This is a genomic window from Jeotgalibacillus malaysiensis (assembly GCF_044789845.1).
In the GTDB taxonomy this organism is placed as follows: Bacteria; Bacillota; Bacilli; order Bacillales; family Jeotgalibacillaceae; genus Jeotgalibacillus; species Jeotgalibacillus malaysiensis_A.
The window spans coordinates 646,198-702,108 of sequence record NZ_CP085252.1; the positions used below are offsets into that span (position 1 = coordinate 646,198).

Annotated in this window: 62 protein-coding genes and 1 pseudogene (2 of these 63 cut by a window edge); 42 read left to right on the top strand and 21 right to left on the bottom strand. The window is 44.4% G+C overall.

What is annotated here, in order from left to right:
* A protein-coding gene (locus tag LG330_RS03680; protein ID WP_404407497.1) for a class I SAM-dependent methyltransferase crosses the window boundary here: on the top strand, positions 1–410 show its 3' portion. Its footprint begins 199 nt before the window's first position; the window shows 410 of its 609 coding nt (coding positions 200–609); its start codon lies beyond the left edge, outside the window; the stop codon is at positions 408–410.
* On the opposite strand, the pseudogene LG330_RS03685 reads toward LG330_RS03680, so the two are convergent.
* A pseudogene (locus LG330_RS03685) lies at positions 388–922 on the bottom strand (DNA topology modulation protein). The gene LG330_RS03680 and the pseudogene LG330_RS03685 overlap by 23 nt on opposite strands.
* Before the next feature lie 526 nt (positions 923–1,448).
* On the opposite strand from LG330_RS03685, the gene rsgA reads away from it, so the two are divergent.
* Both rsgA and LG330_RS03695 read left to right on the top strand, forming a co-directional pair.
* Positions 1,449–2,501 (top strand): ribosome small subunit-dependent GTPase A, encoded by a 1,053-nt coding sequence (gene rsgA, locus LG330_RS03690; RefSeq protein ID WP_404407499.1) that lies wholly within the window; start codon positions 1,449–1,451, stop codon positions 2,499–2,501.
* Positions 2,502–2,623: 122 nt separating this feature from the next.
* Positions 2,624–3,262 (top strand): DUF4166 domain-containing protein, encoded by a 639-nt coding sequence (locus LG330_RS03695; RefSeq protein ID WP_404407501.1) that lies wholly within the window; start codon positions 2,624–2,626, stop codon positions 3,260–3,262.
* 194 nt (positions 3,263–3,456) lie between these two features.
* On the opposite strand, the gene LG330_RS03700 is transcribed toward LG330_RS03695, so the two are convergent.
* Genes LG330_RS03700 through LG330_RS03710 form a run of 3 tightly spaced genes read right to left on the bottom strand, consistent with a single transcriptional unit; the run spans position 3,457 to position 5,835 of the window.
* Entirely contained in the window at positions 3,457–4,038 is a 582-nt protein-coding gene (locus LG330_RS03700; RefSeq protein ID WP_404407503.1) for a sulfurtransferase TusA family protein, read from the bottom strand.
* Between the two features lie 20 nt (positions 4,039–4,058).
* On the bottom strand, positions 4,059–4,406 hold the full coding sequence (locus tag LG330_RS03705) for a rhodanese-like domain-containing protein (protein ID WP_404407504.1): 348 nt from the start codon (positions 4,404–4,406) through the stop codon (positions 4,059–4,061).
* A 16-nt stretch (positions 4,407–4,422) separates the two neighbouring features.
* The gene (locus LG330_RS03710) at positions 4,423–5,835 is read right to left on the bottom strand and encodes a rhodanese-like domain-containing protein (RefSeq protein ID WP_404407505.1); all 1,413 of its coding nucleotides are present in this window, start codon (positions 5,833–5,835) and stop codon (positions 4,423–4,425) included.
* A gap of 185 nt (positions 5,836–6,020) precedes the next feature.
* Here LG330_RS03710 and LG330_RS03715 point away from each other — a divergent pair, with 185 nt between their 5' ends.
* The 5 genes from LG330_RS03715 to LG330_RS03735 all read left to right on the top strand — a co-directional run bounded on the left by LG330_RS03715 (position 6,021) and on the right by LG330_RS03735 (position 9,904).
* Positions 6,021–6,821 (top strand): amino acid ABC transporter substrate-binding protein, encoded by an 801-nt coding sequence (locus LG330_RS03715; protein ID WP_404407507.1) that lies wholly within the window; start codon positions 6,021–6,023, stop codon positions 6,819–6,821.
* Positions 6,808–7,509 carry an amino acid ABC transporter permease gene (locus tag LG330_RS03720; protein ID WP_404409490.1) on the top strand — a complete coding sequence of 234 codons (702 nt, stop codon included), beginning with the start codon at positions 6,808–6,810 and terminating at the stop codon, positions 7,507–7,509. The genes LG330_RS03715 and LG330_RS03720 overlap by 14 nt, the downstream gene beginning before the upstream one ends.
* A 12-nt stretch (positions 7,510–7,521) precedes the next feature.
* Entirely contained in the window at positions 7,522–8,271 is a 750-nt protein-coding gene (locus tag LG330_RS03725; protein WP_404407509.1) for an amino acid ABC transporter ATP-binding protein, read from the top strand.
* A gap of 309 nt (positions 8,272–8,580) precedes the next feature.
* Complete coding sequence (locus LG330_RS03730; protein ID WP_404407511.1) at positions 8,581–9,360, top strand: HAD family hydrolase; 780 nt, start codon at positions 8,581–8,583, stop codon at positions 9,358–9,360.
* An 82-nt stretch (positions 9,361–9,442) separates the two neighbouring features.
* Positions 9,443–9,904: a DUF4064 domain-containing protein gene (locus LG330_RS03735; RefSeq protein WP_404407513.1), complete on the top strand. Its 462-nt coding sequence runs from the start codon at positions 9,443–9,445 to the stop codon at positions 9,902–9,904.
* Between the two features lie 42 nt (positions 9,905–9,946).
* On the opposite strand, the gene LG330_RS03740 is transcribed toward LG330_RS03735, so the two are convergent.
* On the bottom strand, positions 9,947–10,660 hold the full coding sequence (locus LG330_RS03740; protein WP_404407515.1) for a hypothetical protein: 714 nt from the start codon (positions 10,658–10,660) through the stop codon (positions 9,947–9,949).
* Between the two features lie 250 nt (positions 10,661–10,910).
* Here LG330_RS03740 and LG330_RS03745 point away from each other — a divergent pair, with 250 nt between their 5' ends.
* Positions 10,911–11,336 carry a pyridoxamine 5'-phosphate oxidase family protein gene (locus LG330_RS03745; RefSeq protein WP_404407516.1) on the top strand — a complete coding sequence of 142 codons (426 nt, stop codon included), beginning with the start codon at positions 10,911–10,913 and terminating at the stop codon, positions 11,334–11,336.
* Positions 11,337–11,345: 9 nt separating this feature from the next.
* On the opposite strand, the gene LG330_RS03750 is transcribed toward LG330_RS03745, so the two are convergent.
* Positions 11,346–11,474 carry a hypothetical protein gene (locus LG330_RS03750; protein WP_404407518.1) on the bottom strand — a complete coding sequence of 43 codons (129 nt, stop codon included), beginning with the start codon at positions 11,472–11,474 and terminating at the stop codon, positions 11,346–11,348.
* An 84-nt stretch (positions 11,475–11,558) separates the two neighbouring features.
* Between LG330_RS03750 and LG330_RS03755 the strand changes: the two genes are divergently transcribed.
* Entirely contained in the window at positions 11,559–12,017 is a 459-nt protein-coding gene (locus LG330_RS03755; RefSeq protein ID WP_404407519.1) for a GNAT family N-acetyltransferase, read from the top strand.
* A gap of 5 nt (positions 12,018–12,022) precedes the next feature.
* Positions 12,023–12,184 carry a hypothetical protein gene (locus LG330_RS03760; RefSeq protein ID WP_404407521.1) on the top strand — a complete coding sequence of 54 codons (162 nt, stop codon included), beginning with the start codon at positions 12,023–12,025 and terminating at the stop codon, positions 12,182–12,184.
* Between the two features lie 40 nt (positions 12,185–12,224).
* On the opposite strand, the gene LG330_RS03765 is transcribed toward LG330_RS03760, so the two are convergent.
* Entirely contained in the window at positions 12,225–12,416 is a 192-nt protein-coding gene (locus LG330_RS03765; protein WP_404407522.1) for a DUF2187 family protein, read from the bottom strand.
* Positions 12,417–12,667: 251 nt separating this feature from the next.
* On the opposite strand from LG330_RS03765, the gene LG330_RS03770 reads away from it, so the two are divergent.
* Together LG330_RS03770 and LG330_RS03775 are read left to right on the top strand one after the other, a co-directional pair.
* The gene (locus LG330_RS03770) at positions 12,668–13,129 is read left to right on the top strand and encodes a hypothetical protein (RefSeq protein ID WP_404407524.1); all 462 of its coding nucleotides are present in this window, start codon (positions 12,668–12,670) and stop codon (positions 13,127–13,129) included.
* A 277-nt stretch (positions 13,130–13,406) separates the two neighbouring features.
* The gene (locus tag LG330_RS03775; protein WP_404407526.1) at positions 13,407–13,676 is read left to right on the top strand and encodes a hypothetical protein; all 270 of its coding nucleotides are present in this window, start codon (positions 13,407–13,409) and stop codon (positions 13,674–13,676) included.
* Positions 13,677–13,783: 107 nt separating this feature from the next.
* On the opposite strand, the gene LG330_RS03780 is transcribed toward LG330_RS03775, so the two are convergent.
* The 3 genes from LG330_RS03780 to pulA form a co-directional block, all read right to left on the bottom strand.
* Positions 13,784–14,041: a metal-sensitive transcriptional regulator gene (locus tag LG330_RS03780; protein ID WP_322422167.1), complete on the bottom strand. Its 258-nt coding sequence runs from the start codon at positions 14,039–14,041 to the stop codon at positions 13,784–13,786.
* A gap of 130 nt (positions 14,042–14,171) precedes the next feature.
* Positions 14,172–14,357: a YqaE/Pmp3 family membrane protein gene (locus tag LG330_RS03785; RefSeq protein WP_404407528.1), complete on the bottom strand. Its 186-nt coding sequence runs from the start codon at positions 14,355–14,357 to the stop codon at positions 14,172–14,174.
* 33 nt (positions 14,358–14,390) lie between these two features.
* The gene (gene pulA, locus LG330_RS03790; RefSeq protein ID WP_404407530.1) at positions 14,391–16,925 is read right to left on the bottom strand and encodes a type I pullulanase; all 2,535 of its coding nucleotides are present in this window, start codon (positions 16,923–16,925) and stop codon (positions 14,391–14,393) included.
* Between the two features lie 275 nt (positions 16,926–17,200).
* Between pulA and LG330_RS03795 the strand changes: the two genes are divergently transcribed.
* Positions 17,201–17,824, top strand: coding sequence for an FMN-dependent NADH-azoreductase (locus tag LG330_RS03795; protein ID WP_404407531.1), 624 nt, complete (start codon positions 17,201–17,203; stop codon positions 17,822–17,824).
* 4 nt (positions 17,825–17,828) lie between these two features.
* Here the strand turns inward: LG330_RS03795 and LG330_RS03800 are convergent, their stop codons facing one another.
* Both LG330_RS03800 and LG330_RS03805 read right to left on the bottom strand, forming a co-directional pair.
* Positions 17,829–18,152, bottom strand: a complete 324-nt coding sequence (locus tag LG330_RS03800) for a DUF4870 domain-containing protein (RefSeq protein WP_404407533.1) — start codon at positions 18,150–18,152, stop codon at positions 17,829–17,831.
* A 104-nt stretch (positions 18,153–18,256) separates the two neighbouring features.
* The gene (locus tag LG330_RS03805; RefSeq protein ID WP_404407535.1) at positions 18,257–19,069 is read right to left on the bottom strand and encodes a DUF368 domain-containing protein; all 813 of its coding nucleotides are present in this window, start codon (positions 19,067–19,069) and stop codon (positions 18,257–18,259) included.
* Between the two features lie 126 nt (positions 19,070–19,195).
* Here LG330_RS03805 and LG330_RS03810 point away from each other — a divergent pair, with 126 nt between their 5' ends.
* The 4 genes from LG330_RS03810 to LG330_RS03825 all read left to right on the top strand — a co-directional run bounded on the left by LG330_RS03810 (position 19,196) and on the right by LG330_RS03825 (position 21,940).
* Complete coding sequence (locus LG330_RS03810; protein WP_404407537.1) at positions 19,196–20,095, top strand: diacylglycerol/lipid kinase family protein; 900 nt, start codon at positions 19,196–19,198, stop codon at positions 20,093–20,095.
* Positions 20,096–20,108: 13 nt separating this feature from the next.
* The gene (locus LG330_RS03815; RefSeq protein ID WP_404407539.1) at positions 20,109–20,849 is read left to right on the top strand and encodes an SDR family NAD(P)-dependent oxidoreductase; all 741 of its coding nucleotides are present in this window, start codon (positions 20,109–20,111) and stop codon (positions 20,847–20,849) included.
* Positions 20,850–20,966: 117 nt separating this feature from the next.
* Positions 20,967–21,230 carry a DNA primase gene (locus LG330_RS03820; protein WP_404407541.1) on the top strand — a complete coding sequence of 88 codons (264 nt, stop codon included), beginning with the start codon at positions 20,967–20,969 and terminating at the stop codon, positions 21,228–21,230.
* A gap of 110 nt (positions 21,231–21,340) precedes the next feature.
* Positions 21,341–21,940 carry a pyroglutamyl-peptidase I gene (locus LG330_RS03825; protein WP_404407543.1) on the top strand — a complete coding sequence of 200 codons (600 nt, stop codon included), beginning with the start codon at positions 21,341–21,343 and terminating at the stop codon, positions 21,938–21,940.
* Between the two features lie 269 nt (positions 21,941–22,209).
* Here LG330_RS03825 and LG330_RS03830 read toward each other — a convergent pair whose 3' ends face one another.
* The 3 genes from LG330_RS03830 to LG330_RS03840 form a co-directional block, all read right to left on the bottom strand.
* Positions 22,210–22,383, bottom strand: coding sequence for a hypothetical protein (locus LG330_RS03830; protein WP_404407545.1), 174 nt, complete (start codon positions 22,381–22,383; stop codon positions 22,210–22,212).
* Between the two features lie 244 nt (positions 22,384–22,627).
* Complete coding sequence (locus LG330_RS03835) at positions 22,628–23,767, bottom strand: MFS transporter (protein WP_404407547.1); 1,140 nt, start codon at positions 23,765–23,767, stop codon at positions 22,628–22,630.
* 122 nt (positions 23,768–23,889) lie between these two features.
* A complete protein-coding gene (locus tag LG330_RS03840) occupies positions 23,890–24,306 on the bottom strand; it encodes an organic hydroperoxide resistance protein (RefSeq protein ID WP_322422154.1) in 417 nt (138 codons plus the stop codon).
* Positions 24,307–24,634: 328 nt separating this feature from the next.
* Between LG330_RS03840 and LG330_RS03845 the strand changes: the two genes are divergently transcribed.
* From LG330_RS03845 to LG330_RS03860, 4 genes are all read left to right on the top strand, one after another.
* The gene (locus LG330_RS03845; protein WP_404407549.1) at positions 24,635–25,486 is read left to right on the top strand and encodes a D-alanyl-D-alanine carboxypeptidase family protein; all 852 of its coding nucleotides are present in this window, start codon (positions 24,635–24,637) and stop codon (positions 25,484–25,486) included.
* A gap of 149 nt (positions 25,487–25,635) precedes the next feature.
* Positions 25,636–26,580 carry an ABC transporter permease subunit gene (locus LG330_RS03850; protein WP_404407551.1) on the top strand — a complete coding sequence of 315 codons (945 nt, stop codon included), beginning with the start codon at positions 25,636–25,638 and terminating at the stop codon, positions 26,578–26,580.
* Entirely contained in the window at positions 26,577–27,467 is an 891-nt protein-coding gene (locus tag LG330_RS03855; protein ID WP_404407553.1) for an ABC transporter permease subunit, read from the top strand. The genes LG330_RS03850 and LG330_RS03855 overlap by 4 nt, the downstream gene beginning before the upstream one ends.
* Before the next feature lie 17 nt (positions 27,468–27,484).
* Positions 27,485–28,468, top strand: coding sequence for an NAD-dependent epimerase/dehydratase family protein (locus tag LG330_RS03860; protein ID WP_404407555.1), 984 nt, complete (start codon positions 27,485–27,487; stop codon positions 28,466–28,468).
* Positions 28,469–28,846: 378 nt separating this feature from the next.
* Here LG330_RS03860 and cls read toward each other — a convergent pair whose 3' ends face one another.
* Positions 28,847–30,310, bottom strand: a complete 1,464-nt coding sequence (cls, locus tag LG330_RS03865) for a cardiolipin synthase (protein ID WP_404407557.1) — start codon at positions 30,308–30,310, stop codon at positions 28,847–28,849.
* A gap of 290 nt (positions 30,311–30,600) precedes the next feature.
* On the opposite strand from cls, the gene LG330_RS03870 reads away from it, so the two are divergent.
* The 3 genes from LG330_RS03870 to LG330_RS03880 all read left to right on the top strand — a co-directional run bounded on the left by LG330_RS03870 (position 30,601) and on the right by LG330_RS03880 (position 33,635).
* The gene (locus tag LG330_RS03870; protein WP_374097970.1) at positions 30,601–30,924 is read left to right on the top strand and encodes a metal-sensitive transcriptional regulator; all 324 of its coding nucleotides are present in this window, start codon (positions 30,601–30,603) and stop codon (positions 30,922–30,924) included.
* Between the two features lie 23 nt (positions 30,925–30,947).
* Positions 30,948–31,154 carry a copper chaperone CopZ gene (gene copZ, locus LG330_RS03875; protein WP_374097971.1) on the top strand — a complete coding sequence of 69 codons (207 nt, stop codon included), beginning with the start codon at positions 30,948–30,950 and terminating at the stop codon, positions 31,152–31,154.
* 78 nt (positions 31,155–31,232) lie between these two features.
* On the top strand, positions 31,233–33,635 hold the full coding sequence (locus LG330_RS03880; RefSeq protein ID WP_404407559.1) for a heavy metal translocating P-type ATPase: 2,403 nt from the start codon (positions 31,233–31,235) through the stop codon (positions 33,633–33,635).
* A 239-nt stretch (positions 33,636–33,874) separates the two neighbouring features.
* On the opposite strand, the gene LG330_RS03885 is transcribed toward LG330_RS03880, so the two are convergent.
* Entirely contained in the window at positions 33,875–34,282 is a 408-nt protein-coding gene (locus tag LG330_RS03885) for a CBS domain-containing protein (RefSeq protein ID WP_404407561.1), read from the bottom strand.
* A gap of 262 nt (positions 34,283–34,544) precedes the next feature.
* Between LG330_RS03885 and LG330_RS03890 the strand changes: the two genes are divergently transcribed.
* A complete protein-coding gene (locus tag LG330_RS03890; protein ID WP_248782141.1) occupies positions 34,545–34,679 on the top strand; it encodes an Lmo0850 family protein in 135 nt (44 codons plus the stop codon).
* A gap of 114 nt (positions 34,680–34,793) precedes the next feature.
* Positions 34,794–35,696 carry a diacylglycerol/lipid kinase family protein gene (locus LG330_RS03895; RefSeq protein ID WP_404407564.1) on the top strand — a complete coding sequence of 301 codons (903 nt, stop codon included), beginning with the start codon at positions 34,794–34,796 and terminating at the stop codon, positions 35,694–35,696.
* 51 nt (positions 35,697–35,747) lie between these two features.
* On the opposite strand, the gene LG330_RS03900 is transcribed toward LG330_RS03895, so the two are convergent.
* Positions 35,748–36,929, bottom strand: coding sequence for an FtsW/RodA/SpoVE family cell cycle protein (locus tag LG330_RS03900; RefSeq protein WP_404407566.1), 1,182 nt, complete (start codon positions 36,927–36,929; stop codon positions 35,748–35,750).
* Between the two features lie 232 nt (positions 36,930–37,161).
* Between LG330_RS03900 and LG330_RS03905 the strand changes: the two genes are divergently transcribed.
* The 7 genes from LG330_RS03905 (at position 37,162) to LG330_RS03935 (ending at position 43,191) form a co-directional block, all read left to right on the top strand.
* Positions 37,162–37,917 carry a hypothetical protein gene (locus LG330_RS03905; RefSeq protein ID WP_404407568.1) on the top strand — a complete coding sequence of 252 codons (756 nt, stop codon included), beginning with the start codon at positions 37,162–37,164 and terminating at the stop codon, positions 37,915–37,917.
* A gap of 165 nt (positions 37,918–38,082) precedes the next feature.
* Positions 38,083–39,306, top strand: a complete 1,224-nt coding sequence (locus LG330_RS03910) for an ABC transporter substrate-binding protein (protein ID WP_404407570.1) — start codon at positions 38,083–38,085, stop codon at positions 39,304–39,306.
* Positions 39,287–40,150, top strand: coding sequence for an ABC transporter permease (locus LG330_RS03915; RefSeq protein ID WP_404407572.1), 864 nt, complete (start codon positions 39,287–39,289; stop codon positions 40,148–40,150). Before LG330_RS03910 ends, LG330_RS03915 begins: the two co-directional genes overlap by 20 nt.
* Before the next feature lie 9 nt (positions 40,151–40,159).
* A complete protein-coding gene (locus LG330_RS03920) occupies positions 40,160–40,951 on the top strand; it encodes an ABC transporter permease (protein WP_404407574.1) in 792 nt (263 codons plus the stop codon).
* A complete protein-coding gene (locus LG330_RS03925; RefSeq protein WP_404407576.1) occupies positions 40,948–41,907 on the top strand; it encodes an ABC transporter ATP-binding protein in 960 nt (319 codons plus the stop codon). Before LG330_RS03920 ends, LG330_RS03925 begins: the two co-directional genes overlap by 4 nt.
* A 24-nt stretch (positions 41,908–41,931) precedes the next feature.
* Entirely contained in the window at positions 41,932–42,597 is a 666-nt protein-coding gene (locus LG330_RS03930) for a TVP38/TMEM64 family protein (protein ID WP_404407578.1), read from the top strand.
* A 12-nt stretch (positions 42,598–42,609) separates the two neighbouring features.
* Positions 42,610–43,191 (top strand): CDP-alcohol phosphatidyltransferase family protein, encoded by a 582-nt coding sequence (locus tag LG330_RS03935; RefSeq protein ID WP_404409491.1) that lies wholly within the window; start codon positions 42,610–42,612, stop codon positions 43,189–43,191.
* Between the two features lie 70 nt (positions 43,192–43,261).
* On the opposite strand, the gene LG330_RS03940 is transcribed toward LG330_RS03935, so the two are convergent.
* Positions 43,262–44,992, bottom strand: a complete 1,731-nt coding sequence (locus tag LG330_RS03940) for an ABC transporter ATP-binding protein (RefSeq protein ID WP_404407580.1) — start codon at positions 44,990–44,992, stop codon at positions 43,262–43,264.
* Positions 44,993–45,127: 135 nt separating this feature from the next.
* On the opposite strand from LG330_RS03940, the gene LG330_RS03945 reads away from it, so the two are divergent.
* On the top strand, positions 45,128–46,207 hold the full coding sequence (locus LG330_RS03945) for an NAD(P)/FAD-dependent oxidoreductase (RefSeq protein WP_404407582.1): 1,080 nt from the start codon (positions 45,128–45,130) through the stop codon (positions 46,205–46,207).
* A gap of 212 nt (positions 46,208–46,419) precedes the next feature.
* Here LG330_RS03945 and LG330_RS03950 read toward each other — a convergent pair whose 3' ends face one another.
* Entirely contained in the window at positions 46,420–47,610 is a 1,191-nt protein-coding gene (locus LG330_RS03950) for a dicarboxylate/amino acid:cation symporter (RefSeq protein ID WP_404407584.1), read from the bottom strand.
* 490 nt (positions 47,611–48,100) lie between these two features.
* Here LG330_RS03950 and LG330_RS03955 point away from each other — a divergent pair, with 490 nt between their 5' ends.
* From LG330_RS03955 to LG330_RS03975, 5 genes are all read left to right on the top strand, one after another.
* Positions 48,101–49,171: a D-alanine--D-alanine ligase gene (locus tag LG330_RS03955; RefSeq protein ID WP_404407586.1), complete on the top strand. Its 1,071-nt coding sequence runs from the start codon at positions 48,101–48,103 to the stop codon at positions 49,169–49,171.
* 13 nt (positions 49,172–49,184) lie between these two features.
* Complete coding sequence (gene murF, locus LG330_RS03960; RefSeq protein WP_404407588.1) at positions 49,185–50,546, top strand: UDP-N-acetylmuramoyl-tripeptide--D-alanyl-D-alanine ligase; 1,362 nt, start codon at positions 49,185–49,187, stop codon at positions 50,544–50,546.
* A 36-nt stretch (positions 50,547–50,582) separates the two neighbouring features.
* Positions 50,583–50,762 carry a hypothetical protein gene (locus LG330_RS03965; protein WP_404407590.1) on the top strand — a complete coding sequence of 60 codons (180 nt, stop codon included), beginning with the start codon at positions 50,583–50,585 and terminating at the stop codon, positions 50,760–50,762.
* A 42-nt stretch (positions 50,763–50,804) separates the two neighbouring features.
* The gene (locus LG330_RS03970; RefSeq protein ID WP_404407592.1) at positions 50,805–51,518 is read left to right on the top strand and encodes an alpha/beta hydrolase; all 714 of its coding nucleotides are present in this window, start codon (positions 50,805–50,807) and stop codon (positions 51,516–51,518) included.
* 359 nt (positions 51,519–51,877) lie between these two features.
* Positions 51,878–53,341, top strand: a complete 1,464-nt coding sequence (locus tag LG330_RS03975) for a DEAD/DEAH box helicase (protein ID WP_404407594.1) — start codon at positions 51,878–51,880, stop codon at positions 53,339–53,341.
* Between the two features lie 633 nt (positions 53,342–53,974).
* Here the strand turns inward: LG330_RS03975 and LG330_RS03980 are convergent.
* Entirely contained in the window at positions 53,975–54,532 is a 558-nt protein-coding gene (locus tag LG330_RS03980) for a hypothetical protein (protein WP_404407596.1), read from the bottom strand.
* 161 nt (positions 54,533–54,693) lie between these two features.
* Here LG330_RS03980 and LG330_RS03985 point away from each other — a divergent pair, with 161 nt between their 5' ends.
* On the top strand, positions 54,694–55,176 hold the full coding sequence (locus LG330_RS03985) for a PH domain-containing protein (RefSeq protein WP_404407598.1): 483 nt from the start codon (positions 54,694–54,696) through the stop codon (positions 55,174–55,176).
* A protein-coding gene (locus LG330_RS03990; protein WP_404407600.1) for a PH domain-containing protein crosses the window boundary here: on the top strand, positions 55,169–55,911 show its start. It continues 772 nt past the right edge of the window; 743 of the gene's 1,515 nt are visible here — the first part of the coding sequence; its start codon is at positions 55,169–55,171; the stop codon falls past the right edge of the window. The genes LG330_RS03985 and LG330_RS03990 overlap by 8 nt, the downstream gene beginning before the upstream one ends.

The following is a 55,911-nucleotide window of genomic DNA, read 5'->3' on the forward strand; positions in this document are numbered from 1 at the left end:
CAGTAGACGGGCTCGATGCTTCAGCAGCAATGGCTCAGCTTGCTGAAAAAAGACTCAGAAAACAGCTTGAAAATGGGAAAGTAAGAATCATGCAGGGGATGGCAGAGCATATCAATCTTCCTGAAAAATATTATGATAAAATTCTTTCAGTTAATAACTTTACGATATGGGAAGACCCGGACCGGGCACTTGAAAAGTTATACTCATCTTTAAAAGAAGATGGCCGGATTGTGATTACGATGCAGCCAAGAGAAGAAACCGCAAGTCCGAATCTGACCAGAATGATGGGAAATGATATGTATCACCGTCTGGAGAGAGCAGGGTTTGAACACGTAACACTTACTTACCGGAACTTCTGGCCGGAGATGGCAGTAACTGCTGTCGGCTTTAAGAAGAAGAGAGAGAGTTAAGCCACTTCTCTGTTTTGGAAGGGGATTTTAATATAATGATGTTCTCTAAGTCCGATTGGCGCAGCTTTTCGAGCACTTTAGGTGCCTGCCGGTCGTTATAAAAATAGATCCATTTCAAAAAATCCAGATCGATCTTTTCTTCACAGCCCTCCGTCATATCCGGACGGCTTTTTCCATGGTACATCAGCCTTCGCTTAACCACGCGTCGCAGACAGATCCATCTCGGATAGTGAAGAAAAATGACCGTATCACATCGTTTCAGCCTCGTATCTAGCGTACTCCTGAAATTACCGTCCATAATCCATTCATCACCCGACATCAGCTCTTCAACTATCACCCGACATCAGCTCTTCAACTTCTGCCCTGAATGACTCCCGTTCTGAAGGCGTCCAGCCAGGTTTCCAGAAGATTGTATCAAGATGATGCACTGGCATCGAAAGCTTTTGTCCCAACTGCTTCGCAAGCGTAGACTTACCCGCTCCACCCGAACCGATAATCAAAATTTTTTTCATGAAAGGTGACCTCCATATCAAAATGATGGTTTTATTATAATCCATTATTATTGTTGCACAGCTGGTGGTTGGAGTGTAAGGCGGTGACTCCTGCGGCAGGAAGGGACGCGTGAGAACAGGCATGGCGAAGCCTGCGGGCTCACCGCCCGGCCGCGGAAAGCATCCGCCTGAAACGGAAACCACCAGCCAACTTTCAAAAAAACTTTCAAAAAACCGCTAGTCAATCATAGCGCTTTCAATTATAATGAACAAGAAGTATTTGGAAAGGGCGTGATGTATGATGAGAAACCTTAAAGAGATCATTGTTTCAATTGTACACAACCCGTTTGCCCATTTAGAGGCTTCCAATTAAGGAATAGGATCTTTCTGTTTAACATCAGAAGTCCGCGGGTTTGTGTACACACACAAATCAGCGGACTTTTTTATTTAGTTTTGGAAAGAAGAATAGTTGATTATGCAAAGCTGAAGCGGAAATCATCAGCCAACTTTCACAAAGCTATCTATTTAAAAACAGGAGGAACGAACATTGAATACATTAACGAAATTAGGATGGAACGAAAAATGGCAGGAAAAAGCTGGTCAATCAGACCTCACACCTGCGAGAATCATTACTGAATATAAAAATCTGTACAAAATACAAACAGACACATCAATCCATTTAGCAGAAGTTACAGGAAAATACCGGCACCAGGCGTCAGTGAGAGAAGATTATCCGGCTGTCGGCGACTGGGTCATGGTCTCACTGCCTTCAGGTGAAGGACATGCGATGATTCATCAAGTGCTTGAAAGAACATCGAAATTCTCACGAAAAGCAGCTGGTGATCTGACAAACGAACAAATCGTCGCAGCCAATATAGATATTACGTTTCTTGTGATGTCACTCAACCATGATTTTAACCTGAGAAGACTTGAAAGATATCTGATTACCGCCTGGGAAAGCGGTGCGAATCCGATTGTAGTTTTATCAAAAGCAGACCTCTGTGAAGATAGCGAAGAAAAAGCAATAGAAGCAGAGGCCGCTGCAATGGGCGTGCCAGTTCTTGTCACAAGTGCATACACCGGAACAGGACTCGATGAATTAAAAAGCCATATTGACGATGGGGTAACAGTTGCTATCATGGGTTCGTCAGGTGTAGGAAAGTCTTCCATCATGAACGCACTGATTGGTGAACAAAAAATGATGGTTAATGACATCCGTGAAGATGACAGTAAAGGAAAGCACACGACGACACACAGAGAGCTGATCATGCTCCCTGATAAAGGTGTGATCATTGACACGCCCGGGATGAGAGAGCTGCAGCTTTGGGAGTCAGACAGTGGTCTTTCGCAGGGCTTTCAGGATATTGAATCGCTTGCAGAAGCATGTCAGTTCAGAGACTGCAGTCATGAAACAGAGCCGGGCTGTGCAATCCGTGAGGCAATCGAAGAAGGAGGGCTTGAACAGGATCGTTATAACAGTTATGCGAAGCTGCAAAAAGAACTCGCTTACCTTGATAGAAAATCAAACAGACGTGAACAAATTTTAGAAAAGAAGAAGTGGAAAAAGGTCTCTCAGTATCAAAAACAGATTTACAAATAACCTCAACATTCAGCGCCACTCATCAGATTGATGGGTGGCGCTTTTGCCGACGGGATCAGGGGATGAATCGCGTTCCGTGATATAATGAACGTAAATAATAAGCCTTAAGGAGGCGTTTCCGGATGAAATCGATGTTTCAAAAAGCAATGGGTGAAAACTTTGAAAAGCTGCATCCATCCCTGCGGAAAAAGTATGCGTTGAACAGTTCATCTGACTATAAAGTTATTACCAAAGGAACCATGCATGAAATTAAGGGCGGGTCCAGGCTGGTACGAAAAGTATCTCATTTAGGTGTGAAAATGAATTTCGCTTTTCCTGAAAGGGGAGAAGAGATTCCTTTTTATATGGAGAACGCTGCATACCGTGACAGGCATGGCCGTGAAACGATGTCATGGAGACGCAGTTTTACATTCCCGGAAACAGTCCGCTGCTTTTATGACAAAATGAAAGAAGGGGATGAGCCGAACACGGTTGATAACTTCACTGACCAGTGGGGCGTTGCACGGCTGCCGCTTAATCTGAAGGCAACTAAAACTGGTGGAATGCTGTTAACTTCGCGTGACATGACCCTTCATATCGGAAAAAAATATATGAGGATCCCCAGACTGCTTGGTGTAAGAGCAACGGTTCTTGAGGAATACAATAAGCAGACAGAGCTTTTTGAGGTTCATATTCATATTTACCAGCCTTTATTCGGGACAATTTTGTCGTATAAAGGATCTGTGGAGATGTTATTTCCTACGATTGATGCCGGAGAGTAGAGGATGCTCTCCGGTTTTTTAATGGAAATGGCGTAGGTCTAATTACACGATTCCACGAACTATGGCAATTATTCTTTGAACCACCTTAGTTATTCTCCGAACATCAGCAAAAATTCCTCGAACCACCATCATCACAAGGTCGCATCTCGCAAAAAACCCGAAAAGCCTCGGCTTTTCGGGTTCCGTTCAAAAATTTATCTTACACCTGCAGTCGCTGCAAACGAAGTTGCGATCGGTCCATTCCATTCACTCATACCTGGTGTTACACGGATCAGGTTCTCGCGGCCATTTGATCTGATGTTGTCACATGCAGCCTGACTGCGTTTTCCTGACTTACAAAGCACATATACTGTTTCTTCCTCAGGAAGTGCTGCAATATAGTTCTCAACCTGTGCAAGCGGTACAGAGTGAGCGCCTGGGATGTGTCCGCCAGCGTACTCTTCAGGCTCACGTACATCAAGGATGACTGCAGGCTTTTCAGCGATAATCGCTTCAAGCTCTTCGTTTGTTATAGACTTCAGTTCTGTTTTTGGCACATACTGCTTCTTTTCAACGCGCTTAATATAATGCACCTGTACGTTTCCTTCTTCAGTACCTGACAGGTATTCGTTACCTGTTGATCTGCACCATGCCTTCATATCTGCAAGGGAACCCTGATCAGTCGTAGTGATTTCGAGCACTTCACCTTCCTGAAGGTTCGCCATTGATTTCTTTGTACGTACGATTGGCATTGGGCAAGCTAAGCCCTTTGCGTCTAACTTGTGATCTGCATGCATAAAATATATACACTCCTCGGTTAAAGTTGATTCATTCCGCCGCGAACATTTGCAACGTTTTTGAATCCTTTTTTCTTTAATATTTTCGCAGCCTGTGCACTGCGCATTCCGCTTTGACACAGGACAATCGTTTCTTTTTCAGGATCAAGCTTTGACGTCTGATTTGGCAGACTGCCTAGCGGGATATTGTCAAACCCTCTCATATTGCGTGCTTTGAATTCTCCAGGTGTTCTCACATCGATCCACTGGGAATCCTTTGTTTTTTTCATTGCTTTCAATTCATCCGGAGAAATGGTGCGTACACCCTTCGCCGGCATCATGCGCCAGACGAAGAAAAGCACGACAGCACCAATTAAAATCCATTCCATTAAGCTTACCCCTTTCTTAGTTCGTTACAACTTCTTTAGGGCGGTTATTAGACCATGCATTGAATCCGCCGTTTAAGTGTGTCACATCGTCAAATCCAAGTGACAGCATCACACTTGCAGCGATTGCTGAGCGTGCACCTGACTGACAGTGGATCAATACAGGCTTGTTTTTATCAAGCTCTTTACCTGCGTCGCGAAGGTGTCCAAGCATTTTGTGCTCTGTTCCTTCAATGCGTCCGCTGTTCCATTCAGAATCGTTACGGACGTCAATTACCTGATAATCAGTCTGATCCTTCTGCTTTGCAAACTCTTCAGTATCAACAGACTGATACGTTTCAGTTGCAACAGATTCAATCAGTGAAGGATCAGCCAGCTTTACTACATGATCTAAATGGATAGAACGCAGAATTTTCATTGCTTCTTCAGCCTGATCTTTTTCAACGACTAGTGCAATCTTTTCATCATAATTCACTAACCAGCCAGCCCAGTTTGGCAGCATTTTGCCAAATGGAATGTTAATTGAACCTGGAACAAGTCCTTTTTCAGCTTCTTTAGACTGGCGCGTATCAATCAGAATGTTGCCATCATGCTTGCTGAATTCTACAACTTCTTCAGCATTTTCAAACCATTCAACTGATGTTTCTTCTACAATTGCAGGTCCAAGCTTATTCACTTTCTTCATTTGAGCAAAATATTTAGGTGCTTCCGGCTGATCCTTCAGCAGTTCTTCAATAAATTTCTGCTCGTCATTTTCATTCAGTGCCCAGTTGAACTGTTTTTCATATCCGACAGTTGACTGTGGGACAGCCCCAAGTGATTTACCACAGGCACTTCCTGCACCGTGACCTGGCCATACCATCATGTGATCAGGCAGTTCTTTGAAACGCTGAAGTGATTTGAACATTGATTTTGCACCTGTTTCAGCAGTACCTGCAGCACCGGCAGCTTTTTCAAGTAAGTCAGGACGGCCGATATCCCCAACGAAAACAAAGTCTCCTGTGAAGATACCCATTGGCTTGTCAGCACCGCCGCCAAGGTCAGTTAGAACTAAGGAGATACTCTCTGGGGTATGACCTGGTGTATGCATCACTTCAAATTTGATATTTCCAATCTTGAATTCATCACCATCTGTCAGCGGCTGAACATCCAGATTGTCTGTATATTGATATTTCCAGTCATTGTCGCCTTCATCAGAAAGATAAAGTTTTACACCATGCTTTTCAGCAAGCTGACGTGCACCGGAAACAAAGTCTGCGTGAATATGCGTTTCAGTCGCAGCTGAAACATTTAGTCCTTCTTTTTTAGCATCTGCAAGAATTGGCTCTACGTCACGCGGCGGATCAATCAGAATCGCCTCACCTGTACGCTGGCATCCTACAAGATATGAATATTGTGCAAGTTTGTCATCAAAATAAGAACGGAATAACATATATAACTCCTCCTTGATCGTTTCACAGAGATTTTGTAATACCCTGTGGGGTATATTAGTATTAAATCATCTCCTGAATGTAAATGCAACCCCCGTGCTCAAAAAATTTGGTATTTACAATTTCCCCGAATCAACGTAAAATCATCCTTATGACATAATTCCGATAAGAATAGGTGGTTTTTAATATGAAAAAAACATTAGCAGTATCATTACTATTAACAGGTGTTCTTGCAGGTTGCGGATCTTCTGAAGAGGAAGGCAGCAATAGCTCGGCTGGCGATCAGAATCTCCTTGAATCAATTCAGGAAGAGGGCGTCATTACAGTAGGAACTGAAGGCACATATGCACCGTTCACTTTTCATGACGAGTCAGATACCCTCACAGGTTATGATGTTGAAGTAATGAATGAAGTAGCAGAGCGCATGGGTGTTGAAGTTGAATATAACGAAACACAGTGGGACTCAATGTTTGAAGGGCTGAACTCAGAGCGCTTTGACGTGATCGCCAACCAGGTTGGTGTAAATGATGAGCGTCTTGAAACATATGATTTCTCAGATCCTTATACACTTTCATCAGCAGTTGTTGTCGTTCCAGAAGATAACAATGATGTGTCTTCATTTGAAGACATCGAAGGAAAGCAGTCAGCACAGTCACTGACAAGTAACTACGCGGATATCGCAACGGAGTACGGCGCAGAGCTTGTACAGGTTGAAGGACTTGCACAGGCAATCGAACTGATCAAAACAGGCCGCGCCGAAGTAACAGTTAATGATAAGCTTGCGATCCTGGATTTTGAACAGCAGCAGCCGAATGCAGGTATTAAAATCGCTGCAGAAGAAAGTGACGTATCAGAAAGTGCATTCATGTTCCGTCAGGGTCACGAGGAGCTTGTAGAAGAATTCAATAAACACCTTGCAGATATGAAGGAAGACGGTACACTAACAGAAATCTCAGAGAAATGGTTTGGCGAAGATGTTTCTCAGTAATTTTATATTAGGAGCAGCTGACCCGCTAATTGACTGGGAGCTGTTTTGGTCTTCAATTGGACCAATGGTGGAGGGCGGAATCAAAAATACGATTCCGCTTACTCTTTTATCTTTTACTTTTGGTCTGATTCTCGCACTGCTCACAGCGTTAGCCCGGCTGTCAGGCAATAAAATTTTGTCAGGCATTGCCCGGGTCTATGTCTCAGCAATCCGCGGTACGCCGCTGCTCGTTCAGTTGTTTATCGTATTCTTTGGTTTACCGGACCTTGGTATCACACTCGATCCATTCCCAAGTGCGGTCATTGCCTTCTCTCTAAATGTGGGGGCATACGCATCCGAAATCGTCCGCGCATCAATCCTCTCAGTGCCAAAAGGTCAATGGGAGGCAGGGTATACAATCGGAATGACATACCCGCAGACACTGCGCAGAATCATCTTACCGCAGGCAACGCGTGTATCAATTCCACCACTGTCAAATTCATTTATCAGCCTGGTAAAAGATACATCGCTTGCTTCACAGATTCTGGTGGTAGAGCTCTTTCGAAAATCACAGGAAATCGCAGCCAGGACCTATGATTTTCTTCAGTTATACATTACAGCAGCCATCCTCTACTGGATCGTCTGCTTCGTCCTGTCACTCGTTCAGGACCGAATCGAGAAAAAACTGGATCGCTACGTCGCGAAATAAGGAGTGGAACAGATGCAGATTCAGGTACAAGATCTTCATAAATCGTTTGGGAAGCTCGAGGTACTCCGCGGGATTGACCTCGAAGTGCCTAAAGGAAACGTTGTCGCGATTATCGGTCCATCCGGCTCCGGTAAAACAACTTTTTTACGCTGTCTGAACGCCCTTGAAATGCCCAATCAAGGACTATTCGAGTTCTCTGATGGTTTCAAGCTCGATTTCTCAAAGCAGCCGAAGAAAAACGAAATCCTGAAGCTTCGCCGAAAATCAGGTATGGTGTTTCAATCCTATAATCTTTTCCCTCACAAAACAGCGCTTGAAAATGTAATGGAAGGGCCTGTCATTGTGCAGGGGCTTAATAAAGAAGAGGTTCACCGAAAAGCAGTCGCTTTACTTGAAAAGGTAGGACTCGGGGAGAAAATGGAACTGTACCCGCACCAGCTCTCAGGCGGACAGCAGCAGCGCGTCGGTATTGCACGTGCGCTTGCTATTCAGCCAGAACTGATGCTGTTTGATGAACCAACCTCAGCACTGGACCCTGAGCTCGTAGGCGAAGTGCTGAGCGTTATGAAGGAACTTGCAAGAGAGGGTCAGACAATGGTGGTCGTTACCCACGAACTGAAATTCGCAGAAGAAGTCGCCGATCACGTCATGTTCATTGACGGCGGTGTCGTTGTTGAACAGGGCCCGCCAAAAGAGATTTTGAAGGCACCGAAAGAAGCGAGAACAAAGCAGTTTTTGGACCGGGTGCTCAATCCGTCATAATATTAGAGAGAATCCCCGCGGCTGGTAATGGCTGCGGGGTTTTTTTGTATTTGTGAAAAGGGTGATGTGCCAGAGCAGCGGCTTTGGGTGCAGGTCAAATGACACTTTCTCCTGAACGTGGCTTGTAATCTTATAAACCACCGCTATAATGTCATGTACCCCAGTATTAATTTCCTGAACTCCACATGTAATTTCCTGAACCACCCATGAAATCTCCTGAACAACACCACCCCAATTCCCAAAATTCAATTGCTTTATCCACCGAATTTTGTGACAATATTACAATCTAACAGAACAGGAGCTGAGACGATGCCATCTGCAATCTTTTTCGATCTTGATGACACGCTTTTATGGGATAAAAAAAGTATAGAAACCGCACTTAAGAAAACAGTAATTGACGCGGAGGACCTGTACGGAACAGATCCTGATAAGCTGCTTGCCGCTGTAAAGGAAGCCGCCCCGCGCTTCTATCAGGAATATGCCTTTTACGATTTCACAAAAATGATCGGAATCAATCCTTTTGAGGGACTTTGGGGACAGTTTGGCGATCCGGTCCACCATACATTCAGAAAGATGGGGGCTGAGATAGCGGACTACCAGCAGCGCGTCTGGCAGGAAGCGCTCAAATCACAGGGCGTTACACAATCAGGTGACACACTGAGAGAGAAATTTATTACCCATAGAAAAAACTCACCATTTTTATATGAAGAAACGCTCGACGTACTGGATATACTAAAAGAGAACGTTCAGCTTGTCGTAGTCACAAACGGTGCCCCGTCACTGCAGCTTGAAAAACTGCGGATTACGCCTGAGCTTGTCCCGTATTTTGACCATATTGTGATCTCGGGAAATATCGGTGAAGGGAAGCCGGGTCAGGCTATTTTCGAGCATGCATTAAGGGTTTCAGAACAATCTGCTGAGGACGTCTGGATGGTTGGAGATAATCTGAAAACGGATATTCTCGGAGCAAACGGTGCAGGGATTCACAGCGTCTGGATTCAGCATGACCCATCAAAATCGCCAGGTGAAGGAGATGGCACACCTGACCAGACGATCAGCCGTCTGAAAGAAATATTAAATCTGCTGTGAAATTTTGAAACCTTTATGTGTAAGTTTCCGTAAAGTAGGGGATAGGGAAATCATACATATTACATTACTGGGAGGTAATCAGATGAAAAGAACAGCAGAAGGCGTATTGACGATTATAGGAATTGTTGTCAATTTACTGATGATCGTAGGTGTATTTTTAATTACTGCACTATTTGACGATCCTGCAATGCAGGCGGAGTTTGAAAGAGAAATGCAAAATGATCCTGCACTTGCAGATTCGGGGATTGACCCGGCAATGTTTACAGATTGGTTTGCAAACCTTGGAGTATTTTTTAATGTTGTAGTTATTATCAGTACAATTTTAAGTTTAATCGCAGTATTTGCAATGAAGCGTAATAAGAAGCCAAAGCTTGCAGGCGGATTACTGATTGCAAGTGCACTTGTTGTTGGACTTGGAACAGTATTTATCGGCTGGCTGCCGGCACTGCTATTCCTGATCGCAGGTATCATGTGCTTTGCACGTAAACCAAAAGTGGTGGAAGATCCTTATCAGCATCCAGATGATGATATGAGACCGCTATAATAAAAACGCGCTGTTCCCATAAAAGGGGCAGCGCGTTTTTCGTTACTCTTTTATCAGACAGCAGGTACGGCAGTTCTTTTTACCGGGCAGCATATATTTGTAGCAGCATGTACTTCTGACACGAGCATCCTCAAGCTGACGCTTCGCTTTAAAATGCTCAAGATGAGTAAATGGATTCGGCTCATCGCCGCCGAAGAAATCTTCTGAGACGATCTGTTCCCAGTGAGCGTCCCAGTCATGTTGTTCAAGACCTTTTAAGTCCGGGGCCAGACTCTTATAAAACCCTCTGAGGTAAATGAAAAAGTTTTCCCAAAGTACAATTTGTTTAATCTTACCGGCTTTTTCAACTGATTCAATGAGCGGCTTGGCCCAGTCAAAAAAGAGATTGCGCAGGAGTTCATCCCATTCTGTCTGTCCCTCGTAGCTATGAATATCACTTAAGTGTACACCGATTTGAAGGGGCGCATCCGGATCATGAACAAGCCTGACATTAGAAGCAGCCAGGTTCCATGCTGCACCGCTTTTATAATGGGCTAGTAATACACTGACGACAGTAAATGCAGTGCGCTTCATTGAAAGTGAGGAAGCAACCATCAAACGAGGAGCCTCCTGCAGTCTTTGAATATGTGCAAGATCTTCAGCGGCTGTCGTGGGATCAAACCACTCTGAAAGTTTCCATTCAGTTCTGAGTTCAGTGTCGGTAAATCTAACCGGATAAGCGTCCTCTATGTATAAAAACAGACTTTGCTGACTCATTGGTTCTGCCTCCAATCATGAATATACGGTAGGTGCTGATATATAAAGTGTAAATCAGTTTTAATGGGTATGTAAAGCAGTCGGCACACTGGGGACGGAGTTCAGTGAGTCGAAATTGGAATGATTACAAAAATGAATCACTCAACTCCGTCCCCGCTGCGCCGCCCAAAATAAAACACCCCCAAATGTTTTCTATTCCCCATTTCGTGGAAATACTAATACCATGACCAAAAAAAGGAGTGGAGCATTCATGAATCAGAAAGAGCTGAAGGACCATATTTTAAATGTACTTGAAAATAATAAAACAGGGACGCTTGCGACGGTAAAGAATAATCGTCCGCATTCGCGTTATATGACTTTTTATAATGAGGGGTATGTGCTGCATACGCCAATGAGTATTGATACACATAAAGCAGAGGAAGTGGATGAGAATCCGTTTGTACACGTGCTGCTTGGCTACGAGGGAGACGGCTATGCTGATTCTTATATAGAGGTGGAAGGAACAGCTGTGATCCGTGATTCTAAGGAGATTAAGGAAAAGCTTTGGAATGATCGCTTCAAGAACTGGTTTGAAGGGGCGGATGATCCAAAGTATGTGGTGCTTGAAATTGAGCCGACGTCGATCCGCCTGATGAATTCAGGGGAAGAGCCGCAGTCGCTTGATCTGGATAAATAAAAGGCTGCTCTAATCGTCTTTGTGGCGGTTAGAGTTCTTTTTTTGTAAAAGCATCATAATCACGATGCCCAAGCTGATGATAAATAGAATACCAATGCCAAACAGCACCTGAAATACCCAATCGAGTGCACTTTCCATCTTTAACCCTCCTATGGTGTGAAATTTACTTCTCATTCTAATATAATGAGAAGAGATGATAAAGCAGAACGGGGGACATACATAATGGAATGGAAAGTGAATCGTTTTGATGAACTGACGGCAAGAGAGCTGCATGATATTTTAAAAGCACGCGTCGATATTTTTGTGGTTGAGCAGAATTGTGCTTATCACGAGGTGGATGGATACGACCCTGAATCCTGGCACCTGCAGCTGAAGATTGATGGCAAGCTTGCTGCTTATGCAAGGCTGATGAAGGCAGGGACTAAATACAATAAAGCGTCGATTGGAAGAATTATTGTACTGGAGGAATTCAGAAGCCGAAACCTTGGCCGTCAGCTTGTGCAAAAGTCGATTAATGTGATGAAAGAGTGGGGCACTAAAGAGATTATGCTTCAGGGTCAGACTTATTTAAGAAACTTCTACAGCTCGTTCGGCTTTGAGGAAGTGTCTTCAGAATACCTTGATGACGGCATTCCGCACGTGGACATGCTGCTCACGATAGAATCTACAGAAAAGAGTTGAGATGAATGAGTGGTAAAAAAAGCGTAATTGCAATTGTTGCACTGGTCATTGTGATGATTATCCTGATTTTTATTCTGATTCTTAATTTTGATCCGGAACAATACGCATCAATAGCTCAGGCGCTTGGTACGGTACCGGAAAGTAAAAATCTCCTGTCAGCATCCTGACAGGAGATTTTTCAATATAGCCGCGGCAGCTATTTCATCATTAAGCGTTTTCTACGACTTTATAATTTTCATGCGAAACAACCGTGAAGTTTGTACCGTAATCTAAAAGTAAAGCGTCCTCTTCTGATATACTTACAATCACAGATCGTTCGAGAATTTTTGTTACTTCGCCGGTAATATCAAAACCGTGGCGTGTAAATTTAACTTTCTGTCCTACATTAGCCTGTGTCATATCAGCACCCCATATTCTTATAAAATAATTTGTAACGGACTGCATCCTATTATACATCAGCTGAGCCGTTTCTTTAAATCCTACGTCCATTTATTAGCTATATACCCCATTAGTACTTATGTATTCTACTATAAATAGTCCGAAATAGGGTGAAATTTCTGTAATTTTGCAAAAAAATCGCTATGACTTACGATAGAGCGATCAGTCTGATAGAATAAACGATAGCTGATTTAAAGCGGAGGCCTGTTTGTATGAAAAGTAAACGATCATTTTGGTTCACAGCCGGCGGATACAGCATTATTATTCTGCTGATGACACTAGCAGTCACGCTGAATATCTATCCGGGCGGCTATGGCTATATTTATGATGAAACAACACAGCAATTAACGCTTGAACGCGGAACGTTTGTAAAAGAAGACGTGACCGTTGAATTGAACGATGATAACACGCTCAGATATCTGCTCTACCAGGATGAAGTCAATCGTGCCATCCAGTCATGGGTACTGTCACTGACACTCGGTATCTTTGCTGTATACCTTCTGCAACGCGTGATCCCAACCTTTCAAAAGAGGAAAGAAGAGGGGTACAGGGTGAAGGATATTCTATACGCAGTGCTGCTGCTTATTTCGCTCGTGATGATGGTGTTACTGCTGACATCATTAAGTGGAAGTATTCAATATCTGGAGCAGGTGTTTAATACCGCAGCTTCTTAACGTCCCGCCTTGAGCGGGATTTTTCTTTTGGAGGAGGATGTTGGCTCAGAATTGTATGAGGGACAGGATGATATGGATCAGCACTGGCGTTAATTATTACATCACTCAGATTAATTGATTCATCTCCAGGTATAATTGAACGCGCCGCCGCACGCTGCTGTACGCTGCGCCGGACAGATTCCCCGGTATCCTGACTGAAAAACACGATGAAAGAAATGAATTTTCTGACAAGTTGTGATAGCATTAGACTATCTTGTATAGCAAAGCAGGTGAATAAATGCGTAAAAAAAGAAGCAGATCTTCAGGAGAAGGGCTCATAAATCTTACTTTCACGATCATTTACCTCACATACTGGTGGTTTATCCTGCAGGAGATTTTCGAGGGAGCGTCTCATTTTATTTACATAAGCATTGTTCCATTTATCGGGCTGATGTTTCTGCACTCTCTTGCCACGAAATGGCACGAGCGCCGCAAGGAAAAACAGCTTGTCCTAAGTGTCGAAAAAAGCATTGCGAGATACAAGGACCGGATCAGACCCGGTGCATAAAGCTGCCGACATGAGCCCGGCGCTTTTTTATATTCACTTGAATCGGGAGCTTACAATCAGAAAAGCGGCGCTGCATGCTCACAGCGCCGCTTTGTGTTACTGATCTATTATCTAGACTTCACCAGAAGCTGTACAGCTTCATTAATATAATCCGCTGAGTCTTCACCTTTTTCAGCGTTACGCAGACACTCTTCAAGGTTTCGTGCCACGATCAGACCAATTGTGCGGTCAAGTGCAGTGCGTGTAGCAGAAAGCTGCGTCACGACGTCTCTGCAGTCTTTGCCTTCTTCCATCATACGTAAAATACCCTTTATCTGCCCTTCAGCACGTTTCAGACGGTTAATTTGCTGCTTATCATATTCCATAATAGGATAAACTCCTTTAATTAAAATATATAACTAATTATATCGTATAAGGCTACTCGGGATTTGTAAAGAAGGATGCGTTTTACGATTGAATTGAAAAAGATGCCGGGTCAGCCCGGCATCACTTTCCTTATGATTTATTCATATACTGCTGCATATCTTTTTTGTGCTTTTCATCACGTACTACAATGATTGCATGAATCAGACCCGGAATGTAGCCGAGGATCGTCAGCAGAATGTTCAGCAGGAATGAGCCGAATCTGCCTGTGAATAATACCGCGAGTGGCGGCAGGAATATTGCGAGAATATAAAGCATATCATCATCAACCCTTCTCGTTTGTATACAGGATTATTCCCGTATAGCCGTTGTGTTAAACGGAAGTGCAAGGACGTAGGTGCTGTGACGGCTCACTTCAACCATATCTGATCTCAGGACCCCAAGCGGCTTGCTGTCTGCATGAATGCCATCAGCAAGGATATGCCACGGTCCTCCGGAATCAAGATGGTACTTCACAGGTCCGCCGTGTGCATTATGAATGACCGTAAAGCGCTCATACGGTCCTTCTTTTGTAGTGAGGTCATACGCAATTAATCTCTCATCAGTCGGATGGAAGTGCATATGTTCAATGATCTCTTCTTTTGTTCTCATTCTGAATGAGGGATGCGCTTTTCTGAGTTTAATTAAACCCTTAATAAACTCAACTGTCTGATGGAATTCTTCCCTTCTGTGCCAGTCGAGCTTATTAATCTCATCAGGCGAGCGGTAGCTGTTCTCAACGCCATACTTTGTTCTCATAAATTCCTGGCCTGCATGCAGGAAGGGAACGCCCTGAGATAACAGAATAATGGATGTCGCCAGGCGGTGCATCCGTTTATGGTCACTCATTGTGGCATTTGGCGTTGTGAAGCATAGCTTATCCCAAAGTGTATGGTTATCATGTGCCTCAGCGTAATTGACGACCTGCTCAGGCGAAAGGAACGTTTTTCTGTCATAAGGTACTTTCATACCTGCAGATACACCCTGCAGCAGGTGATACCTCATGCCGATTCTGCCGTTGATAAATCCGCTATCCTGCTTTGAAAAAGTATTCCCTTTTAAATGATCGCGCAGTGCATCGTTAAAATGTGCAACACCTTTCATCTGATCTGCCTGGTACTGATTCGCTTTTAAATGGTCAGGCAGTGCAGTTTGCAGATCCCAGCCTTCACCGAGCATGATAATGGCAGGGTCAATTTCATTGAGTGCTTCTCTCGCAGCCCTCATTGTCTCAACGTCATGAATACCCATCAGGTCAAAGCGGAAGCCGTCGATCTGGTACTCCGTTGCCCAGTATACGAGTGAATCAACGATAAAGCGTCTCATCATCGCACGCTCAGAAGCAGTATCATTTCCTACCCCGGTCCCGTTTGACAGTTTCCCATTACGGGCGTAACGGAAGTAATAACCCGGCACGAGCTGGTGGAAAGGGGATCTGGTTACATCATAGACATGGTTATAGACGACATCCATAATGACACTCATTCCGCGGTCATGGATGGCCTGAATAAGTGTTTTGAGCTCTTTAATCCGCAGGGAATGATGAGTCGGGTCTGTTGAGTAAGAGCCCTCAGGTGCATTGAAATGCTTTGGATCATAGCCCCAGTTATATTGAGGCTGATCAAGCTTCGTTTCATCTACCGTCCAGTAATCATAGAAAGGAAGAAGCTGAATATGTGTCACGCCAAGCTCTGCAAGATAATCGAGGCCGGTTGAGAAGCCGTATTCTGTCACGGTTCCCTGTTCAGCAAGGCCAAGGTATTTTCCTTTATTGAAAACGCCACTGTCATCGTGAATGGTTGCATCCCGGATATGCAGCTCGTATATGACGGCATCGACAGGAGACTCCAGTGTCCTTGTGACAGGTTTCCAGGAAGCTGGATTTGTTTTTGTAAGGTCAACGACTGCACTGCGCAGGCCATTCACGCTGACAGCTTTACCATAAGGGTCCTGGGTTTCACGCCACTCCTTGCCGACCCGGACGCGGTAAAGGTAGTGTGCACCCTCCCAGTCGCCGTTCAGCTCGATATGCCACGTGCCGCGCTCGCCCTCATGCATTTTATATAAAAAAACTTCATCATTTTTAAATAATTTAATTTCAGCCTGCCGGGCAGAAGGGGCCCAGAAGCAGAAGGTCGTTTGTTCCGGGGTATACTGTGAACCTAAAAAGCCATCATATTTAAACGTCTGGTCAAACTTTTTCGTCCGCATAATATCACCAAACGTCACTTCGCAATAACCGAAATGTGACAAATTCACCTTATATTGCTTCGTAAGGGACAGTCTGTTTTTCGTTTTGATGACAAGGCGGTTTGCAAGGTCTGAGCCTGCGTTATCCTTTTCAACCCGGACTTTTTTAATTTCTCCGCCGGTCAGTGAGACGTGAAGATTATCATGCTCCCAGTCAAAGGACAGGTTAGTCAGAACAGAAATCTCATCCCACTTATCAATTTTTGCGCTGATAATGCCAGGAAATACAGTCACGTCGTTCAGGTTTTCATAGATTCGTTCCATTCCCTGCATCAACCAGACTTCTGCATGACCGGAGGAATCAAAGGAGGTAATAAACCGATCATCAAAGCGTTTGCCTGCCCAGTCATTTTCCTCCGTACTTTTCCTTATAATAAAGCCGACACGCTTAATTTCTTCGGTACTCTGCAGTGCGAATTCAGCCGTTTTGCCATAGCTGTCCTCACCCGAGAATTCAACCATTTTACCGGTTTCACCTTCAAGCCAAACCCACAGATTCCATCCGTCATAATCCTGGTCATAGCGATGGTAATGAAGTGTAACGGTCACTTCTTTTAAAATTGGCGGCTGTTTTTCATAAGATTCTATTCTCACCATGGATATCAGACCTTTCTCTGGGGAGTACTGTTAAGAGTTTTGATTATTCAATCTCTTTTTATTCATTATACGGTACATTTGTGAAAAGAGGCACTTTAAGTTGTGAGAAGTGTGTAAAGTCCGGTGTAGGAGCGCTTGAACAGAGTACTGACTGACCGTATATCTTCTCCGCTAAAGGTCTGAATTTTGAAAAGATTGAGTACTGATACGTGGCAACCTGAAGAATATCGCTTAAAATAGGAGTAGCAGGATATTAAGGTTAGGGAGGAATTGTGATGAAAGTATTATATATTAATGCGAATCCGCGTACGAAAAAGTCAGTTAGTGAAGAGATCGCGGATACGTTTATAGAAGAACTGAAAAAAGCTGAACAGGGTGTGGAGGTTGATTATGCACACCTTTATGAAATGGATCTGCAGGAAATTGATGAGGATGTATTAGGCTCGTGGGGCAAGCATCGTACAGGAGAAGAATTTACAGAAACAGAGAAAGAAAAAGTGAAAAGAATGGACGATGTGCTGGATCAGTTTTTAGCGGCTGATTTATATGTCTTTGTCACACCATTCTGGAATTTACTATTCCCGCCAAGAGTGAAAACTTACATTGATTCACTTTGTATTCCAGGCAAGACATTTCGTTATACAGCAAGCGGTCAGGAAGGGCTGATCGAGGGTAAGCGTGCCGTCCACATTGAATCAGTCGGCGGTGTCTATAAGGGAACAGGGCTGAATTTCTCTGAGGACTACCTGCGTGAAGTGATGCGCTTTTTAGGCATTAAAGAATATGATTCAGTCGTTTGTGAAGGAATGAGCCAGTACCCTGATATGGCTGATAAGATCCTTGACGAATCTAAAGCAGAAGCAAGGGAACTGGCTCAAAAGCTTGCACGGCTTGAGTAGTCTGTTAATCCGGCGTGAAGAAGCGGATGACAAGCGGAATTTTAAAGACTTCCCCTTTTAACGCGTATAATCCGGCAATGATTGCAAATACGATCCACAATACAGTCAGCACGGTATTGATCACGAAGCCGATGCCTATGAAGAATAGAAATCCTGCAGCTGCCTGATACAAGAAGTAGCTGACAGCAAAATTTAAATAAACATAGCCATGCTCCCTGACAAAGGGGGCATCTCTTTTGATAAACCAGAGAATCAGCGGTCCGAAAATAAACGTAACGGTACTGGTGAAATAGATCATTGCTGCGACGAGCCGGTCTTCTGAATGCATGATCATACTCCTTTCAAGAACAGTCTGTGTAGCTAAGTATACGTTTTAGCAGCTAAATAAGTTTCAAAAAGGACCTTCTCCATCACAGGAAAAGGTCCTTTTCATTAACTGCTTCTGCCAAGCATTACTGCTGCGAAAAAGCCTGCAGCTAGTGTGATCATACAAATGATGATGTTACCGGCAGTCAGTGCAAGCCCCGGGTACACAACAAATAGTGAGCCGAATACGAGCCCGATAATAAATGCATACATCATGACCGGGTAACGGTTCAGCATGTAGCGGATCAGCTTACTCGTGAAGATAAAGCCGATTGCTACCCCCGCACCGATCAATGCAATGACAGGAATATTAAAATTACTCACAGCAGCAATCGCTGTGTTATATACGCCAATGACAAGCAGCAGGAATGAACCGCTGATGCCAGGCAGCATCATTGCAGAACTTGCCAGAATGCCTGCTCCAAATAGCAGTACCATATTAGGAACAGTTAAATTTGTAATAATCGCTCCGTCTTCAGAAGGGTTTGAAAAACCGATAATCAGTACAATCACTGCACCGGCAACCAGCATCGCAATATGCTTTCCTTTAAAGTTTTCTTTTGCATTGGATTCCTTCAGCAGGTAAGGCAGGATTCCGCCAATTAATCCGATAAAAAAGAAATAAGTAGGCTGTGGGTGTACTTCAAGCAGCCATTCAATCAGGTTGCTGAGTGCAATAATGGCAATACCCATACCAGCGCCAAGTGTAATTAAAAAAGGAAGGTGTTTTTTCCATTCTCGCGTTGTAATGCCGCTCAAAGCATTGATAAATTGATCGTAAATGCCAAGCAGAACGGCAATCGTACCACCGCTGACGCCCGGTACAACATCACTTGCACCCATCGCCATCCCGCGGAATATATTTCTCCAGTCAAACATACATACATGCTCCTTTTAGGTTGGTAAAATCAACAATATTCATTATACGGCAACAAACCGGTTTCGTCATGGCTGAAAAAAGGAAAGATATAGAGAAAACGTTCACAATTTTAGGAGGTCTGGAGAATGCAGAAAGCAATGCTGATTTTAAACCCTTCTTCTGGTAAAGAAGAAGCGCTTGATCATAAGGAATCCGTACTTGAAGTACTGAAAGAAATGAACTATGACATTACACTGAAAGAAACAGAGAAAGAAAATGACGCCACGCAATTTGCTGAAGAGGCATGTCATGAGCGCTACGATCTTGTGGTTTCAATGGGTGGGGATGGTACATTGAATGAAACCATTACAGGCCTTGCAAAGCAGGAATACCAGCCGGCGCTTGGTATTGTTCCATTTGGAACGGTTAACGACTTTGCGCGTGCGCTGAATATTTCAATGGATCCGGAAGAAGCCATCCGGCAATTGAAGACGGCTGAAACGAAGCGTGTGGATATCGGGCGGATCAATGACCGCTACTTTATGAATATTATTGCACTCGGCGGGATCGCAGAAGCGACTTTTGGTGTATCAGTAGAACAAAAAACAAAGCTTGGTCCGCTTGCCTATATGATCGAAGGGTTTAAAACGATCCGTGAGAAAGAACCCTTTGAAGCAGACATTACACATGACGGACAGAAATGGGAGGGTAATGCGCTATTATTTTTAATGGCACTGACAAACTCTGTCGGCGGGTTTGAAAAACTGGCACCGGATGCTGAAGTCAATGATGGCCATCTGCACTGCTTTGTGATTAAAGATGTCCCACTCTATAAGCTGGTCAGTATCATGACTGCGCTACTTAAAGGTGAGCTTGAAGAAGATGAGAATGTAGCGTATTTTAAAGCAAAAGAAGTACATGTGAATTCGGATAAGGATTTGATTTCAAATGTTGACGGGGATGAAGGAGCACACGTTCCTTTAACAGTAGAAGTGTTAAGCAGACATATTCCGATTCTGTGCCCGTCAGACGATCAGAAAGAATAACAGGAGGCTAACAATGATTAAAGCAATGGTAACCGGTGGATCAAAAGGACTCGGAGCGGCAATCGTCAACCATTTAATTGACCGTGACATTGAGGTGACTGATGTATCAAGATCAGGTAACAGCAGTCTGAAAGGTAACGACCTATACAACCATCAGCAGGTGGATATGACATCACTTTCTGAATCAATGAATTTCCTGAGATCCTGGACAGAAGAGCAGAGTGATCTGACAAAACTTTATCTCATTCAAAATGCAGGCACCGTTCAGCCGATGGAAACAGTCGGAAACATGGATCCTTCCGCAATCGAAACAGCAATTGCGCTTAATTATACAGCACCGGCAGCATGGGCAAACCTCGCTTTTAAATTGGCGGAGGAAAGAGGGTTTGAACTGGTCGTTGTCAACATTACATCAGGCGCAGCGGATAAACCGAATCACGGATGGAGTGTATACGGCAGTACAAAGGCGGCGCTTAATCTTTTCACTGAAACCGCAGCGCTCGAGCAGGGTGAACAGGGCCATACAATTATTTCCTACAGCCCGAGCATTATGGATACAGGTATGCAGGAGGAAATCAGGTCAACGGATACGTCATCCTTTGCAGCAGTTCAAACCTTCCAGCAGTATAAAGAGCAGGGGAAACTGCGCAAGCCTGAAGAAGTAGGCGGCGTCCTTGTTAACATTTTACTCGATGAAAAGCTTGTGAACGGTAAGCTTTATCATGTAAATGATTACCTTCCGCCAACGAAGTGAACGATTCCTGAAATGTTTTTTAATGGGAATGTAATGTGCTTTTTACGTTTTTAAATCCACCTTTTGGGTAAAGATAGATATGAACAAAATCGAATGACCTAAAAGGAGAGGACTATAATGAATTTTAAAAAATTTATGCAGGTTGGCGCAGCAGGCGTATTAAGTTTAGGTGTATTAGCAGCATGCGGTGATGACGGAGAAGAGATGGATCCAGCAGAACCAGGCATGGAGGAAGAAGAAGCACCGATGGATGAAAACACGGATGATAACATGGAAGAGGATATGGAGGATACTGGCGATGATGCTGAAGAAGACATGGATGACGCCGGTGACGAAATGGACGAAGAAACAGATGACATGGAAGAAGAAGACACTGAATAATACGATTAACCAGCTGCATCTGTCCGCTGAGACAGGTGCAGTTTTTTAGTTTCTCTTTCGTCTTTCGAAATAAAATGATAAGCTATAAGAAAAAGAAGGGAATACATATCATGAAAACACTTTTACTAACGGGTTTTGAACCTTTTCTCCATTTTAAGAAGAATCCGACAATGGAGATCATTAAAGAATTGGATGGTCAGGTAATTGGAGAATGGAAGATAGCAGGACGCATCATGGAAGTGGATTTTAATAAATCAGGCGATCAAGTGATTGATTATTATGAAGAAGTAAATCCGGACGCAGTGATCTCACTCGGACTTGCAGGCGGACGCACTCACATTACACCTGAGAGAATTGCGATCAATTGTAATGACGGTGAGAAAGATAACAGCGGGTATGTGCCGGCTGGCGAAAAAATTGCTGCGGATGGACAGGATGGTATTTTCTCCACACTGCCGGTCAGCGATATGGTGCAGCGTCTTCATGAGAATGGATATCCAGCGAGTATTTCCAATTCTGCAGGGACCTATCTGTGCAATCATGTGATGTACAGAATGCTCTATCACCTTCAGAAAGAAGGCAGAGATATCCCGGCAGGCTTTATTCACATTCCGGCATCACATGATATGGCAGTTGAATCAAGAAGACTTCCAAGCTGGTCACAGAGTGATTTGAACGCTGCGATCAGGCTGTGTATTGAAACAATTTAGTTATATTTGATCAAATAAGGCGCTGTAACTCCAAAGCTTAGAAGTAAAAGAGAGCAGCCTGTTTAGCTCAGACTAAAAAGAATAACAATTAGTCTTAAGAAATAAAAAGTGCCGGATCATTCCGAAGACTCCTGCGGAAAAACGATCGAGAGTGCCAGTGCACTTCTGGCCCGGAAGACAGTGGTTTTCTGCCTGAGGAGGCTCGAACGTTCGTCCGCGGAAAGCGAAGGAATGATTCGGCACGGTTTATGAAATTCATCAACCTTTTTCTATGCATTCTTAATCTTATTAATCCTTTGATCGCATTTATCCAGTGTTTCCTGGATTTCATCAAGAGATGCCACAAGTGCTTCGCGGTCTCTTTGTCTCGCAGCGACCATTCTGTCAATAGAATCTATCAGTGAAAGTACATGTTCTTTATTAAAAGAAGAATCTTTTTTCATAAAAAAGCCTCCATATGTTTGTTTATTTGGCTTTGTTAAATTTGGCTGTTGATTTCCGTTTCAGGGGGACGCTTTCCGCGGCCGGGCGGTGAGCCCGCAGGCTTCGCCATAAGCCTCACACGTCCCTTCCTGCCGCAGGAGTCGCCCCCTTACGCTGCAATCACCAGCTGTGCAGAAATAACGATGACCTTTAACTAAGCTATTATTAAATAGATACGGAGGCTTCTCTATTTAAAAGGGGGTATCAGGCAATTCTTTTTTGATGCATCACAATAGACAGTATAATTGCAGGTGCGACTGCGATACTCATACCGGTAAATGCGAGACCGGATTCAATGTCGTAGAGAACTCCGCCAACCTGTGTGAGCACGGCTGCACTGAGTCCCATGCCGAGTGAAGCATAGACACCCTGTGCAGTCGGGATCAGCTGTTTATCAACTGATCTGTAAAGGTAGCGTATAAATGCGTAATGCGCCAGACCGAACGTCAGTGAATGGAACAGCTGTGTGATCAGGAAAATCCAGAGTGACGGGAATAGACCGATCAGTGCCCATCTGACTACAGCTGCAATGGATGCGATGAAAAACATAAATGCTGCAGGTCTGTTTTTGAAAAACTTATCTGCGATTGCAAAGAACACAATCTCAGATAAAACAGCAATATTTAAAATAAACCCTATGTAGGCCGTTGATACGTTCAATTCCTGAAGGTAAATAAAGCCGTAATTATAGTAAGAAGCATGAGCACCCTGAATGAGGACACAAATCGTGATAACGAGCAAGAAACCCGGTGTTTTGAATACAGCTGCATAACTGCCGCGCTTAGGGCTGACTTTTTCCTGAAGTGCATCAGGCGCATATTGAAAAGCCCCGGCGATCATCATGACTGAACCGACAACCATAACAGCAAAGATAGAAGATTCCGTCCAGATTGCTGCCACAAGACCAACCACGATTAAACCGACTGTATAGCCGATTGAACCCCATGACCTGCTTCTGCCATAGTGAATATTGTCTGTACGCATCAACAATGAAGCGTTGCTCTCCATCATTGGTAATATATTTGGATAGAATAAACTGAATAAAATCATCACGAGCATCAGTCCGGCAAAAGAATCAACAGGTATAAAAAGCATGAGAATAATTGTTGAAATCACCGGCAGCGCCTTCATTAAAAAGGCGAGTGAGAATCGCTTGCTGAGCTCCGGGAATAGAAATAATGTTGAGAATGACCGTGCAAATAATCCGGCTGCAATAATCGAGCTTGCTGCTGCAACCGTCAGATCCTTCTCAAAAACGAGCCACCCTGTCCAATATGGAAGGAAAATACCCCAGGTGAAAAAGAAAGTAAAGAAATTAATAGAAAGCCAGGATTGTGCTTTCATCTGATCACGCTCCATTCGACAAATGAAAGTTTGCCATGAGCTAGTATAGCACAATTTAATAAAATATTAAGCCAAATAAAAACTGCCGGGAGCAAATATCCACTCCCGGCAGCTGATCAGTATTATACGGCTTTAATCTCTAAATCAACATCAATATTTCCGCGTGTTGCCTTTGAATAAGGGCAGAAATCATGTGCTTTTTTCAACAGTTCTTCAGCCTCATCCTGTGAGACGCCGCTCACTTCTACTTCAAGCTTCACGGAAATTTTCACACCGTCATCTTTTTCATCCTTGTTCAGACTCACATGCGCAGTCGTAGTGGAATCCACTTTTTTACCCGCATTTTTCGCCATGAGATTAAATGCACCATCGAAGCATGCTGAATAGCCGGCTGCAAATAATTGCTCGGGATTCGATTTACCTTCCGGATCCTGACCGTCACCTGGCATTGCCAGATCTAGCTGGATTAAATCATCTGAAGATTTCACATGTCCATTTCTACCATTCTTAGCAGTTGCAGTACTCGTCAAAATTGCCATCAATCTCATCTCCATTTCAAGTATTAATTAATTTTAACTACTCTTTTATGATTCACTATTAAGTGTGTAATTAAACATTCTTCTAAAGTTGCAAGTTAAATATAGTGTCTTCCAAGCGATAGAAATACCTCGTATGATTGAGCTAACATAGGTGAACGGAGCGTAGGGCAACAACCGTCCGGAAAGCGTCCGCCCGAAGCACAGTGAATCGGTTCAAAAGTAAATTCCAAATATTTAAAGACATTTCCCGAATTACTACATAGATCACTACTTTTTTGATAAACTGAAAGAATGTATAGAAACGCATGTAGAAAGGGACCTGAACAGCATGAGACTGGAAAATAACCAAAAAAAGAGAAGAACTAAATGGTGGGTCGCACTCGGCGCAACAGTCACAATTTTAGCCGGTGCTTCATTAGGCGCCTTGAGCGCATATAACTGGTCTCCTGAAGAAACAATCGAAGGCCTGTTTGGCACATCAATTCAACAATCATTTACACAAAAAAATCATGAAGAACGCAATATAGATGAAGACGTGAAAGAGATTACCAGAACAGAGAGTAATGAAGAAACGGAGGAACCATCAGCGCCGGAAGATGGCGCTGATGACAGTCAAACTGCATATCCTGATGAACCGGAAAGGACGCCTGAGACGATGGAAGAGCCTATTTATATAAAAGGAGTACTGATCGCAAATAAACAATACCCTCTCCCGACAGATTATGCGCCGGGAGAAGACCCGGAAGCACGTGCAGCATATGACGAGATGCAGGCGGCTGCCGCAGAAGCTGGTCAAAGCCTTGTCGCATTCAGTACATTCAGATCATATGAGTATCAAACTGAACTCTACAACAGATATGTGGAGCAGCACGGTCAAGAGGAAGCAGACCGCTTCAGTGCAAGACCTGGTTATTCAGAACATCAGACCGGACTCGGCTTTGATATCGGGGCTGAGGATCAGGAAGAACATTGGGCAAGCGATAGCTTTAAGGATACAAAGGAAGCAAAATGGCTCGCTGAAAACGCTCATCAATTCGGATTTATTCTTCGCTATCCGGCAGGGAAAGAGCACATTACAGGCTATCAGTATGAATCATGGCACTTCCGCTATCTTGGAGAAGAACTTGCTACAGAGATATATAACAGCGGGTTAACATTGGAAGAATATCTGGGTATTTAAATTAAATATTTCCTGGGAAATGTGAAAAAAGACTGAAGGGCATAGGCTGCCATTCAGTCTTTTTAACTGCCCGTTAATTCTCTTAGTTTCCCTAAACAAATTTTTCCGTTATACTACTATTCAGAAGAGTCAAATAATGGAGGATCTAAATGGGGAACAGGGTTTTGAAATTACTTATACAATGGGTGGCAGCGTTCGTTGTATTAATGCTTTTATTATTGTTGCCGAGAGACATGGAAATAGAGTCCGGACCATCAGGGGAATTTGTGGCTGCACATTATCAATACTCTGTCAGTGCACACGTTGAGAGTGTGAAAGAATTTCTCGCGCCAATATTGAATGGAGAAGGACTTGGTAGTGACCGGTATAACAGATCATTTTTCGGTCACGCGTGGGAAATGATGCAGCGCAGTCTGTGGCTTATTATTCCTGCATTTTTTATTAGTATTTTAGCAGGTGTCGCAAAAGGGGTATTTGATTTCAGGACGCGTCATGGAAAGAGAAAAGTTGTTGGGCTTCAAACCACATGGCTTGGACTATCTGTACCTGATCTTGTATTTATCGTATTTATTCAGATGACACTGATGTATTTGAATGTAAACGGCATTATCACAGGATTGAGTCTATACAGCGCAGGGAATCCGGAAGCTGTTGTGATGAACGTGATTTACTTATCCGTTTTTCCGATGTTTTATCTGGCAAATGTTACTTTCCAGGCACTAAGTGACGAGAATGGAGCAGAGTATATCAGGACGGCCAGGGCAAAAGGTGTTTCTTCTTATAAGTTGCTATACATACATATGCTCAGAAACGGACTGGCGAAAATTTTCGTTCACACAAATACGATTGTACTCTACTTATTATCAAATCTTTTTGTCATCGAGTATCTCACGCAATATAAAGGAGCTGCTTATTACTTTAAGGAATATGTCACCGTATCAACGAGAATTGTAGATGGGCAGTCACTCGGGCTGAACGAAGGGGCAATTGCCGCATTTACTTTCTTTTTCACGGTACTCATTCTGCTTGCCGGGCTGATCAGTCAGGTCGCAAGGGCATTTCTGCTCCCTCACGAAAGAGGTGGTGAGGGATGAATAAGCATCTGACAATTGGGAGCGTTATGCTTTTATTATTGCTCATTCTTACATTTATAGGACCGCTTTTACCTGCGGTGGATAGCGGTATTTCACAGGAAGGCGCACGTTTTACAGATGCGGGTATCGAGGTGCCACCTTTCCCGCCTTCAGCTGAGGATCCGCTCGGAAGCGACAGAGAGGGCAGGGATGTATTAAGTCTGATCGTTGCCGGGGCCAAGGAAACGTTTATGGTTATTTTGACAATTGTCATCATCCGCTTCCTCGTATCTGCAGTGCTTGGGATTGGAAGCTTTTATTCTCAGACAATCAGAGGGTTTCTCTCGATCTGGAGCCAGCTGTTTTCCTTTATGCCGCCAATCTTTTTTGTTGTATTCTTTTCAGGATTGCCTTTCGTGATCTTTTCAGAGCATCGTCAGATCTGGCTGATTGTTATCATTGCGGCTGTTGAGGTAGGCAGAACAGGTGATATGATCAAAACATCCATGGATTACAGTGCGAAAAAGCCTTTCTTTGAGGCAGGCATTGTAGCGGGCTGTTCACAGTGGACATTATTTAAAAGCTACTTCTGGCCGCAGCTGCGTCTGACCATTGTGACCAATTTTATCAGTGACCTGGGAAGAACGCTTTTCCTGCTCGCTCAGTTTGCGGTGATTGGTATATACCTTCAGAACGCATTCTGGTCGATTCGGGGCGGTGGAGTGGAGACAGTAAACAATTCATTTATTTGGCCGTCACTTTTTATCAATATACACCATGATGTATTCTCAGCTGAGTGGGTCGTTCTTTCAACTGTCACTGTGATTACTTTTACAATGATTACCTTCTATTTATTAAGCAGTGGAATCAGACATTATTATCAGAAAAAATACCATCAATCCGGATAAAAGGAGTGTCAATCCAAATGAAACTGTTAATTTTAGGCGGAACAAAATTTCTTGGCAGACATATTGCTGAGAGTGCAGTGAATAAAGGACATAATGTGACATTATTTAACCGAGGGCAAACGAACACAAATCTGTTTGCTGACGCTGAAAAGCTGACAGGAGACCGTAATGGAGATCTATCTGCTCTCGAAAAAGGTTCATGGGATGCTGTCATTGATGTATCAGGCTATACGCCATCACAGGTTAGAAAAACAGCAGAAATGCTAAAAGGAAGAGTAAAACAATATACATTAATCTCCACCATTTCTGTCTACGAAGATTATGCAAACGGTCCAGCCGTTGAAGGTGTGACGAAGCTCGCTGAACTCCAAGAAGAGACTGAGGAAGTGAACGGAGCATCATATGGTCCGTTGAAGCAGCAGAGTGAAGAGGTAGTGAAAGAGCTGTATGGCGATCATGCACTGATCATCAGACCTGGATTAATTGTCGGGCCTCATGATCCAACAGACCGCTTTACTTATTGGGTATGGCGTGCGCAGCAGGGCGGTACTGCACTTGCGCCTGGGAAACCTGAGCGGAAAGTACAGTGGATTGATGTCAGGGATTTAAGTGAATGGGCGATTCATATGATTGAGAATCACGAATCAGGCACCTATAATGCTGCAGGTGGTGATCCACTTCCCACAATGGAGAAGTATCTGGACACTGCTAAAAAAGTTGCGAATGCTGATGTTACATATCAGTGGGTAAGTGATAATGTGCTGACAAAACATGAAGCCGGACCATTTGTCGAAGTGCCATTCTGGCTGCCGGTCACAGAGCAATACCCGGATGGTTTTTTACTTGCGGATGCTTCAAAAGCGGTTGATAAGGGGTTAACCTTCAGGCCGCTTGAAGAAACAATCAGCGATACGCTGCTATGGTTGAACGAGCGTAAAGATCATGAGTGGCAGGCAGGGCTGTCAAAAGACCGGGAGCGAAAACTGCTGAATGAAAATTAATTGATTTTTCTGAAAATATGTTATAATGAGGTTAAATATCTGCGGGGGTGGAAAAAATGAACCGTATTTCGCGGGCGGGGTATATCTTCACGGCTTTGCATACGTTGTTTTTCCTTAACCTGACTTTTGACTTCATCATGTTTTACTGAAAAAAGAGCTGACTCCTTTAAAAGGGAATCAGCTCTTTTTCATAATTACCTTATTAAAACGGGGTGGTGATTGCAGCGAGAGGGGGACGCTTTCCGCGGCCGGGCGGTGAGCCCGCAGGCTTCGCCATGCTCGGTCTCACACGTCCCTTCCTGCCACAGGAGTCGCCCCCTACCGCTTCAATCACCAGCTGTGCAAAACTATAATTGTTTTTTTATACTGAATAATAAATTACAAAATTGGTGACAACAGCCTTGAAATCGATTCTTTAAACTTAATCAGATTCGAACGCTGCTGGTAAAGCTCCGGTGTCAGCTCTGTGCAGTCCTTCATATCCTCTTCAAATACCATTGCGAGTGAAGTAGCTGTTTCCTGATGATACAGGAATGCATTCACTTCAAAGTTCAAGCTGAAGCTGCGAAGGTCAATGTTGGCTGTTCCAACAGATGCTGCTTCATCATCAGTCACGAGTGTTTTTGCGTGAATAAATCCTTTTTCATAAATATAAATACGTGCGCCTGCTTTCATGAGTTCTCCTACATGAGAATAGGTAGCCCAGTACACAAACATATGATCGGGCTTATTTGGAATCATGATTCTCACATCGATTCCAGAGAGCGCTGCAACCTTCAGTGCATCGAGTAAGCTGACATCCGGAATAAAATATGGCGTCTGGATATAGACATACTTGTCAGCGTTGTTGATCAGCTTCAGATAACCGGTTTTAATCTGTTCCCAATCTGAGTCGGGACCACTTGAGACAATCTGCATGGACACGTCACCTTTTTGCGGAATTGGCGGGAAGTATACATCAGAATATTCGATATCATAGCGGTGTGATGCCTGATTCCAGTCCAGGATGAATCGTGTCTGAAGCGGGTGAAGGGCACTTCCTTCTATTCTTAAATGTGTATCACGCCAGTAGCCGAACCGCGCGTCCAGTCCAAGATATTCATCTCCGATATTAAAGCCGCCGATATACCCCACACGCCCATCAATAATCGAAATTTTCCGGTGGTTCCGGTAATTCAGCCTCGGGTTAATAATCGGTACCTTTGAAGGGAAGAACGCTTCGACTTCGCCCCCGGCAGCGCGCAGCTCCCGGAAGTACCGTTTTGTGAGACCGCGGGACCCCATGTCATCATAAAGTACTCTGACCTTCACACCCTGCTTCGCTTTTTTTACAAGCAGTTTGTAAAGCTCACGCCCAAGGTTATCACGTCTCAGGATGTAAGTCTGAATATGGATATGATCTTTCGCATGATCAATATCATCAAACAGCACTTTAAATTTTTCTCTACCATCCACCAGAATCTCAACCTGATTATCCTGTGTGAGGACAGCATCGTTGTTTACCAGCTGCATGTAAATCAGGTCCTTCATTTTTTCTGTTTCCTCAGATTTAAAATGAAATTTCCGTTCATGAATCGCATCGATCTGATAGCGGATCAGCTGTTCAATCCCGACTCGCTTTCTACCTTCCCAATTAAAAAGGTGTTTTTTACGAAGGCTGCGTCCAAATAGCAGATACAGTGCGAACCCTGCTACAGGGATAAAGAACAGAACCATCAGCCATGCCCAAGTTGCACTGGCATCTTTTCTTTCCAAAAAGATCAGGATCCCTGCAAAGACAAAGTTTAATATAAATACAAGTCCTACAAAAATTGAGATCCAGTCAAAGGAGTTAAAGTCCATATTCAGCCCCTGCCTATCTGTTAATTTCTTCTTTTATATATTATACGCATAATCAGACATAATCTCTAATAACGAATGACCGGAATGAAAGTTTCATTTCTCATTAATTTTCCTATTTCACAATATTTACAATTATTTGACTGATTGTTGCGTTAAAGTATTGAAATGTCTCTCAGTATAAGATACTTTTGATATATAAGAAAAAGAGCATTCAGACTTTTTTGTTGAATACCACATAGGGGTATGTTAAAATAAAAATGACAAGAATGCAGTGCAGGGAGGGAATGTGTTTGGAAGCTACTGAGCTTAACGAGCATACGCATTGTGGAAGTGAACGTAAGAGTCATCATTCAGAGGATATGAAGAAAAACCTTCAGACGCGTCTGAACCGGATTGAAGGACAAGTGCGCGGGATCAAAGGCATGATTGAAAAGGATACGTATTGCGATGATGTCATCACACAGATCGCAGCAACGCAGTCTGCACTGAACAGCGTATCAAAACTGCTTCTCGAAGGACACATGAAAAGCTGCATCGTGGACCGGATCCAGGAAGGTGACCTCGAGGTTGTTGATGAACTACTTGTCACGATGAAACGGTTAATGAAGAAATAAATCATAATCAGGAGGAATACAGCATGTCTCAAGTAACATTGAATGTAGAAGGAATGTCATGTCAGCACTGTGTAAAAGCCGTTGAATCCAACGTTGGTGAAATGAGCGGCGTAGATTCAGTCAAGGTTCACCTTGATCAGGGAACAGTAGATGTCGATTACCAGGAGTCATCAGTTACAGTCGATCAGATCAAAGACGTAATTGAAGACCAAGGGTATGACGTGAAATAAAGGAACGTGCGCAGTCAATCTGCGCATTTTCTTAAGTAATTAATATACCCCATATAGGTATGAGAGGAGGGGTCTGATATGGCTGAAAAAGAATTAAACATTACCGGCATGACGTGTGCAGCCTGCTCTACGCGAGTTGAAAAAGGGTTGAACCGGATGGATGGTATGGAAAAAGCAAATGTTAACCTGGCACTCGAACGTGCAACAGTTTCCTATGATCCTGATAAGCTGACGCTAAATGAGATTCAGGATAAAGTCTCAAGCCTCGGCTACGGTGTGTCGGTGAAAAGAGAAGAATTTGATATTACCGGCATGACGTGTGCAGCGTGTTCTGCACGTGTTGAAAAAGGGCTGAACCGTTTAGAAGGCGTGAAGAGTGCCACAGTCAATCTTGCACTCGAACAGGCAACGGTGGAGTACACAGAAGGCGTACTGTCTGTAGAAGATATTATTGGAAGAGTAGAGAAAATTGGCTATGGTGCAACCCGTAAAGAGGACCGTGCACCTGAGGAGGATCATCGCCAGACAGAGATTAAGCGCCAGCAGAAACGGTTCTTATTTTCACTGATTTTTGCAGTGCCGCTGCTGTGGACGATGGTCGGACACTTTTCATTTACCGAATGGATGTACGTACCGGATATGCTGATGAATCCATGGGTGCAGATGGCACTCGCTACACCGGTTCAATTTATTGTAGGTGCCCCGTTCTATACAGGTGCATATAAAGCGCTTCGTAACGGAAGTGCGAATATGGATGTGCTAGTCGCGCTCGGAACGTCGGCTGCATATTTCTACAGTGTGTACCTGGCGATACAGAGTCTATCAATGCCCGGACACATGATGGGACTTTATTTTGAGACGAGTGCCGTATTAATTACACTGATCGTACTCGGCAAGCTTTTTGAAGCGAAAGCGAAAGGCAGATCATCTGAAGCGATTAAAAAGCTGATGGGTCTGCAGGCTAAAACGGCTTTTGTCATCCGTGACGGTGAAGAAGTGGAGATTCCGCTTGAACGAGTAAAAGCAGGTGATCTGCTTGCTGTACGCCCGGGTGAAAAAATTCCGGTGGACGGCATCATTCGTGAAGGGCAGTCCGCTGTAAATGAATCTATGATTACAGGAGAAAGTGTACCGGTTGATAAAACAGCAGGTGACGCGGTCATCGGGTCAACAATTAATCAGCAGGGATTTCTAAAAGTGGAAGCAGTAAAGGTAGGCAAAGACACTGCCCTTGCCCAGATTATCCGTGTCGTCGAGCAGGCCCAGGGCTCTAAAGCGCCGATTCAGCGGCAGGCAGACCGGATTTCAGGGATCTTTGTGCCAATCGTTGTCGGGATCGCCATCGTTACATTTATCGTCTGGATTTCACTTATCTCACCTGGTGAAGTAGCACCGGCACTTGAAGCAACAATCTCAGTACTCGTCATCGCATGCCCATGTGCGCTTGGCCTTGCCACTCCAGTTTCCATTATGGCGGGCTCAGGACGCTCTGCTGAAGCAGGTATCCTGTTTAAAGGCGGGGAACACCTTGAAGCAGCTCAGGGAATTGATACAGTTGTGCTTGATAAAACAGGGACTGTGACAAAAGGTGAACCGGTTTTAACAGATGTAACGCCTTTAAATGACTGGTCAGAAGAAGACCTGCTGACTTTTGCAGGTGCAGCAGAAGCAGGGTCTGAACACCCGTTAGCAAAAGCAATCGTCAACGGTGTGCGTGAGCGCTATATCTCATTGCCTGAAGCAGCCTCATTTGAAGCGGTGTCAGGGTTTGGTATCCGAGCAACAGTGAGTGACAGAAAAGTGCTCGCAGGAACGAGAAAACTGATGAAGCAGGAAAACGTGGATGTTTCAGAGGTGGAAGAACAGATGCTTTCACTTGAAGAAAAAGGCCGCACCGCAATGCTGATCGCAGTTGACGGTCAATTAGCGGGGATTGTGGCAGTCGCAGATACAATCAAAGAGACGTCAAAAGAAGCAGTCGACCGTCTGAAGAAAATGGGTCTTAACGTGATCATGATGACTGGTGATAATGAACGGACTGCCCGTGCAATTGCACATGAAGCAGGAATTGAGGAAGTCATTTCTGAAGTGCTGCCTGACGAAAAAGCAGATGAAATTATTAAGCTGCAGCAGCAGGGACGAACCGTTGCAATGGTTGGTGACGGTATTAATGACGCGCCTGCACTTGCAACTGCAGATACAGGTATGGCAATCGGTACAGGAACAGATGTTGCAATGGAAGCAGCTGATATCACACTGATCCGGGGAGATCTGAACAGCATTGCAGATGCTATCATGATGAGCCGTAAAACGATGAAAAACATCCGCCAGAATCTGTTCTGGGCATTCGGATACAATACACTCGGTATCCCGATCGCGGCAATCGGACTGCTTGCCCCTTGGGTAGCAGGCGCTGCAATGGCATTCAGTTCAGTGTCCGTTGTATTAAATGCTTTGCGTCTTCAGAGAGTAAAACTGTAATTGAAAAAGCCTTTCAGCGAGATTTTTAGCTGAAAGGCTTTTTTGTTCCATTTGAATGAGTCGAAGACTGTATCTGGGCTGGGTGAGTGACGTGAAATCCCATTTGAGTGCTGTGCCAACTCATTTGAGTGCCGCAACGTGCCGTCCACGTTCATTTGAGTGACGTATCCGCTCAATTGGGTGCTGTAACACAACACTTGAGTACCGTCCCATCCGCTGCCACTGTCCCCACTATTCAATCAAGGCTGCGAAATATCACTCAGCGTATCGCCGGCTTTATCATCCGACTGCGGATTCACAGCAAGATCCCCAAGTGAGACAAGCCCGATCACCTGACCATTTTCAATAACAGGCAGACGGCGCACCTGGGCAGATGCCATCAGATCAGCTGCATGTTCAGCAGGAGTTTCTGGTGTGACATGGATTAATTCATGGGTCATCACCTGATCGACTGTCTGATTTTTATGCTCAGCAACTCCGCGGATCACAATGTCCCTGTCTGTCAGCATACCGGCCGGACTACCATTTTCATCAAGCACCGGCAATACGCCAATATTATGTTCCTTCATCAGTTCAGCTGCAGTTTCCACCGTATCGTTTACGTGGCATGTGTAAATCTCATCTGTCATAACTTCTTTGATATTCACTTGTTCCACCTCCAAATTTTGTACGCCATTATTATTTCACTGAAATGAATGTTTATGCACAGACGGTGTCATTTTGATAAATGTGTTGATTTAATTAATTTTTTTGATTTTTGAGGTTAATCTTTCTACTCAGGTGGTATGATAATCGTAATGAAACTTATTTAGAAAAATAAGCTCACAAATTAAAAATTGTTGAAACTTTATGAAACGATTATTCGTATATTTACTCATACAAACTCTATTGCGGGAGAGGTGCTCACACATGTCAAGAAACAGGGAAGGCATCAAGGAATTGATGACAAAAATGACTGAAGTAGGCGTTAAGATCACCACTACAAAATCACGTCTTGAAATACTTGAAGCTGTCAAGGAACCTCATCAGGTCTCAGGTACATGATCAGCTGAATGACGAAAGGTGCTCATTGATGGAGGACCTTTTTTTATTTGAGGATTTTTATCGCAATTTAAGGGAATATACATAACAAATCAGTAAGGCAGAGGAGGTGCAAAAATGTTTCAAAAAGCAATGCTCATTTACAACGGTAATGCAGGACAGCGTGACGCGGAGAAAATTCTGAGTCAGACAGCACCAATTCTGGCCTCAAAGATTCCAATGCTGTTTTTATATCAGACGCAAAAGCCGGGAGATGCAGAACATTTTTGTCGTCAGCACGGAGAAGAAGTGGAGCTGGTCATAATCATGGGCGGGGATGGTACGGTCCATGAAGCGATCAACGGACTTGCGCCGCTTGATAAAAGGCCGTGTCTTGCCATCCTGCCGGCGGGAACCTGTAACGATTTTGCAAGGTCGCTTGATATTCCACTGAACCTGAAGCAGGCTGCAGAGCTGATTGCATTTAGCGGTATGGAAAAAGAGGTGGACCTTGTCGCAACTAACCACCGTTATTTCAGTAATTTTTGGGGAACGGGGCTGATTGCTGCAGCTTCTGAAAGTATAGATGATGCCTCTAAAGGTATGTTCGGACGCTTCAGCTATTATATGAGTGCGCTGAAAACATTGTCAGAACAGGACCGGTTCAATGTAAAACTCGAATTCGATGATCGGGTAATCGAAGAAGAAGCAGTGATGCTTTTATTCATGAATGGAAAATCAATCGGTGCAACTGAATTCCCGATGGACTCCATTCAGATGAATGACGGGCTGATCAACATACTTGTCGTAAAAGAAGCAGGCTTTACGCTGCTAAAAGAAATTTTCACTGCCAAAACCTCAGTTGACTGGGAAGAGGATGAAACCACCATTACACAGTATAAAACATCCAGTTGCAGGGTAACGCTTAATACGACAAAAACCATTGACCTGGACGGGGAACATTATAAAGGAGATCACGACGAAATCACCGTACTTAAAAACCATATATCTGTGATTGTGCCGACGCCTGAAGCACAGTGAACCGGATTCAAATAAAAACGTGTTAAAAGCACTCAGCTTTTAACACGTTTTTTAATCCTCATCTTCACTTGAGAACATATAAGTGCGATGGTGGAATTTCATTGAGAACAATAGTCCAAGCGCAAACAGTGTACCAATCAGCGAGCTTCCCCCGTAGCTGATCAGCGGCAGCGGGATACCTGTAATCGGCAGCAGCTGAATCGTCATCCCGATATTCTGGAATACGTGGAAGGTAATCATACTGATGACACCTGCACACACATACACATTGAACTGGCTCTTCGTCTCAAGCGCAACCTTTGTTAAATGGTAAATCAGCAGGAAAAATAAGCTGACCACAATACTTGCACCGATGAAGCCATATTCTTCACCGATAACGGCAAAAATAAAGTCAGTATGATTATCCGGCACGTAGACCTGACGATCCTGATACCCTTTACCAAAAATTTCGCCTGAGCCGATCGCACTCATTGCAGTCGTCAGCTGGTATGCATCCCCTGACGCATAGCTGTAAGGGTCAAGCCACGAATAAATTCTCCGGAGCTGGTAGTCTTCAAAAAAGCGCTCCATTAAATCCCGTCTGAAAAGCACGAGGTAAATCGCCGTTGAAGCCACAACCGCTACAGATGAAAAAGTCGGCAGTAGCAGCTTCCACGTAATACCAGATACAAGAATAATCCCGACTGTAATTGCTACGAATACAAGCATTGTACCAAGGTCGGGCTGCTCATTGATCAGAACGAGCGGAATTCCGGAGACCAGGCCAATTTTTACAAGCAGCCACAGGTCACTTTTTAAATCTCTGTTCACAAAAGCTTCGTTGTGGGAAGCAACGACTCTTGCCAGCACAATCACTGTAAAAGTCTTCATAAACTCAGAAGGCTGTAATGTCCCAATGACAGGGAAGTTATACCAGCTATATGCACCGTTTCTATAAGGAACAATACTTTCAGGGAGCACAAGCAGCCCGACTAAAAGAACGATCCCGAATCCGTATAAAAACCAGGCCATTTTTCTATATTGATCCATGTCAAAATACATCATCATGCCAATTAGTACGAACCCGACAATATAGATCATACCCTGCCTGATTGCAAAGTTCGTGCCGACTGCAGCGTACTGACCCGTTGTCTGGGCAGAAGAAATCGCTAGTACACTAGCGATCATAAATAAAATCAACAGTGACGCAAGGGTCCAGTCAATTCTGTCTGAAAAGTGTTTATTTGTATTCAATCTATTCACCTGAATTCTAATTTTTCCTCTAATAAACAATGCTTTCAGCGTATCAGATTATTCACTGTTTCACAATTCACTAGAAGTCACAACGCTGTAAATTTAATCAATACTTTTGTCACAGCTGTCACAATTAATAGACGAATGAGCATCAGGAAAAGTTTCTTTTTCTCCTTTTTCAAACTATTTGATACAATGAGAAAATAAGAGGTTATTGTGAGGAGATGATGACATGAAAAACCAGGGCTGGATTTACCTTCACCTGAATACAGCTCAGGACTTTGCGATGTCCAGCGGTATCGATATGAAAGACTTTTATCATGCATTATCAGACAGAGTTCATCATCTGCTCCTTTTGAAGCATAAATTTGAGCAGTCTTCTTTCAATATGCATACGTATCTTGAATATGTGCACGAGCAGGAAGTACAGGATCTTATCAAAGATGACATCTCAGCTTACGGAGAATTTTGCTGGATTGATTTTGAGGATGAAGCAGGCGTGGATGAAATGAGTGCCCAGGAGCTTGCAGAGCTTTTATATATGGGGCATATGAAATATCACCTGAACATGCCATTTTACAAAAAGCTAAACAACCGGTTTGTTTATCTCTCAACAGAGGACGGAATGCTGAACCGTGTATACTACAAGGACTGGACAGACTTCTTTCTAATGATCGGTGAAGTCATTCCTGAAAAAATGGCAGGACGTAAAAATCCGAAACTGCTTCAATGGAAAAAAGAAAAACAGCTTCCACCTATTCCAAAGGAAGTTGTCATGACAATCTCGCATCTGCTGAGAGAAGGGATTGTCATTTCATTTCAGCATGGTGTCATTAATAAAGGAAAAGTCGAAGTGCCGGTGTGGGTTGCCGGTGATTATGCAAATATGGATGACCTGCAGGAAGATATGCAGAAAAAATATAAGAGAGAACCGTCAGCCGTGTTTTCCTATGACAGGAAGACAAAGGAATGGACAGCGGCGCTCTGAACACACAAGCACTTGCATCAGGCAAGTGCTTATTTTAATAATAAGGGAAGTTTGTAATACACCTGACAGAAAAACTGAGGATAAAAGAATAGTATAGAGCCCGGGCTAAAACTCGACTCGTGTTTGATAGATGAAAAACATTCAAAGAACAGGGTGATGATTGATATGAAAAAAAGTTATATCCTTTTAGCAGGACTGCTCCTTGCAGGCTGCAGTTCACAGCAGGCGGAAGAACAGGAAGATCTTAATCTCTCAGATTCATCGTGGGAAGATATTACTGAAACCGCAGCAGGAGAAACTGTGCGCCTTTATATGTGGGGCGGGGACACAGGTATTAACAGCTACATAGATGAGTATGCGATTCCGGCATTACAGGAGGAATACGACGTCACACTTGAACGGATTCCGCTTGATACGAATGAAATTATTCAGAAGCTGGAAACTGAAAAAAGAGCGGATCAGGATGAAGGGACAATTGATCTGATCTGGATGAATGGAGAGAATTTCAAGCGAGCAAAAGAAGGCGATCTTCTTTTCGGACCATTCGTTGATGAACTTCCTTCTTATCAGGATTACTATCAGCCGGAAGACTATGAATTTGATTTCGGTACAGCAACGGAAGGATACGAGGCACCATGGGGGAAGGTACAGTTTGTCTTTAACTATGACACGACCAAAATAGACAATCCGCCATCAACTTTAGATGAACTGAAAACCTGGATCAGCGAGAACCCGGGAAGGTTTACGTATCCGGAAGCAAGTGATTTTACCGGAAATGCTTTTATCAGGCACGTGATGCTTGGAGAAGCGGTGGAAGCAGAAGGATTACTGGGTGAGCCGTATGCACCGCTTGAAGAAAGCCAGGCAACTGCGATGTGGGATTATTTAAAGACAATAGAACCTGATCTGTGGAGAGGCGGCGAAACGTATCCTGCTTCACTTGAAGAACTTGATCGCCTGTACAGTCAGGGAGAAGTATGGATGACAATGGGTTATAACGAAGCGCGTGCAGAATCACTGTTGCGTGACGGTGTGTTCCCTGAGACAACTGAATCATTCGTGCTTGAGGATCCGGGTTCAATCGGAAATACGCACTTCCTGTCAATTCCCTATAACAGTCCAAATAAAGAAGCGGCAATGGCTGCGATCGACTTTTTCTTAAGTCCTGAAGCCCAGCTTGAAAAACTGCAGCCTGACTATTGGGGAGAAAGCTCACCGATCGATGTTGGCAGTCTGAGCGAAGAAGAACGCGCAGGCTTTGAAGAACTTGATCGTGGAAATACTGTGCTTGATGCAGAGGTGCTTGCAGAATCATATATCTCTGAAGTAGACGCAGGATACGTGGAATGGATTGAATCGGAGTGGCGCAATGAAGTGGCGGCAGACTAACCGGCTGATCCTTTTGCTGCTTCCTGCCTGTGCATTTTTACTGCTGGCGGGAGGGAGTCTGATTCTTGCTTTTATGGAAAGTGTGAGAGGAGAAACCGGATTCTCCTGGACCTATTACAGCGCACTTTTTGACAGACGTGAACTGATTGACAGCCTGCTCTACAGTATCCTGATTACCTTCAGTTCAACGCTTGTCTCACTCGTTATTGGTTGGCTGATTGTCAGAAGTTTTTATCTGCATATTGATGGCAGCGGAAAGTGGATGGTATGGGTTCCGATGCTTTTCCCGCATTTTGTGTGGGGCTATTTTGTACTGCTTTTACTCGGGCAAAGCGGACTCATTTCAACCTTTTTTGTGCAGACCGGTCTGCTTGAAGACAGCACACTCTTTCCGGTCCTCGTGCAGGATCAGTCAGGCATCGGTATTTTTATCACTTATGTATGGAAGGAAATACCCTTTGTGATTTTAATGCTGCTCCCTGTCTATCTTCAGCTGCCAAAGCAGTTTATGGAAGTCAATGCAGTTCTTGGCGGGAGCGGTGCTGACTGGTTCAAAACGGTCGAGTGGCCGTGGGTGAAACCTGTCATGTTTGAAACGGCGCTGATTATCAGCGCGTTTGTTTTCACTGCTTATGAAGTGCCGGGTCTGCTCGGTGTATCTTACCCGCAAATGACACCGGTGCTTGCATACGAGTGGTTTTACAGTGTCTCTCAGGATGAGCGCACAATGGCATTTGCCTTATTAATGTTTGTTGCGCTGATCTTTGGAACGATCTCACTCGCAGGCTTTGCACTGATGAATAAAAGAAGAATGTTGCTGTCAAAAAGCAGCCACCGTTACTAGGAGGGGACTATGAAAAAGAATCTTTTCTACATCAGCTGTCTGATCTTTTTTATCACCCCGGTTCTCATAATGGTGATTAAAAGTGTCACAACACCCTGGCGGTCAGGCATCGCGCTTGACTGGACGCTCCGGGGGTGGGAAGTCGTTTTTCAGGACAGCAGAGTCATTGAATCCATGGGGACAACGCTCTTCATTGCACTTGCTGTCGCACTGATTAATCTGCTTGCAGGCGTGCCAATTGCAAAAGCATTGTCTCATCGCTCATTCCCTTTAAAAAACACACTCGAAGTGATGCTGCTACTTCCGTTGTTCCTGCCGATTATGGCAGCAGCAATGGGCCTTCATATCACAATGATCCGCATGGGGCTGGCTAATACGTGGCTAGGTGTCACCATTGTGCACCTCGTTCCAACAATTCCATATACGATAAAAGTGCTAAAAGTGGGATACGACCGGATCCCCCAGGATATGCTGGGTCAGGGCCGGATGCTGAAAGCAGGCGCGTGGCACGCATTTCGTACAATCGAACTGCCGCTGCTGATCCCGAGTATCAGGAGTTCAATCTTTCTTACAGTAACGATTAGTGCGGGGCAATACGTCCTCACTGCGATCATTGGTGGAGGCAGCGTACTGACGATGCCAATCATCTATTATCCATTCCTACAGTCAGCTGATGACACGGTCATGGCTGCATTTTCAATTGCCTTCGTACTTATTCCGGCAGCGGCGATCATCATCGCAGAGGCAGTCGCCATGCTCGTTGCAGGAAGATCATTTATGAAAAGGAGGAGCATATTGTGAGTCACCCCTATCTACAGGTGAAAAATGTATCAAAAACGTTTGATGAAAACAGGATATTCACTGACCTTTCATTCTCCCTTCAAAAAGGGGAAATCCTTTCATTGGCAGGTCCATCCGGAACCGGAAAATCAACGCTTCTCCGCTGCATTGCAGGGCTTGATTATTTTTCAGATGGACAAGTAATGATCGAAGGGACTGACCTGTTAAATAAACCGGTCAAGCACCGGCCGGTCGGAATGATCTTTCAACAGGCTCTGCTTTTTCCGCATATGACACTGCTTGAAAATGTCGCTTATGGTAAAAAGATAACAGATGGAAAAAAGCATGCGAATGAGCTGGCGCATGATTATTTGAAAGAAGTGGGACTGGAAAGTCAGGTCCATCAATATCCGCATGAACTCTCCGGCGGACAGCAGCAGCGGGCAGCACTTGTCCGTGCCATGCTGTTAAAGCCGAAGCTGTTCCTTCTTGATGAGCCATTTTCAAGTCTGGACCCAGGTCTCAGGAAAGATTTAAGAGAGTGGGTCAGAGCTTTTTTGAAAAAAGAAGAAATGACCTCGATCTTTGTGACGCATGATAAAGAAGAGGCGATGCTGCTTGGTGACCGGACAGCAGTGATGGCAGAGGGACGCATCCAGCAGATCGGTCACCCCGAAGAGCTATACCATTCTCCGCGAAATGCCCTTGTAGCCTCTCTTTATTCTGATGTCATTGTCCTTGATCAGACGCGCTACTGTCCCGCTGAAAAGGCGAGATGGTCTTTAGAAAAAACACCGGACGGGGAGTGGTTTGCAGCAGAGTGGGTAAATGAAACATACCACTTCGGCCGCAGATATGCGCATGTTTTACTGGACGGCGGCAGCAGAATAGCAATTCCGGCTGGAGACCAACATTCAGCTTCAAAAGGATATGTCATTTTTCCAAAAGATGAGATCCGGTATTTTCAGGCACAATAACGCTTTATAGAGAGGGGGGCAGGGATGAAAAGGAAAACAATTACGGCGGCAGTGAGCGTATTAGTGATCGCGATCTTCCTGTACTGTTTCAACAGGACCTATCTGGATGTGTCACCGACAGATATTCAGCAGTGGATACAGTCCATAGGCTGGTGGGGGCCGGTGCTGTTTATCATCATTTACGCTTTCAGACCAATTATTCTGTTTCCTGCCTCTGTTCTCTCTATTGCAGGCGGTCTTGCTTTTGGAGCGATTTTCGGATTTATTTATGTAATAATTGGTGCTGTTCTCAGTGCAATTGTTGCCTACTTAATTGCCCGGAGATTCAATCATACTTTTATCAAAAAGATTCAGGATCCCCGCATACAGCTGGTCACATCCAAAATGGAGGAGAAAGGCTTTTTATATGTACTGCTTTTAAGGCTCGCGCCATTGTTAAACTTTGACCTGGTCAGCTATTCTGCAGGACTTGCTAACGTAAAGCTCAAAGCTTTTACACTCGCAACGATCATCGGAATTATACCCGGTACTTTTGGCTATATCTTTTTAGGGTCGAGCATAGCTGAAGGAGACATCAGAATTATTCTGCTTGGACTGACATTTTTTGCTGTCGTCATCACGATTCCAATCATCTACAGAAAGAAAATGGCTGTCTGGTTGGGCCTTCAAAAAGAAGATAATAGGGAGTAGGAGGTGTTGACGCTGCTAGATACATATGGAAGAAAATACGCAGAACCTGTGATTCGCAAAACAGCTGACCGTTTCCTCGCATTTGGCTGGACGGCCAATCAGGTAACCATCGGCGCATTCATCATTGGATCGGCTTCAGGCCTCATTTATTATCTCGGATTTCCGGTGATCGCAGTCATTGTCCTGTGGCTGTCCGGATTTCTTGATGCCGTCGACGGTTCAATGGCCCGCGCCACAAAAACGTCCCCGTTCGGCACAGTCATGGACGTCACCTTTGACCGCATCGTAGAGATCAGTGTCATCCTTGGCGTTGCATTTCTCTACCCGGACATCATGTGGGCCGCGCTGCTATTGATGGCATCCATTGTTGTTTCAATGACGATCTTCCTCACAGTAGGAAACGTATCTGAAAATAACGGGATCAAGTCATTCCGCTACCAGGCAGGACTTGCTGAGCGGACAGAGGGCTTCATTTTTCTGAGTGTCATGATGCTCGCACCATCCATTGTCTTATGGACCACCCTCGCCTTTTTGGCAGTAGAACTGTTTACAGCAGGTCAGCGGTTTATGGAAGCGAAGAGACTGCTGGGTTAAATGTGGAATGCGCTTAAATAGAATAAAAAACACTCGCACCACCGGTTGCCCGGATCATGCGAGTGTATTTCTATGCAAGCTGCTGCTCAGCATACTCTCTGTAAAGCGGATGCGTCTGGATCAGCTGTTGATGTGTCCCGATCCCTGTAATCCGTCCTTTTTCAATAAAAATAATTTTATCCGCATCCACAATCGTTGACAGCCTGTGCGCAATAATAAACGTCGTCCGCCCCTCCATCAGCCTGCTTAGCGCCTGCTGTACAATCGCCTCAGACTGACTGTCAAGACTCGCAGTCGCCTCATCCATCATCAGAATTTTAGGATCTCTCAGAAATGCTCTGGCAATCGCAATCCGCTGGCGCTGTCCACCTGAAAGCTTTACGCCGCGCTCGCCGACCTGAGTATCGAGCCCTTCAGGAAACTCTCTGATAAATGGTTCTGCATAAGCCATCGCCGCTACTTCCCACAGCCTGTCATCATTGATTGAATCAGCATTACCCAGTCCGTATGTTAAGTTATCACGGATTGTACCGGCCATCATCGGGCTATCCTGCGAAACGTATCCAATCTGACTCCGCCATGCATTCATCGAAAGATCCGTAATCGGTGTCCTGCCAATAAAAATGCCGCCTTCTGCAGGTTCATAAAAACGCTCCAGCAGACCAAACATCGTGGACTTTCCACCACCACTTGGCCCTGCAAAAGCAACCATCTCACCAGGTGCAGCGTCAAACGATACATTTGAAATGATCGGTTCACCCGCTTCATAAGCAAATGATACGTTTCTTACATGTACCGGCATTCCACTGATATCGAGATCCTCGCCTGTTCTGCCGTCCTCCGGTGTAAGATCAATAATTCCGATAATCCGCTCCGTCGCACCTTTTGCTTTTTGCAGCTGTGTAAAAAACATCGCAAATGACGTGATCGGAAAGACAATCTGAAACAGATACAGCAGGAATGCAACAAGCGAGCCCGTTGTCATTGACCCTTCCGCCACCCTGATCCCGCCGTAGCCGATAATCACAACAATGACAGCCATCATCACAAGGTAAATAAGCGGACCGACAATCGCAAAAATCCGCATCTCCTTCAAGCCGAACATCAACAGGTTTTTAATGCCGCCTTTTCCTTTTGAAGCTTCAAATGTCTCAGCATTCGACGCTTTCATTAATCTGATCTCACTTAACGTCTGCTGGATCTTTCCTGTGAAATCAGCCGTCTCATCTTGCAGCCCGCGTGAAATCTTAGACATCTGTCTGCCGAGTGGAATCATAATCCCCACTGTAACAGGGACAGATATCAGCATCAGAAGCGTCATCCGCCAGTCCATCACTAAAAGAATAATGACTGCACCAAAAATTGTAATAATGCCTGTGATAAATTGCGGGAAGTGCTGGGAAATCAAATCCTTCACAATCCCTGTATCATTCACCACGCGGCTCACAGACTCACCGCTTGCCTTCTGATCATAATAGCTGACAGGCAGGCGGATCATCTTCTCCCACATCTGTTCACGTAGTCTCGCTACAACTACCTGACCCGTATAACCGAGCAGGTAAGTCGAGCCGCCATCAATCAGCGCCTGCACAATAAAGACAATCGCAATTGCTGCGACCAGCCACCCGCTTAAAGAAACTGAAAAGCCATCGACCAGCTCACGCGTCAACAACGGAATGGTCAGTCCGACTAGCGTCGTCAGAATACTCCCGACCAATCCAAGCGTCAAAGCAAGTCTTGGGATTTTAGTTGATAAAATTAATTGAATAAAAGGTTTCATACCTGTATCATTCTGTGCCATAAGAGACTCCTATCTTTTCGAATTTTTTATGAAAATTATATCCTATTTCAATCCCTCAGGCTGTGTCAGAAGCATGTACGCTTTATTTTCACGGCTGCTGCCTGATAGAATAGAGAAAACGCTGAGGAGGAAATAATGAAAACAATTGTACTTGCCGGGGGTGGGCACACGCACCTTGAAGTATTGCGCCGGCTCACCGCTGAACGTGATACAGAAGTAAAATGGGTCCTCGTGTCAGCATCCCGCTATCATTATTATTCCGGTATGTTCTCAGGCTTTGCTGAAGGGCTTTATACCCTTGAAGATATCCGAATTGATCTGAAGAAAATTTGTGAAGATAAGAAAATTGATTTTATAGAAGAAACGCTTCATTCCTTTGATCCTGAAAAACGGGAAGTCGTTCTGTCATCGGGTGAAAAACTGCAGTACGATCGTCTTTCACTGGATATCGGCTCACATACGGCGCCAGGCAACATAGAGAGACTTGCAGAAAAACAGGTGCAGATCAAACCTGCGCATCTGTTTTCGGACCGGATTGAGGCATGCCGCAAAGCAAAAGAACTCGTCATCATTGGCGGTGGAGCAGCAGCCGTAGAAATGGCTTTTTCATTCAATCAGTGGAAGCAACAGAACGGCCGCAAGTATGACTGTGTTACAGTAATCGCATCGAGTGAACTGATTGATCAAAAATCGGATGCTGTGATAGAAACACTCTTTGATCATAAAGGCATCCATTTTTCAAAAAACGATACAGCTGTGAAAGTAACAGACCGATATGTGATGACTGAAAGCGGGGAAGAGGTTCCATATAACGAAGTCATCTTTCTTGGCGGAGCCCAGGCGCCTGCGCTTTTAGCGGAGTCCGGCCTGCCGGTTGATGATAAAGGCTTTATCAAAGTAAACGGCTGCCTGCAGACGACTGATGATAGCCGGGTCTTCGCAGCAGGAGATTGTGCTGCACTCACAACGCATCCGAATCTGCCGAAAAGCGGTGTATATGCAGTACGCCAGGGGGAAGTGCTTCATCACAACCTGATCGCAAGTCTTAAGCGCGAGGGGATGAAAGATTATGTGCCTCAGTCTCGTGCATTGATTTTACTTTCTACAGGAAATAAACAGGCATTGATGCTCTATGGAAAGTGGCGTCAGTTTGGCAGCTGGGCCTGGTGGTGGAAGGATTATATCGACCGGGGTTATATGAAGAAATATCAGTGAACGAATAGAAAAACCGGAGCGTGCTTCAGTGCACGCTCCGGTTTTCTGTTAATAAACAGGTTTTGGGTGGTGGGTATTTTGTCATAAAGCTTCGAACATGACCATTTGAACGCCGAACATGGGATGTTTTTCTCCGAAGATTGCACGGTAACCTTCGAACAACCGCGTTTATTTTCCGAACACCATGTGTTTTTCTACGAACCAATCACAAATTACCCAGCCTTCACACCAGCTTCATTCTTCACCTTACTACGCTTCGTAAAACGGTCAACAATCGAGCTGATCGCGCCATCTCCAGTGACGTTTGTAGCAGTACCAAGACTGTCCTGTGCAAGGTAAAGCGCAAGCATGAGTGAAGTCATCGCGCCCGAGAAGCCGAGCATTGATTCAAGCAGACCAAGTGAAGCTACAACAGCGCCGCCCGGGACACCAGGTGCTGCGATCATTGTCACACCAAGCATCAGAATGAACGGGAACATCTGTGTGAACGTTGCAGTTTCACCCTGGATCAGCATCACTGCCATTGCACAGCTGACCAGTGTAATTGTACTGCCGGCTAAGTGGATATTTGCAAGCAGCGGAATACAGAAGTCTGCTGTCTTTTCACGGACGCCCATCTTTTTAGACTGCTCAAGTGTAACTGGAATTGTCGAAGCTGATGATTGAGTACCAAGTGCTGTGAAGTAAGCAGGCATCATATTTTTCAGCATCGCAAATGGATTCTTGCCGTGCAGTGCTCCTGCAGTTGAATAGATTGATACAAGATACAGTATGTGCAGTGCAATAATCATAACGAACACCAGAAGGAATACATTAATAATCGCACTCACCTGTCCGCCCTGTGTCATATTCGCAAAAATACCGAATATGTGAATAGGTAGGAGTGGGATAATAATTTTTTCAATCAGTTTTTGAATGATTGTACGGAATTCTTCAAGTCCTTTTTGCAGGACGCTGTTTTTAAAAGCTGAAATTCCGATTCCAAGCACAAATGACAGCAGCAATGCGGACATAATGCCCATCACAGGTGTCATTTCGATACCGAAGTATCCCCCGAGCAATGCTTCTTCAGGATTCTCAAATGCTTGTGATGCTTGAGACCCTAAGAGAATGGGGTATAGGACTGTAGCACTTAAAAAAGCAACCAGACCTGCAATAACCGTTGATGCATAAGCAACTCCGGCAGTCAGACCAAGCGCTTTTCCGGCTCCGCGGCCCATGGCACCGATACCTGGTGCGATAAATGCAATGATAATTAATGGAATTGCGAATGACAGGAACCCGCTGAAAATATCATTAAATGTTGCAGCCACTCTGATCAGCCATTCAGGACTGATACTTCCGACAGCAACACCAAGTGCAATTGCGATTACAATACGGGGAAGTAAGCCAATTTTTTTCATCGTAAAGTCCTCCTGTTGTGTACAGTTGTATTTGATAGAAGGATTATAACGCGATGTATCTGGCTTGTTAAGGGGAAAAGCTTAAAAAATAATAATAAAATTATTTAGAATTATCTGTTTAATGAAGGGGTCTCAGCGTAAAAAGTAGGTTTTTTGTTATAGTAAAAAAACAAAAAATCGATTCATCAAACTCATTTCCCAAATCGCAAAACGTGATAAGATGGAGGAGTATGATTTTTAACATCGCTCTGTTAAAGTCAGTTGTTGTGTATGCACAGCTGTTGATTGGAGCGTAAGGGGGCGACTCCTGCGGAAAAACGATCGTGAGAGACCCCGGAAGGCAGCGCACTTTTGCCTGAGGAGGCTCGAACGTTCGTCCGCGGAAAGCGTCTCCCTGAAGCGGAAATCAACAGCCAACTTTAACAAAGTCACTAAACTAAATGATTTACATAGATAACCGTATTAAACAATTAAATGGAGGATTTTATAGATGAAAACCAAACTATGTTTACTGTTCGGCGGAAAATCTGCAGAACATGAAGTATCACTTCAGACAGCCAAAGCCGTCATTAAGGCACTGGATTTAACAAAATTCGAAATCGACCCGGTATTTATTACAAAAGAAGGTGAGTGGAGAAAGGGACCATCACTTTCTGCGCCGGTCGAAGACGTAAAGCAGCTGCAATTCGGCGAGCAGGCCGAGGTATCGCCTGCTGAAGGATTAACACACGTACCATCTGCACCTGAAGAAACGTATGATATTGTCTTTCCACTGCTGCACGGACCAAACGGTGAAGACGGGACAGTTCAGGGACTTCTTGAAGTGTTGAACGTCCCTTATGTGGGAAATGGCGTGCTCGCTTCATCAGCGGGTATGGATAAAGTCATTATGAAGAATCTGTTCAGAGACGCAGGCCTGCCGCAGGTCGACTACACATCCTTTATCCGCTCAGCGTGGGAGCAGGACAAAGAGGCAGCTTACGTGAAAACAGAAGATGAAATCGGCTACCCTTGCTTTATTAAGCCTGCCAACCTCGGTTCAAGTGTTGGTATCAGCAAATGTACAGATCGTGCAGAACTCGAAGCCGGATTTGAAGAGGCATTCCAGTTTGACCGTAAAATTGTCATTGAGCAGGGTGTGAAAGCGCGTGAGATCGAACTTGGCGTAATCGGCAATGACTTCCCGGAAGTATCAGTACCGGGTGAAATTGTCGCGAAAAAAGATTTTTATGATTATAAATCCAAGTATGTCGACGGAGATTCAGTCATGATTATTCCTGCAGAACTTCCTGAGGGGATGGCTGATGAACTTCAGCGCATGGCGAAAATTGCATTCCAGACAGTTGATTGCTCAGGACTGGTACGTGCAGATTTCTTCGTGACAGATAAAAATGAAATTTTCATCAATGAAATTAATACAATGCCAGGATTTACTCCTTACAGTATGTTCCCGCTTCTATGGGAAAATACTGGCGTTCCATATGCTGAGCTGATTGAAAAGCTTGTGCAATTTGGCATTGAGCGCTATGAAGATAAACAGAAACTAAAAACTTCAATTTAAGGAGAAGCCAGTCATGAAAAAAACTTTACAAGAAATTGCTGACATCTTAGAAACGGATGCTCCTTCACAAAAATTTGCGAGTGCTGTTGTTGAAGGTGCCAGCATTAATACATTAACCATTCAGCCGGGAAACCTTTTTGTACCGTTTAAAGGTGAGAGAACGGATGGTCACAAGTATGTCCGCCAGGCTTTTGAAAAGGGAGCGGGTGCTTCTTTATGGCAAAAAGGTGTGCCGGACGTACCGGTAGATTTGCCAGTTATTCTCGTTGATGATCCTGAAAAAGCACTTCAGAAGCTTGCAGCTGCCTATCGGAAGGAAAATCATTTTAAAGTTGTAGCCATTACCGGCAGTAACGGGAAAACGACAACAAAAGATATGATCGCAGGCGTTCTTTCCACTAAATTCAGCGTGCAGAAAACAGAAGGTAACTTTAACAATAATCTCGGTCTGCCTTTAACGCTGCTTAATATCAAAGAATCGACTGACGTTGCGGTACTTGAAATGGGTATGAGTGGATTTGGCGAAATCGAGCTGTTGAGTCAGATTGCAACACCGGACATTGCAGTCATCACAAATATTGGCGAATCACATCTTCAGGACCTCGGTTCAAGAGAAAATATCGCTAAAGCGAAGTTTGAAATCATCTCTGGATTAAATGAAAACGGCATCCTGTTTTACTACGGAGACGAGCCGTTATTAAAGAACCTGGTTGATCAGACTGAAGGCTTGAAATGCGCATCGTACGGCTATAAAGACACGAATGGTCTGTATCCGAGAAACACTGAAATCGATGATGCAGGCAGCCGCGTTCAGCTTGGCACTGAGGAAACCTGGGTATCGATCCCGGTCCTTGGCAGACACAATGTACTGAACGGACTCGCTACAATCCGTACAGCACTGCACCTTGGCCTGACGCTTGAAGAGATTGAAGAAGGTTTTGCTAAGACTGAAATGACATCCATGAGAATGGAGCGCGTTGAAGGGGCTAACGGCGAAGTATTTATCAATGATGCTTATAATGCGAGCCCGACTTCCATGCTTGCTGCACTTCAATTTCTTGAAGAAGCAAATGCAGAAGGGAAGAAAATCGCGGTGCTTGGGGATATGCTTGAGCTTGGTGAGCATGAAGAACAATTCCATCGTGAAATCGGTCAGAAAATCAATTTTAATGAAATCCCTGTGCTGCTTACATTCGGTCCGCGTTCAAGATGGCTGGCAGAAGAAGCAATTGAAAGAAGCCCGCTTGTATACTGGTTCGACCAGCATGCTGATCTTGTAGCAGAATTGAAAAAGCATCTTTCTGAAGGTGACATTGTACTTGTGAAGGGCTCACGCGGAATGGAGCTTGAAAAAGTGATTGAGGCTTTTAAATAACATACTTGATAAGCCGTCCTGTGGGGCGGCTTTTTGGTGCTTGTAGACGGTGTGATATCGTTCGCTGGTGCCGATACGGCAGTCGTTATGGCGGACAGAGCACTCGCTGCCGCTGACGCAGCACTCAACCCGGGTGTATCGCTACGTCAACGTGCAAGATACATACCTCACCAGCCGAAACACAGCATTCACTCTATGCAGATTCAAAACCAATGATTATGGGTATAAAAACCGTAGTAGTTTGAATGGAGGGAAGTCATGGGACAGACAGGATGCCTGCTGCTTCACGGATTTACCGGCGGCGCGTATGAAGTAAATCCGCTGGCAAGATATTTGAGGGAACATACGGACTGGATTATTTCAGTGCCGGTACTGCCAGGACACGGCAGAAATCTGAGACTGCATGAAACTAATGCAGTGGAATGGATTACGTATGCGGAAGAAGAATTGAAGAGACTATATATGTACTGTGATGAAATTTATGTCGTGGGCTTTTCCATGGGGGGACTGATTGCAGCTTATCTGACCATTCATTATCCGGTTAAAAAGCTTGTGTTACTCAGTGCAGCTGCACTGTATATCAATCCTAAACAGATTTTCAGCGATTTCAAAACAGTGCTTTCAGATACAGTTCGAAGAAGATTGAATGAAAATGAATGGTTTGGTCATTATAAATATAAGCTTTTTCATACACCAATACGCTCCACAACGGAATTCAGGCGGCTGGCCTCCTATGTCGTGCCGCTGCTTCCGAAAATACGAGTGCCTGTTTTCATTGCACAGGGGCAGATGGACGGGATCGTTCCTCCAAGAGCGGCAAGATTCGTCTATGATCGCGTCGGGACTTATCAAAAAAGATTATATTTATCAAAATCGTCGAAACACCTGATCTGCTATGGGTCCGACTGTGACAAGCTTTTTCATGAGATCGCTTTCTTTTTAAAACAGGAGAAAGTTCCCGACAATGGATGATTGTGTTTTGAAAATAGACATGATAAGATACGTAAGACATCTGCTACAATTAGCAATTAGCTCTCTTATTTATAAGAAGAGTGTGATACAACTTTTGAATGCGTAAAGCGGAATTTCCGCTACGGAACGAATGTGTCCTGCGTATTTTTGATGGTTGTCTTTAACCAGCATGAAAGACCAATTGAACGATTGGCATCTCTGACGCACTCGGCCTCGTACCGAGTTTTCTTTTTGGGGAAGAAATGCCCCTAGTTATTTTAACCGTTAAGGACAACGAATAAAGGCTGTCGCAGTCTTCTGAGCGATCTTAGCTATGTGTATGAAATGGATGATTCACAAAACAAAGGAGAATGAAGGATTTGACACTTTTTTCAGAACTACCAATTAGTCCAGTAATCCAAAAATCAATTAAACGTATGGGATTTGAAGAGGCAACGCCGATTCAGGCTGGCACAATTCCACTATCAGCAGAAGGTAAAGACATTATCGGGCAGGCGCAGACAGGAACAGGTAAAACGGCTGCTTTCGGTATTCCTATGCTTGAAAAAGTGGATACTAAATCACAAAGCATTCAGGGTCTGATTATCGCACCAACGCGTGAGCTTGCGATTCAGGTTTCTGAAGAGCTTTACAAAATCGGCAGCGACAAGCGTGTGCGTGTACTTTCTGTATATGGTGGACAGGACATTCAGCGTCAGATTCGCGCAATGAAAAAGGCGCCTCATATTATCGTAGGTACGCCTGGTCGTCTTCTTGACCACATTAACCGCCGCACGCTGAAGCTTGATCAGGTTCAGACGCTTGTTCTTGATGAAGCAGATGAAATGCTGAACATGGGCTTCATCGATGATATCGAATCAATCCTTAAAAACGTTCCGGAAACGCGCCAGACACTATTGTTCTCAGCAACAATGCCTGGGCCAATCCGTAAGATCGCTGAACGCTTCATGAGAGATCCTGAAGTTGTAAAAGTTCAGGCGAAAGAAATGACTGTTGAAAATATCGAGCAGTTCTTCGTAAAAGCGCATGAGCGTGAGAAGTTCGACGTACTTTCACGTCTGATCAATGTTCAGTCACCTGAACTTGCAATCGTATTTGGACGTACAAAGCGTCGCGTTGACGAGCTTGCGCGTGCACTTGAAATCCGCGGCTATATGGCTGAAGGAATTCACGGTGACCTGACACAGGCAAAGCGTATGAGCGTACTGAAGAAGTTCAAAGAAGGCCGTATTGACGTACTAGTTGCGACAGACGTTGCTGCACGTGGACTTGATATTTCAGGCGTAACACACGTATACAACTATGATATCCCTCAGGATCCTGAAAGCTACGTTCACCGTATTGGACGTACAGGCCGTGCAGGTAAAAAAGGTATGGCGATGACATTCGTTACACCACGTGAAATGAACTACCTTCGTGTTGTTGAACAAACAACGAAGAAGAAGATGGAACAAATGCGTCCACCAAGTTCATCAGAAGCACTTGAAGGTCTTCAGCGCGCTGCCGTTGATGAGCTGAAAGAAACGCTTAAGAAGAACAACCTTGAAGAGTATAAAGTACTTGCACGTGAGCTATTAAACGACGGTGAAGAATCATTGGATCTAATCGCTGCTGCTCTTAAGATTCTTACTAAAGAGCCGGATGAAACACCAATCGATATCACACCGGAGAGACCACTTTCTTCTAAAAAGAAATCATACCGCAAAGACGACAAAAAGTTCGGTAATCGCGGTGGCAACCGTGGCGGTAAAAGCGGCGGAGGCGGCGGTAAGCCTTACAACAGCCGTCAGCGCCAGCCAAAGCGTCAATCACGCGAAGGATAGAAAAGCGTAAGCGCCCCGTTTAACCCCGACAAGCATAAGATGCACTGAGAGAAATGGGTGACCTTTCCCATTTTCTCAGTGTAGCTTATGACTCGAGGGGTTGGGCGCTGAAGCTGGGCAAGATAGAAAAGCGTAAGCAAGCGTTTAGGGGCGTATGCGCTGGACTGAAGCGGATTGAGATAAAGGAAACACAGTGAACGAAGTGAGCTGATGTTGACTTGTCTTAAGGAGCTGAAGGAAGCGCGCTAGCCCCTGCCTGCTGAAGCTAGACAGCGTAAAAAAGCGTATACCAAACTTACACAAAACAGCCCAGGCGATCGCCTGGGCTGTTTTCTGTTTTCAAAGGTACGGGTACGGTTTGCTGTCGCAGCAATTAATTGAATCGTTGGCATAATTAATTGGTTGATCAGTCAGAAGAATTAAATCATCCCAAGAAATAATTGAATCATGGCCTATTTTTACGCCCGTAATTGATTCATCACCACCATTAATTGGTTCAGCGGTAACGATAATTGAATCACTTCCTCACGTAATTGAACGCACCACCCGACGCCTCACACCACTATTCTTCAAAGCTAAATTCCCCAACCGCAATAGAAAAACTGCCCCGGAACATCGCCCGGAGCAGTTTTTCTATTCACGTTCCTCAGATGTATATCTAACCCCATTCACCTGCAGCATGCCGTCAATTTTCGGAAAAGCGCTGATCATATGCCCATTTCTGACAAACGACAGATCCTCACCATCACTCATGTTAAATATAAATGTCTCATGTTCAACATCATCATTTGCTCTCAGCATGACCGCACTCTCAATGTCACTCCATTCATACTCAGTGGAAGTAATCGAAAGTAGTCCGTTGTGAATAATTTTTTCTTCTCTTAATATTGAATAGTTTGTCACGCTTACTACGAGAAGCAGTCCAGACAGGATTAAAGCGGTAAAGCCCGTTGCTTTGTATGCTTTTCCCTCTTTGTACATCATGAAGAAAAACAAAGACAGCAGAACGCCAAAGAGGCCAAACAGCACGTTAGAGATAATCGGTGTCTGAATCAAAATGATGTCCCCATAAGAGAAAAACAGATAGTGGAGTAAGTTTGGTCCGATAAATCCAAAAATAATTGCAGATATCAATGTAATTACACTAAGTACAATCCACATCATATTTCCTTCGTGAAATTCCCGGTTCATATAGATCCCCCTTACAATATTTACATGTCTACTATACAGAATATTTCCATAAAAAGTTTCACTTTTTCAAAAATTTACTGTGAAAACTTTTGAAACATATGTCCAGGGAGGTTCGTATGATAGAGTAGGTACATAAGAGACATTAGATAGGAGAGAATACGATGGGGAGACAGGAGCCTAAAATGAGAATTTCAGAACGGGCATTAACCGTCTGGAGATTATATGGCTGGATATCTGCAGCTTTTACACTGCTTGCAGGTGCTGGTGTTACTGCACTTGCTCTGATCTTCGACTGGTCAGTATGGTTCATCGTCGGCGCAGCGGCTGCATTAGTACTTGAAATTATATTATTTGTTTTTGTACTGCCGACGCTGAAGTGGAAGCGCTGGCGCTATGAAGTAAGGGAAGAGGAAATTGAGCTGCAACACGGGATTTTTGTGGTGACACGTACGCTTGTGCCGATGGTCCGCGTGCAGCACGTTGATACAGAGCAGGGGCCGATCCTGAGAAAGTATAGACTGGCAACGATCAGCATTTCAACTGCAGCGACACTGCATCAGATTCCGGCGCTTGATATCGATGAGGCGGACCAGCTGAGGGATTCGATATCTGCTTTAGCAAGGGTGGCTGAGGACGATGTCTGAGGAAAAACGCCTGCATCCAATTACCACTGTACTAAATGCACTGAAAACACTGAAAGAAGCTTTTATTCCCATTTTAATTTTAGTCTTTTTAAATCGGGGGGAAGCTGAATCGATTCTGGATTATCTGCCATTTTTCATCATGGGTGCGATGATCATTCTATTTTTATTCCTCGGTGTCATCAAATGGTGGAGGTTTAAATACTGGATTGAAGAGGGAGAGCTCAGAATTGAGCAGGGCCTTTTTGTAAAGAAAAAACGCTACATTCCCTTTGAGCGGATTCAAAGCCTTAATTACACGGAAGGCATTTTACACCGTCCGCTGAAACTGGTTAAAATCAAGGTGGAAACAGCCGGCAGTTCATCAAATCTGGATTCAGAAGCTGAGCTGACTGCGATTACAAAGCAGGAAGCAGATGAACTGAACCGGATCATCTCAGCTGCTAAAAAGAAGCTGAAGGAAGAACAGTCAGAACTGGTAGAGGGCGAAGAATTTGTTGAGCAGGAGCCAAAAGAGCATATTCTCTACAAAATGAGCCCGAAAGACCTGCTCGTTATGGCGACGACATCCGGCGGAGCAGGGGTCGTGATTGGTGGTATTCTCATCTTCCTCTCACAATTTGGCGAAATTATTCCATTTGAAGCAGTATTTGCAGAGCTCATTGACTTTGTAGAAGCTGGCTTCCTTCTCGCAGGAATTGTTGCCGTGCTTGTGTTCTTCGTTGCATGGGTGATTGC

Excerpts from the sequence above, each read along its gene's own strand:
- LG330_RS03730 (WP_404407511.1), top strand. The coding sequence starts at position 8,581 with ATGCCATCTGCAATCTTTTTCGATCTTGATGACACGCTTTTATGGGAT.
- LG330_RS03860 (WP_404407555.1), top strand. The coding sequence starts at position 27,485 with ATGAAACTGTTAATTTTAGGCGGAACAAAATTTCTTGGCAGACATATT.
- LG330_RS03710 (WP_404407505.1), bottom strand. The coding sequence starts at position 5,835 with ATGTTATTCCGTTCTTATTTTGATGACAAACTTGCACAATATTCATAT.
- LG330_RS03750 (WP_404407518.1), bottom strand. The coding sequence starts at position 11,474 with ATGGAAAGTGCACTCGATTGGGTATTTCAGGTGCTGTTTGGCATTGGT.
- LG330_RS03845 (WP_404407549.1), top strand. The coding sequence starts at position 24,635 with ATGAGACTGGAAAATAACCAAAAAAAGAGAAGAACTAAATGGTGGGTC.
- LG330_RS03905 (WP_404407568.1), top strand. The coding sequence starts at position 37,162 with ATGAAAAACCAGGGCTGGATTTACCTTCACCTGAATACAGCTCAGGAC.
- LG330_RS03780 (WP_322422167.1), bottom strand. The coding sequence starts at position 14,041 with ATGGAATATGATAAGCAGCAAATTAACCGTCTGAAACGTGCTGAAGGG.
- cls (WP_404407557.1), bottom strand. The coding sequence starts at position 30,310 with ATGGACTTTAACTCCTTTGACTGGATCTCAATTTTTGTAGGACTTGTA.
- LG330_RS03715 (WP_404407507.1), top strand. The coding sequence starts at position 6,021 with ATGAAAAAAACATTAGCAGTATCATTACTATTAACAGGTGTTCTTGCA.
- LG330_RS03755 (WP_404407519.1), top strand. The coding sequence starts at position 11,559 with ATGGAATGGAAAGTGAATCGTTTTGATGAACTGACGGCAAGAGAGCTG.
- LG330_RS03725 (WP_404407509.1), top strand. The coding sequence starts at position 7,522 with ATGCAGATTCAGGTACAAGATCTTCATAAATCGTTTGGGAAGCTCGAG.
- LG330_RS03785 (WP_404407528.1), bottom strand. The coding sequence starts at position 14,357 with ATGCTTTATATTCTCGCAATATTCCTGCCGCCACTCGCGGTATTATTC.
- LG330_RS03795 (WP_404407531.1), top strand. The coding sequence starts at position 17,201 with ATGAAAGTATTATATATTAATGCGAATCCGCGTACGAAAAAGTCAGTT.
- LG330_RS03805 (WP_404407535.1), bottom strand. The coding sequence starts at position 19,069 with ATGTTTGACTGGAGAAATATATTCCGCGGGATGGCGATGGGTGCAAGT.
- LG330_RS03880 (WP_404407559.1), top strand. The coding sequence starts at position 31,233 with ATGGCTGAAAAAGAATTAAACATTACCGGCATGACGTGTGCAGCCTGC.
- LG330_RS03940 (WP_404407580.1), bottom strand. The coding sequence starts at position 44,992 with ATGGCACAGAATGATACAGGTATGAAACCTTTTATTCAATTAATTTTA.
- LG330_RS03745 (WP_404407516.1), top strand. The coding sequence starts at position 10,911 with ATGAATCAGAAAGAGCTGAAGGACCATATTTTAAATGTACTTGAAAAT.
- LG330_RS03855 (WP_404407553.1), top strand. The coding sequence starts at position 26,577 with ATGAATAAGCATCTGACAATTGGGAGCGTTATGCTTTTATTATTGCTC.
- LG330_RS03910 (WP_404407570.1), top strand. The coding sequence starts at position 38,083 with ATGAAAAAAAGTTATATCCTTTTAGCAGGACTGCTCCTTGCAGGCTGC.
- LG330_RS03765 (WP_404407522.1), bottom strand. The coding sequence starts at position 12,416 with ATGACACAGGCTAATGTAGGACAGAAAGTTAAATTTACACGCCACGGT.
- LG330_RS03760 (WP_404407521.1), top strand. The coding sequence starts at position 12,023 with ATGAGTGGTAAAAAAAGCGTAATTGCAATTGTTGCACTGGTCATTGTG.
- LG330_RS03700 (WP_404407503.1), bottom strand. The coding sequence starts at position 4,038 with ATGCATGCAGATCACAAGTTAGACGCAAAGGGCTTAGCTTGCCCAATG.
- LG330_RS03920 (WP_404407574.1), top strand. The coding sequence starts at position 40,160 with ATGAAAAAGAATCTTTTCTACATCAGCTGTCTGATCTTTTTTATCACC.
- LG330_RS03820 (WP_404407541.1), top strand. The coding sequence starts at position 20,967 with ATGAATTTTAAAAAATTTATGCAGGTTGGCGCAGCAGGCGTATTAAGT.
- LG330_RS03915 (WP_404407572.1), top strand. The coding sequence starts at position 39,287 with ATGAAGTGGCGGCAGACTAACCGGCTGATCCTTTTGCTGCTTCCTGCC.
- LG330_RS03770 (WP_404407524.1), top strand. The coding sequence starts at position 12,668 with ATGAAAAGTAAACGATCATTTTGGTTCACAGCCGGCGGATACAGCATT.
- copZ (WP_374097971.1), top strand. The coding sequence starts at position 30,948 with ATGTCTCAAGTAACATTGAATGTAGAAGGAATGTCATGTCAGCACTGT.
- LG330_RS03815 (WP_404407539.1), top strand. The coding sequence starts at position 20,109 with ATGATTAAAGCAATGGTAACCGGTGGATCAAAAGGACTCGGAGCGGCA.
- LG330_RS03775 (WP_404407526.1), top strand. The coding sequence starts at position 13,407 with ATGCGTAAAAAAAGAAGCAGATCTTCAGGAGAAGGGCTCATAAATCTT.
- LG330_RS03950 (WP_404407584.1), bottom strand. The coding sequence starts at position 47,610 with ATGAAAAAAATTGGCTTACTTCCCCGTATTGTAATCGCAATTGCACTT.
- LG330_RS03740 (WP_404407515.1), bottom strand. The coding sequence starts at position 10,660 with ATGAGTCAGCAAAGTCTGTTTTTATACATAGAGGACGCTTATCCGGTT.
- LG330_RS03970 (WP_404407592.1), top strand. The coding sequence starts at position 50,805 with ATGGGACAGACAGGATGCCTGCTGCTTCACGGATTTACCGGCGGCGCG.
- LG330_RS03825 (WP_404407543.1), top strand. The coding sequence starts at position 21,341 with ATGAAAACACTTTTACTAACGGGTTTTGAACCTTTTCTCCATTTTAAG.
- pulA (WP_404407530.1), bottom strand. The coding sequence starts at position 16,925 with ATGGTGAGAATAGAATCTTATGAAAAACAGCCGCCAATTTTAAAAGAA.
- LG330_RS03980 (WP_404407596.1), bottom strand. The coding sequence starts at position 54,532 with ATGAACCGGGAATTTCACGAAGGAAATATGATGTGGATTGTACTTAGT.
- LG330_RS03800 (WP_404407533.1), bottom strand. The coding sequence starts at position 18,152 with ATGCATTCAGAAGACCGGCTCGTCGCAGCAATGATCTATTTCACCAGT.
- murF (WP_404407588.1), top strand. The coding sequence starts at position 49,185 with ATGAAAAAAACTTTACAAGAAATTGCTGACATCTTAGAAACGGATGCT.
- LG330_RS03830 (WP_404407545.1), bottom strand. The coding sequence starts at position 22,383 with ATGAAAAAAGATTCTTCTTTTAATAAAGAACATGTACTTTCACTGATA.
- LG330_RS03835 (WP_404407547.1), bottom strand. The coding sequence starts at position 23,767 with ATGAAAGCACAATCCTGGCTTTCTATTAATTTCTTTACTTTCTTTTTC.
- LG330_RS03735 (WP_404407513.1), top strand. The coding sequence starts at position 9,443 with ATGAAAAGAACAGCAGAAGGCGTATTGACGATTATAGGAATTGTTGTC.
- LG330_RS03930 (WP_404407578.1), top strand. The coding sequence starts at position 41,932 with ATGAAAAGGAAAACAATTACGGCGGCAGTGAGCGTATTAGTGATCGCG.
- LG330_RS03850 (WP_404407551.1), top strand. The coding sequence starts at position 25,636 with ATGGGGAACAGGGTTTTGAAATTACTTATACAATGGGTGGCAGCGTTC.
- LG330_RS03695 (WP_404407501.1), top strand. The coding sequence starts at position 2,624 with ATGAAATCGATGTTTCAAAAAGCAATGGGTGAAAACTTTGAAAAGCTG.
- LG330_RS03810 (WP_404407537.1), top strand. The coding sequence starts at position 19,196 with ATGCAGAAAGCAATGCTGATTTTAAACCCTTCTTCTGGTAAAGAAGAA.
- LG330_RS03840 (WP_322422154.1), bottom strand. The coding sequence starts at position 24,306 with ATGGCAATTTTGACGAGTACTGCAACTGCTAAGAATGGTAGAAATGGA.
- LG330_RS03720 (WP_404409490.1), top strand. The coding sequence starts at position 6,808 with ATGTTTCTCAGTAATTTTATATTAGGAGCAGCTGACCCGCTAATTGAC.
- LG330_RS03890 (WP_248782141.1), top strand. The coding sequence starts at position 34,545 with ATGTCAAGAAACAGGGAAGGCATCAAGGAATTGATGACAAAAATGACT.
- LG330_RS03955 (WP_404407586.1), top strand. The coding sequence starts at position 48,101 with ATGAAAACCAAACTATGTTTACTGTTCGGCGGAAAATCTGCAGAACAT.
- LG330_RS03985 (WP_404407598.1), top strand. The coding sequence starts at position 54,694 with ATGGGGAGACAGGAGCCTAAAATGAGAATTTCAGAACGGGCATTAACC.
- LG330_RS03705 (WP_404407504.1), bottom strand. The coding sequence starts at position 4,406 with ATGGAATGGATTTTAATTGGTGCTGTCGTGCTTTTCTTCGTCTGGCGC.
- LG330_RS03945 (WP_404407582.1), top strand. The coding sequence starts at position 45,128 with ATGAAAACAATTGTACTTGCCGGGGGTGGGCACACGCACCTTGAAGTA.
- LG330_RS03895 (WP_404407564.1), top strand. The coding sequence starts at position 34,794 with ATGTTTCAAAAAGCAATGCTCATTTACAACGGTAATGCAGGACAGCGT.